Here is a 57671-nt window from a genome sequence, read left to right as displayed (position 1 = left end):
GTGTATCAATATCATCACATAGATGCTTATCCTTCTCGCTCACATTGGGGTTGTTTTGCAAATAATCGCGCACCCAAGCACAACCCTTAACCATTAAATCATCTACATTCAAATTGAGATTCCACAGCTTCACCGTCTTGTCACGACTGGCAGAGGCAATGGTTTCACCGTCGGGGCTAAATGCCACGCTATTAATCAAATCGCTATGACCTTGGAGAGTTTGTAATAGTTGCCCCTTGCGATTCCACAGCTTCACCGTGTTGTCACCACTGGCAGAGGCAATGGTTTCACCGTCGGGGCTAAATGCCACGCCCAAAACCGAACTGCTATGACCTTGGAGAGTTTGTAACAGTTGCCCGTTGCGATTCCACAACTTTACCGTCTTGTCTAAACTGGCAGAGGCAATGGTTTGACCGTCGGGGCTAAATGCCACGCTATTAACCCAATCGCTATGACCTTGGAGAGTTTGTAACAGTTTCCCCTTGCGATTCCACAGCTTCACCGTGTTGTCACCACTGGCAGAGGCAATGGTTTGACCGTCGGGGCTAAATGCCACGCTAGAAAGCGCACTGCTATGACCTTGGAGAGTTTGTAACAGTTGCCCATTGCGATTCCACAGCTTCACCGTGTTGTCATTACTGGCAGAGGCAATGGTTTGACCGTCGGGGCTAAATACCACGCTATTAACCGAATCGCTATGACCTTGGAGAGTTTGTAACAGTTGCCCGTTGCGATTCCACAGCTTCACCGTCTTGTCTAAACTGGCAGAGGCAATGGTTTGACCGTCGGGGCTAAATGCCACGCTAAAAACCGAATCGCTATGACGTTGGAGAGTTTGTAAGAGTTGCCCCTTGCGATTCCACAACTTCACCGTCTTGTCAGAACTGGCAGAGGCAATGGTTTCACCGTCGGGGCTAAATGCCACGCTATTAACCAAATCGCTATGACCTTGGAGAGTTTGTAACAGTTGTCCCTTGCGATTCCACAGCTTCACCGTCTTGTCACGACTGGCAGAGGCAATGGTTTCACCGTCGGGGCTAAATGCCACGCCCCAAACCGAATCGCTATGACCTTCTAATCGGTTACGTTCCTTGACTCCATAAAGCACCTGCTGGAGTGTAGCTACTCCCAAAATGCGGGTATCTGGTTCTACATTTTTATTTGGTGTTTTAAGTCGTTTTCCTACCTTCAAGCCTGTTACTAAAGCATCAAGCTCTAAATTTGCTGCCAGCAGGTTTTGTGATTTGAGGCTATCGGCGATAATTTCGGCATTTATCCGACGTTTATCCGCTTCTGCTTTTGCGGCGATTGCTTCCTGTCCTTTTACCTTTGCCAAATCTCGTTGCTTTTCAGCGTCTGCCTGTCTGTCCTTAGCTAATTGTTCAGCAGTTTTTGTTTTATCAAGGGCTTTTTTTAAGTCTGTTCCCCTTTTTTCAGCTAATTGTTGTGCAGACTTTGCTTCCTGCTCTCCTTTTTTAGCTCTTTCACTTTCATGATTAGCAATCCGCTTTTGCTTTTCTGCCTCCCTGCCTTGTTCCTCTGCTTTTTTCTGCTGTGTTCGCGCATTTTCAGCCTGACGCTTTGCCTCATTGCGTTGAATTTCTGCTTCCCGACGCTGTTGTTTTTCTCTCTCGCTGGCATTTTGGGCAGTCAGACGTTCGCCATTCACATACACAGCCACTCCCGTCATCAAAACCGAAAATACTACCAGTACCGCCACATAAGGCAATGCAGGTTTAAGCTGCTGCCACCTATCCCGCAAGTTAAACGGCAAATGTTTATTAATCCACTTGTCATCAAAGACTTGCCGATAGATTTGATTCCGCACCCGCAAAACATTATTCTCCCGCCGCACCACCCCCGATAGCTTCAAGTGAGATTTAGCTAAAGACTGCTCCTCATCAACAACCGCCCGCTTACCCCAGCGAATCTCGCGGTAAATAGTCAAAACCTGCGGGTCTGGTGAGCGTTTAGTCAGCATATCCCGCACAAACTGCAAGTTATTATCTTGCTCACTCACCGCCCCAAAAAATGTGCTGCTAACGATCTTGTCTACATCAGACGCGATGAATCGCGTCTCTACAAATTCTGGATTCTTTGTTAACAATGCACCACAAAGACGCTGGGTTAAATATGGGTGTCCGCCTGTCCAGTTCAATACCCAGCGTAATATCTGGTTGGCCTCATTGCTGGGTAATGCCAATCCCTCAGCCAAGGGTAAAGCTTCCTCAACGGTAAAATCAGTTAAATCTACACGCTGTCCAATATTAAACGGTGTGCGCTTGGCATCGCGGATTAAATCACCCGGAGTCGCTACCCCCATTAAGACAAAAGAAAGCCGCCCAAACTCAGGATTAGTCCTTCAGCTTTTTGAGTGGAAAAGCTTGTCTAATTGCGAGTCAATCTTGTACAGAAGTTGGGTAATTCTGTGCTTTGTCATCCAAGGGCAGCTTTTCCCGATTTTGAGGATTAGCTGAATTAATCAGGATTTTATTCACAGCGCTATCAATTAAGTACACTCTACTACAGCGCAGTTGCAGGCAATTACTAGCACCACAAAAAATTGCTTACGGAGCTAAAAGACTCGTTCACGGAGTTCAAAGACTCGTTCACGGAGCTAAAAGACTCATTAACGGAGCTAAAAGACTCATTAACGGAGCTAAAAGACTCGTTCACGGAGCTAAAAGACTCATTAACGGAGCTAAAAGACTCGACGACGGAGTTCAAAGACTCATTAACGGAGCTAAAAGACTCGACGACGGAGCTAAAAGACTCGTTCACGGAGTTCAAAAACTCATTAGACACCTGACAATTCAGCTCATGTGATAAAAGCCCACGAAAGACCTAACCCCCTTCCCGACACGGGAAGGGGCAAAATTCAAAGTCTCTCTCCTACAAGGAGAGAGATGAAGAAGAGAGGTTTTCCAGATACCGTGAAAAATGAATGTAGAGACGTAGCAATGCTACGTCTCTACAAGAGTTCTGGATAATGTATATAGCGGTTCCCGACCTAGTGAGGTACATCATAGCCCCCTCTCGAAGAGCGGGGAGGGGGTTGGGGGTGGGGTTCTTGTACTCAACTCAACCGAGAACCGCTATATTTAATTTCTGGAGATGTTTATTAATAAACTTCAAAGACTCATTAATGGAGTTCAAGGAAATTAAACCCCACCTAAAACCCAAAAAAAGCCTGCATAGACAGGCTTTTTTTTACTAGCCACAGACCTTTAGTCTGTGGGCACTTTCATATTTTTGCAGGAGATTGGATAATTAATCTCAATCAACGTCTTTGACTGTCCTCTTCACTGCCTTGCCTGCATCCTCAGCTGTGCGCTGAACATTTTTACCAGCATCATCAGCCCCACGCTGAACATTTTTTGTCACGTCTTCGGCAGCATTCTGGGTATTACCCTTGAGATTTTCAATTCCTCGCTGAGTCCCCTTAACAACACCTTTGCGAACTTCTTCAGCTGAACTGCCGATATCTTCACCCAGGTTCTTCACTCTTTCACCAAAAGGTGTACCTTTTTGGTAATTTTCGCCATATTGCTCTCGACTGTCAATTCCCTTCTGCTCAATATTTTTTTGAGAATTTTTCGCTAGCCCATCACCTCTGTCATTCGCTGCCTTTTCATCTTGCGCTCTGGGATCTACATCACTAAAGTTATTTATCCCACCAGTAGGAGCAGAGAGAGGAGTATTTTTTGTGGGATCGTAGCGTTTGGAATAAGGTGATTGAGCGTCAGGTTTTGGTGGCTGTGTTGCTATTCCTGGATCACCACAAGCTTGTGTCAGAAATAAGAACATTCCTGCTAAAAAAACAGTTAAAACTTTCAAGGGACGAATGTTTTTCAGCCAAGTACCTATTTTTTTCATACTTCTACTCCTTGCATTTTTGTGACTAAGTTAAACTTCAACCAAGATGGCATTTAGAATCTATTTAAAATCTCAACCATTGAGACAAAATAATTGTTCTATCTGCCTACTGCTGGATTTTTTTGTAATTCCGGTCTGGCACCCGCTTCATCTGCCTTGTTTTTCAAAAAGCCGGAAGCTTCTTCAACAGCCTCTTTCACAGTCTCAATCCGCTCTTGAAACCGAGTTCCTAAATTTGGTTCATCCTGAATCAAACCACCTGCTTCCGGTTCTTCAAAGTCCTTATCTGTAATGATTGGCAGTTCTGCTTCTTTCTGGGCTTGACCTGCTGGTGTCTCGCCACCAGGATAAAGTATCTCAGATTCTCCCTTTGTAGCAATCAATAATTGCGAACTTGGTTGTAAGCTAGCTTGGTCGCGTCCCTGATTGGCCTTTGGGTTTGCTATTTTCGGATCGGTAGACATTCTGTAGTTGGTATACTTGTCTCCACCGTTCTTATAAGGATTGTTTGCTCCGCCAGCTTGTACAGCAGGATTTTGGGGATTTGCACCTTGAGTATTTGCCCCACTACAAGCAGTGTTAACTATCAACAGTAGTCCAGCGAAAAAGATAGTTAATATCTGGCGCAATCTTATTTTTTTCAAGAATACTCTTACAGTGTTCATGTAGTCCTCCTGACCAAAATATTCATAAGCTAATAGTTTGCTGAATCATTGGATTGGTCATGCAAATTATTGTGCTTGTTTTGCTTGCCGAATCTTTGATAACCTCTATCAAGGATATGAATAATAAAATTAACTTTACCTCTAGCGCAGGCCACATTTTAATTATGATTGATAGAATATTTTTATCTAACTCTAGGGAGATATAAAATAAAATCATATCCTTTTTGAAAAAAGAAATACATAGACCTGTTTAATAAATTCCGTGGGTTTAAGTAAGCAGCAAATTTTGTGGCTCTTTGTCAATTATCGTTACAAAACTTAATTAGGAATTAGGAATTACGAATTATTTTAATACTTCAAAAGCTTTGGATAGGTAGCTGATGTACTGTAATAGTTAAGGTATTCAGCCCTTGTTGCTCTCACCGTTAAATTACTAAATTGATGAAGCAATTTTTACGCTGGATAATTTTGGGCGGAACGCTGTTTTTTTTAGCTAGAGCTTTGAAGGATAATTGGATTGAGGTAACTGCTATCCGCATTCATGGGGTAGGATGGGCAATTATAGCGATCGCAACAGGCATCACTTTACTAGCACATACTTGGGCTGGCTGGATCTGGACTTGGATTTTACAAGAGTTAAATCAACCTGTATCATCTACCCAATTCATCCAAGTTTACCTAAAAACGAACATTGCTAAGTATTTACCAGGTAATATCTGGCATCACTACGGGCGAATTGTCGCCGCCAAAAATGCCAATGTTTCTGCAGGTGCAGCCACCTTAAGCGTTTTGCTAGAACCGTTACTCATGCTAGCGGCTGCTTTAATCATCATTGTCCTATGCAGTAGCCAATTTGCGGCAGCTAATACTACCGTTGTTATACAAATATTACAATTGCTGAGTTTAGCTGTAGTCCTTTGGGCGATTCATCCTTGGTTTTTAAACCCAGTTATTCGCTTTTTGTACAGATTCAAAGCAAAAAAGTCTGCTGTCAGCAGTGAGTCAACTGTTCCCTTCAGTCTTAAAAGCTATCCCCTACGACCTTTGTTGGGAGAATTGGGCTTTATGGGACTACGCGCCACTGGGTTTATATTAACTATGTCCGCGCTGGGTTCGTTGAATGTGAATCAAATTCCTTTGTTATTAGGGGCTTTTAGTTGCGCTTGGTTGTTAGGATTTATCATTCCGGGTGCGCCTGGTGGGTTAGGTGTGTTTGAAGCGACTGCGTATGAACTTTTACGACACCACTTTCCATCTGCCCTAGTATTTAGTGCGATCGCTCTATATCGCCTCATTAGTATTCTAGCTGAAACTGCGGGTGCTGCCTTCGCTTGGTTAGACGAACACCTCGCTAAATCGTGAATCAGGCGACACTCATTTTTGTCTATCTACCTTCATCTGTGAAAATACACGATAACCATCCAGATTTAACTGCGGATTACTGCTTTGTTCTTCCACCTTAATCAAGTTATATTCTACATTTTCTACATAGATTGCAAACGTGATATTAAAGACTTCCATAAAATTGATTACCCACTTACACTCATCTTCAGGATATTTTTCATAATAACGAATTAGATGAGCAATCCTAATTTCTAAATGCCTGCGGGAATTTCTGCAAATCAAAATAGTCTTTAGCAGTATAATCACCAATGTTAGAGAGTGACCTTGGGTAAGCAATAATATAAATAATGACGAAGGTTCCTTACCATTTTCTGTTGTCAAAGAATCAATCACTCGATTACAAGTTCTTAACAACAATTCTTTCGTGATAATTTCTTGACTAGAATCTTTTTTCCATAAGGATAAATTTTCTACGAACTTCCGCCGTAAAGTCTCGACTACTTCTTGATTATCTACAGAAAAAAATAGATATTTTTCTATACTTATTTTAAATTCTTCAAGAGTTTGCTCTTGAGTTTGCTTGATAAATATATTGGCAACATTTTCATGGCTAAACACACCCTTTTTTAAAACAATTGCTTTTATTAAATGCAGAACGTTATCTCCCAAAACACTGGGATTTGTGTAGCGTGTTGTGCTTGAGACGGTAGATTGAGAACGAGCAATATAGATTGCCAGTTGAAACTTAAATTTGTCTTTTATCTGTCTAGAAAGCTTTCTAGCAGCCTCTTGTTGCTCTCTGGGATTATTCTCATTAACAGATTGATCAATTAATAAATACGAAGTGTAGCGATTAGCCCAATGACCTTTAGATGATTCATCATGTTTACCAGCAAATAATTTTAGTTCTTGGTAGTCTTTGCTATTTATGAAATTGTCCAGCCAACGTTTACAGATATTTACATCTGGAAAATTCTTGCTCTTTACTTTCAGGCTTTCATTCGCAAATAAATTAACTAGTTCTTGGATATATTTGTCTTTTCTGTTAGTCGTCCAATTATTAACTATTATGTAGATACACCGCTTAAGTGTATTAGATAACTCTTGTTCGTTATCTTTTAAAAAAATGCTGTATATCCCAGGTATAGAATGGGCAGACTGTGAATTAAGACCGTCTATAAATAAACCTTTGAATTCCCGTAAAACATCGTCTGGCGACAATTTTTTAACAATTTCCACAAAGAAGCTATAAACCTCTTCTTGTGCCATTTGCACATTTGGCTGTCTAGATTTAGACGTAACAAAATGCGGATATTGCTGACTAATTGAGAAACTATTAGGGGTCATTCCAGTTCTCAGTACAAAAAGGCTTCCTGATCATATTATTACCAGCTTACCTTGGTGAACAGTAGCATCAATCTATTCTTCAGAGATTCAGTAATCTTTTTACACAAATTTGATAAACTCGGACTATAAATAAAGTATTAAACAGAAATTGTTTAATACTTCATGAAATACTCCAGTAAAATTATTTACTTATAAAAGACCATTTATAAAATAAATCACAAATAGGCTCTAAGTATCACAGCCAGTTGTGACTTTACCCATAACTTTGCCAAGACTAGAAGCATAAGCTTGCCGCACAAGGGTCTGTGAAGCTTGATATTGCGTCAAATAAATTATAACTTTTCTCTACCTTTGGAACCATAACTTTGCCGCGAGTCAGAATTGGAATCATAAGCTTGCCGCGAGTAATTATAAAATTTTATTTCTTTTGCCGGCCCATCGGAACACCTAATGCGGCAATATGCTCAAGATGCATTCAACCTCTTTGGTCTTAATCTTTTTTACTCAGGAACTGTTAGAAGTTTAGGTAGGCTACCCACGCCAGAAGAGTTACTACAACAACATTATCACGGTTTAGTAGTCAGTTATCAATGGCTCAGTTACTCCAACAACTCTAGCTTGCTGCTGAATAATTTGTCCCAAACTGTAGCTGGCAAAGTGTTTCTGATTCTTGACGAAGTTCACCATACTAGTTCGGACTTAGCTTTTGGTCAAGCTTGCGAAAGGGCGTTTCCAGATACGATTGTTTCTCACCGATTGATGACTTCTGGTACACCATTCCGTTCCGATAACAGAAGAATTTTGGGTAACTGGTTGACTTATACACCAGTAGAAGAGAACGCTTATCAGTGTATTCCTGACTTTCAGTATAGGTTGGCAGATGCCCTGAGCGACGAAATAATCCCTCCCTTTTCATTTGTAACTATGGAAGGAGAGTTTTCTTACCGTCGAGGTCGTGCTGTCTACAACGGTAGAACTTTTACTAACGCAACTAACGAGCAAGATTTAACTGATGCTTTAAATACAGCCATTGATGTTCAAGGTGGCTGGGTTAAAGAAGCAATTTTGTGGGCGCATGGACGGATGAAACTAGACCGAGCTAAAGGACTTCCTGAATGTGCGACTTATGTAAGAGTTCCCACGATTGCTGCGGCACGGCAAATGAAAGAACGCATTCGTAGTCTTACTGGTGAAGATGCCCTAGTAGTCGTGTCTAGGGACGATGATCCCAATTCAACTTCTAACTCTAGGTTAGGGCAAGACTCCAGTGAACAGATTGAACGGTTTGCAGCAGAAACTGGACACAGCGCGCGATCTTGGATTATTGGAGTGGGAATGTTGGGTGAAGGCGTTTCCATCAAACGGCTGAAATATCGCATTCATGCCACCAATATTCGTGCCACTCTGTCATTTATGCAAGATTTAGGGCGTTTATTACGTTGTTTCCCTGAAAATGCTCCTGAGCCAGTGGAAACACTAATTCCGGCTCATCCACAGTTGGTAGATTTAGCTATCAGTGCCTTAAATGAAATTGCTCACGTTGTAAGAGAAAGGGAAGAAAACGAAGGTAGGGAGAGTAGAGAGGGAACAGACGGAGAAGGAGATTCTCAGGGTAGTCAGCAACTAAATTCTAATTTTATGCCCATTGCTTCTACAGGGGAAATTGGAACTCACATTGTAGACGGCGAGGAAATTGAATCTGAATATGCAAATGTTGCTGAATGGATGATAGCAAATACAACTTTTGGGCGATATTGGCATAAAACTCCTGCCCACTTAGCGCAAATGCTAATGGAGGACAAGGGTTTATTTAACCTCTACCGCATGGAATATGAAAAGCTGGTAGATCAAATGTTAGCTGATCAAGGTTCTTCATCTACTGTTATTCCTGATGGATTTCCTTCCGAGTATGGGGACTATTTGCCCACTAAAAAAACTGCTTTTGCCCGTAGAGAAGCCGATACAAAAGTTAATCGCCTAGCCTACATCTTATACGGCAATGCCAGCAAAGAAGATAGGAAAGAAAGAGTCGCACAAATTCACTCCATAGCCAAACGTAGAAACTGCGTTAAAAACGATACTTTTATTGGACATGATCAAGCAGTCAGAGCTTTCTTTGTCTCGGATGGTATAGCTTCTGGGATTGGTAAGGATTTAGCTTTTGTTGACCAGATTCCTAACTTTATCAAAGAAATCATTGATAACAAGTTATGGGAGTGTCTTTATGTGGCAAAGGGAGTTGTTACCCCTTATTACTGCCGTTATACCAAAGGCTCAGATGCTGAAAATTTTCGGGCTTTTATTGCAGCTAAACGTCCAAATGGTTTAGAAACTAGCGTAGAGACGATAGACAGAGTTTTACAGGCTGACCAAGAAGTACAGCGTAAGTTTAGGGCAATTATCTATGAGTCTCGTCAAGGAGAACGGACGGATCTTGCTGATGAAACTTCTTACGGCGACCGTAAGAAGTTAGAAAGTGAGCTAAGTCCAACCCAACGAAGTGTAGTTAGAGCCGCAAATCTTGCCGCAGAAGCTATTCCAGTAATAGGAGAATTGCTAGATAGGTCACTTATTGCCATAGATGTAGCAGCATTACTAGGACGTGACATAAAAGACCCCAAAAACTTGACGGCAGAAGAACGAGAGTATGTAGACAAGCGGGATTTGATTGGGTTGAGAATTAATCAGTACATATATACTAACCAAATTCCTGAAGATGAGGATAGGGAACCAGCTTACAGTCGCGAACTCAATAATCACATCAAAGATTTGCTGGGGATTAAAGACCGTTCTAAATCTGTGCGGATGGATAATCCGAAAAAGGCTGCTGAGAAACTGCTTCAGTTTTATCAAGGAGATAAACTCAAAGAGCTGATTGACCGCTTAAGACAGGCGTTAGAACCATTACCTCAATTACCAGAAGCGGTAAGAGAACAATCTAATCAGAAAAACCAATTTACATTCTTCGAGAATCAACTGACAATTAGCAACAATGGGCTTACGGCTGAACAAGCTGAACCTTCTAAGGAAGACACACCTACCTCTCCTGCCTCTGAAACTCATTCACCTACCCTCAAGCCATCACAAGATATAGATCAGAACTCTGCACCAGCAGATTTGGAGAATTGGGAGTTGACCCCAGATGAACTGGCAAAACGCTTACAACGTAAACCACGTTCACTTCTAGAGATGTGGTACACAAAACCTGCTGAATTTCCTCAATGGTCACAAAAACGAGATCCTGATGGCATAGCTTTGGAACGCAGTGACAGGAAAAAAGGGCGTTCTTGGTTATTTATTCCAGTTCTAGAATCCAAACAAGAATAATTAAGTGCCAGGAAATATTCAATGCTATCAAAGACAGAATTTGATGCTTGGTGTTGTCGCCTGAATCTCTCTTCGCAAACACAAAATCTGATTGAAAAAATTCGCTCATCAGAACCATCTCGTCGGGTAGGAGGTGGACGCAAAAATGTTTCTGGGCTTATCCCAGTCGAAAAATGGGAGCTACTATTCAATTTGAGTCTCACCGTGTTGAACTTCCTACTATCTACGAATTTGAGCATGATGAGGAAGTTTTAGAGTTTTACGACCAACCCTCTCCAATCAAATTGGACTATCAAGGAAAAAATGGTCGAAACTTAGGGGTGTTGCATACACCAGACTTTTTCGTGATTAGAAGAGATTGTGCTGGTTGGGAGGAATGTAAAACCGAAGAGGAACTAAAAAAGCTAGCTGAAAAAAGTCCAAACCGCTATTTTTACGATTCTGAAAGTAGATGGCGCACTCCACCAGGAGAAAATTATGCACAACAGTTTGAGCTTTACTACCGCCTATGTGTAGACACTCAAATTAATTGGGTTATCCAGCGCAACGTAATTTTTTTGGAAGATTATTTTCGAGCCGAGTCTCTTCATTTAGAAACTGCAATCAACGCAGAAATTCAGCAGTTAGTATCAAGCTCACCAGGAATTTCCTTGGCTGAACTACTAAATCATGGGACACAAGCTAGTGCAGATGACATTTATGCTTTGATTGCCACAGAGCAATTATACGTTGATTTAAGTGTTGCGCCCTTAGCTGAACCAGAACGAGTTTGTGTTTTTTCCGACAAGCACACAGCTACTGCCTATGGTTTGATGCTAAAAACAACAACTTCATCAACTCCCATGAGTTTTTCTGCGATTAACCTTTCTATTGGGACATCAATATCTTGGGATGGCAAAGGCTTAAGTATTATTCATGTTGGAGACACTGAAGTTACTTTACAGGATGAACTTGAGCAATTAATTCAACTGAAAAAGAGTTTATTTTTAAATCTGGTTCAGCAAGCGAAAATAAAAAGCTTACAAAAATCTGAAACACCAGATATAAAAGCAGAATCTTGGGAGCAATTTTATAGAGCAAGCCCTGAAGACCAAGCAGAAGCCCTTCGCCGCTACAAAGTTATTGAACCATATTTAAATGGAAATCCACCTGAAAACGAAACAGTGTCAGAGAGGACTATTCGCCATTGGAAATTGAAGTATTTAGCAGCACAACAGCAGTACAGTTGTGGTTATGTCGGACTTCTCTCGCATCGCAGTGCTAAAGGCAACCGCACGCGAAAACTGCCAGAAGAAACCTTAGTGCTGATGGAAAAATTTATCCTTGATGACTATGAAACCCTCAAACAAAAGAAGATGTGGGAGGTACATGGTGCTTTAGTTAGGGTTTGCGAACAACAAGGTGCTATTGCTCCAAGCTATAAAGCGTTTACAAAAGAAATAAAGAAACGTTCCAGTTACGAACAAATCAAAAAACGCCAAGGTCGTCGGGCTGCATACAAGCAAGAAACTTTTTATTGGGAACTGAACAGGACAACCCCCAGACATGGCGATCGCCCATTTGAAATTGCTCACATTGACCACACAGAATTAGATGTTGAATTAGTGTGTTCCCGTACTGGTCGTTCATTGGGTAGACCTTGGGTAACTTTTTTGATAGATGCGTATTCCAGAAGATTCTTAGCTGTTTATTTGACTTTTGACTCGCCTTCATATCGTTCTTGCTTGATGGTGTTACGATTGTGCGTTCAACGCCATAACCGTTTACCACAGATAATTGTGGTAGATAACGGTGCAGAATTTCATAGCGTTTATTTTGAAACGCTATTAGCTACTTTTGAATGTACGAAAGTTTTTTGGCATTTTAAATTTTTAATGGGGGTGGAGGGACTTGAACCCACACGACCTTTTAGGGTCAACGGATTTTCATTCTTCCGCAGTTTTCACTGCTACCTGATGGCAATAGCCAGCTCAGGTTTTAAGAATTGGACTCTCCCTTTACCCTCGACTTAACGTTAGGGTAGCTCCCGTCGGGTCTCTGCACCTTCCGAATAGTTAGGAGTGAGGAGTTAGGAGTTTTAATTTACTCACTACTCAGTACTCATTACTCACGACTTTTTCGGCTTGGCTCAGGATTGCCATGTCTGTTGTCAGATTTAGGTTTCCCTGAGTTTGAGAGCTTCCACTTGAGGGATTTCTCCTCCAAGGCTCAGTTATCTAAGTCCGTAGCGTCTACCATTCCGCCACACCCCCGTTAGTGTTTGGCAACTAGTATAACTAGTTATTTTTTCGAGGCAGTAAATACCTCCTCATCTATTCCACCATCAATTGTGTCTTTTGTCCAACTAGATTGAAAATATTTTTTCCAGAGTTGGAAGTTTTCCTTGTTTGGTCATAATCAATCTGGATGAGTTTTCGATCTTGTTTGCCAGTAGATTTGCGATTATAGCATAAATTCTATCTTTTATCAGTCAATCTGGACATAAATGAGGAATTCTGGCACAGTAATGTTGAAAGCATTTAAGACTAGACTTTCCTGAGTCTGGCTCTTCAGCCTATGATGGAAAACAGATGCTTAAGACTTGAAAGTTATGATTGTCGCCCTGCTGTATCTGATTTTGGCTGGAGCTTACCTTTTGGTAATCCCGATTGCTGTTTTGCTGTACCTGAAGCAGCGTTGGTTTGTAGCTACATCCATTGAGCGTGTCTTCATGTACTTTTTGGTGTTTTTCTTCTTTCCGGGTCTGTTGGTTCTATCGCCGTTTGTAAATTTTCGACCCCAACGGCGACAACTTGAAGTTTAACGAAATTGGTAGGTCATAATTCTCATGCGACGGATTGACGCTATTGGAATTGGCTTGGGTGTTTTTATTGCTGGCGGCTTGGCATATCTAGGATTGCAGCTAGTCGGTTTGGATAATCAGAAAGCTGGTATATGGAGCCAAGTCTTACTATTCAGTGGGTTAGTTGGCTGGTTAGCTACCTATTTTTTCCGGGCAATGGGACAAAAAATGACCTACCATCAACAGCGCGAACAGTATGAGCAAGACTTTCTGCAAAAGCGGCTAGAAGAGCTTACTCCCGAAGAACTAGCACGAATTCAAGCTGAAATAGAACAAGAAGAGCAATCTCAGGTGTAAAGTTATCATTGATGAGTCAAAAGTCCAAATCTAGATTTGGACTTTTGACTATTGACATTTGACTCTTGATACTTTATCAAATGACTGCGATTTCTGATTGCTTTGAAACTCTTGGGCGCAATCGTGAGTGCGCTCTGATCCCGTTTATCACTGCTGGCGATCCAGATTTAGAAACAACAGCAAAAGCTTTGGAGATTCTAGATCGTAGTGGAGCCGACATAATTGAACTAGGTATACCCTACTCCGATCCTCTGGCAGATGGGCCAGTGATTCAAGCTGCTGCTACCCGCGCCCTGCAAAGGGGAACGAAATTGGAGCAGGTGCTGGAAATGCTGCAAGGGATTACTCCCAAATTGCGATCGCCCATTGTCTTATTTACCTATTACAATCCAATTCTGCACCGGGGGATTGAAAAATTTCTCTCTTCAGTCGCGGCGGCTGGGGTTGCGGGATTGGTAGTCCCAGATTTGCCCTTGGAAGAAGCCGCCGGGTTGCTCCAACCAGCTAGTGAGATGGGAATTGACCTAATCTTGTTGGTCGCTCCCACCAGTTCTGCCCAACGGATAAAAACGATCGCTCGTTCCTCCCAAGGATTTATTTATTTAGTCAGTGTCACAGGGGTAACAGGAATGCGATCGCAACTGGAAAACCGCGTCTCCGATTTACTTAAAGAAATTCGTAGTGTTACTGATAAACCTATTGGTGTCGGCTTTGGGATCTCCGAAGCTGCACAAGCGCGTCAGGTAAGGGAGTGGGGCGCAGATGCCGTGATCGTAGGTAGCGCTTTTGTGAAACGGTTAGCCCAAGATACCCCAGAGCAAGGACTAAATGCGATCGCCGAATTTTGCCAAAGTCTCAAAGCAGCCATCAAGACTACCAACACCAGCATAAATACTCCTCTTGATGAGACGGGGAAAGTAGATTAAAAAAGTATAACAGTGTAGTTTTTCTATCCTTGTTTGCTAGACAATTTGACCATTATGGTCTTGAATATTAACATCAGATATCAAGATGTAAAAAACTAGCTGATATAGTCGCTTATAGTTCGAGTATTATGTGAAATCAAGTAGGCAGAAATTATGAGTGTGAGAGTGAGTCAGTCACAAATGATTATAGTTACGTCGCAATTGAGGAGCAAAGGCGATGAGTGAGAGTATGGCATTTATCGGCGGGGTTGCCGTAGCTGGGCTGGCGGCTCTCGTATTGCTCAAAGGAACAAATACCCCCCTACAACCTAACTTTGCTGTTGCTTCCCAAATGCCTGGGACTGTAGTAGCGCCCGGAATGCAGCCACAAATGTATCCTTACAGCCCTTATGGGCAACCAGTGTATCCCGCTCAGGTTCAGCCAACGACTGCTGCCAGTTCTGACCAGCGTCTGGAGATGGAGAAGTTGAACACGCAGATGCAGCTAGAGCGTTTAAAAAACGACAATGAACAGCTCAAGGAACAGCTAAAGCAGCAAAATCAACAAATCCAAGGACAAGTCCAAAATTTCAATACTCAGCAGCAGTGGCAATTAGCCCAGCAGAATAACCAACAAAAAGCAGCAGCATTCCAACCGCTAAATCCTTGGTGGTCTTCACCCATGCTTTGGGCTGTGGGAGGCGCAACTCTCACTATTGGTGGTGGTGTTGTCGTTGCTGGGGTATTAGCTTTATTTTCACCACGGCAGCGTCCAGCCCGTACTGTACAAGTGATTCACCCTTACCAAGGAAATACGCCGTCCTTGGTTCCAGTGCGACGCGCTGAGTTTCTGCCTGCTTCTCGCATGGAAGCAAGACGAGTTGAAGCCCAAGAATACGACGAAATGCATTAATAGGGAAAATAAAATCATAGATGGACACAGATGCACACAGATAATTCATCTGTGTGCATCTGTAGTTTAAAATCATCAACAATGCGTAGACAAATCACCATTGCTCACTCAATATTGTCTATCACAAGTATTTTTGCCTTTCCTTCAACTTACCGCAGTCTGCGATCGCTGCACACAATAATATTGAGTAACTAGTTGCCAGTGCAAAGAGATGTCAGGATAAGCGTAGTTTGACGACATCACACGCTTGGGGCTTGGGGGCGTTTAAGCAGCAACTCAACTACACATAGAAAGTTGTATACAAGTAATCATGTAGAGGTGTAATTTAAGGTGAGATCGCTGTGGGATTAACGGCAGTAATTTTTGAGTAACGGGCAAAATCACTAATATTAAACGTAAGGATATGGGTCAGTCCATGCACTAGCATTGCTGCAACCAGTCGTGTATCATGCACCTTGACCCCCGACACCCTATAATCGACAACTAAACGCCGCCATTGTGTATGAACTGCTGCACTATCAGGCAAAACATTGAAGTACCGCTCTATCACTTGTGCCCTCTGGTCTGTCTCCTCAATTGATAAGCCAAAACCGCTCCGTGCCGTTGTAGGTCGCGTACATACATTCCAAAATTCTCCCAAAATTTGTGATGTGTAACAGATTTCTTCTCCCTTTTGCAGTAAAGAGTAGATGGCATCACGAACCAAAATATGATTTGGATCTGAAGGAGAAATGAACCGTAATAGGATGTTTGTATCTGCCATGAAAAGCATCAGTCATGATTCCCATAAATGCTTTCACGAGTAAAGGATTCTGGCGGTAAAACTGGTATTTGTTCCGCTCCTTGAGCTAATAATTCCATGTCCGCTTTCCATTGTTGTGAGTCAAAAGTACGCTTTGTACCAAACTCTGCAAATGTATGTTTATGTCCGTGTGATGTGCCAAAGATATCCCTTTCAATCAAATCACGGATATACGCTGCTCTGTCGCCTCCAAAGTGCCTCACTCGCTCATCAATCAGCCTTAGTAGAGGTTTGCTTATTCCAGTAACCTCAATTTTGTTATTGTCCATGTTGTTTCTCATTTCCATAGTTATAGAACTTACACATTGACAAATGAGGTAAAAAATGCCTTAAGAAAATTAGTAACCAGTAAACACTCGTAACTGTTAAAAGCCGCTTTTGGGAGTTTCTGTAGGATTAGGATTCTCTGTAGTGGCAGGTTGGTTAGTATCGGGAAGTTTATGTTGGGTACTCTTCTGATTATCTTGATTTTCTAGTTTAGATAGTGCCTGCTTTGCCAGATTTTCGGCTGCTTGTTTAAATACTGGTTCGATTCTATTTCGCCAATATTGAGTATTAGGCAACTTTTCTGGATGGTTTTTATAATCTAAAACTTTATCCCATTTCCCATCATCCAGGGCTTTGTTGATCTCATTAGATATCGCCTCTGCCTTAGCCCAATCTTGCTGCCACTGGGCAATTACTTTACCTGTCTCTTTGATACCAGAAGCAGCATTTGCCGGAACCGATTTTAAAAGTGCGATCGCACCAATTATATCTCCTGATTCATACTTCTGTCTTGCTTGTTCTATAATATTGGCACTGTGATCACTAGGCTGCGATCGCTCTAATTTCCCCCCATCGGTAGTTGACCCCTCCGGCTTTTCTGGTAGGGGAGTTGATACATTCCTCAATTTTGGTTGTGGCTTGGGAATTGGTCGAGTTGCAATCAGGGTATCATCATCTACTGTCTTAGTTGCAATTCCCTTTTCGCGCAGGCAAGAACCCCATTCTTGATTATTGGCTATGACATCCGAGTATGCCCAAGCCAAACGACCAGATTTAAGTTTAACTTCTATCCAACCTCGTTTTGTTCGCTTGCCAGTTACCTCGAAACTGGTGTTATCGGTAACAGTTTGCAAAACATTATCAGAATTTATCGAACTAGGTTCAGAACGGATATTAGAATTTCCGACGACAACAGCCGAGCATTTGTTTACTAAGGCGGTATCCTTACCTGTAAGATTAGCAGCTAAATTTTTCATATTGGGAGCTACATTTGCTACCAAGGCAGCCCCACCACCTGCCAATAATATGGCAATTAATATCGGCCATGGGTCAGATTTGCTAGAGTCTTTATGGGTAGGTTTGACAAGATTCGCTGGTGCAACTGCAACCGTTTGCAGCCGAGATACTTGAGGCTGGGATTTGGCTGCTTGGTAACTGGAATTTTTGGCGGATTCTTGAGGTTTGGAAAGTGCAGGGATAGGATTAATGCTGTCTTTACATGCTTGCAGTGCTTCCGTGGCGTTTTGGTAGCGGTCTTTGAAGTGATAATGCACCATCTTGGACAACACTCCCGCCAGTCGATAGTTCACGGTTACTGATTGCTGCCAAATGATTTCGCCCGTTTCCGGGTCTTCTTGCAATTCTGTTGCCGATAATCCTGTTAATGCTTGAATGGCGATGATGCCGAGGGAATAGATATCACTGTTAGGACGGGGTTTACCTTGCCCTTGTTCTGTGGGCATATAGCCAGGAGTGCCAATAACTACCGTAGCCGAAGGTTGTCCGCCCACTGTTACCAGCTGTGTACGCAGTTGCTTCACTGCCCCAAAGTCTACTAAAACTAACTTATTATCTGAGGCGCGACGGATGATATTATCCGGTTTGATGTCGCGGTGAATCACGCCTTGGCGATGGACAAATTCGAGAATTTCCAGAACTTCTTGTAACAGTTGAAATACTCGGCTTTCACTCCAGCGCTTACCAGGTATAAGTTCCTCAGCTAGAGTATGTCCTTCAATATATTCTTGTACTAAATAAAATTCTTGGTTATCGTCAAAGTATGCTAGCAGCCTGGGTATTTGGTCATGGTTGCCCAGTTTTTCTAAGGTTTCGGCTTCGCTGTTGAATAGGCGTTTAGCAGTATCAAAAACTCTGGGGTCAGTTCCGGGTTTGAGGTGCTTGACAACGCAGATGGGATTGCCTGGCCGCCTAGTATCTTGGGCAATGTAGGTTTGACCAAATCCTCCCATAGCGAGGACTCGAATTACTTGGTAACGATGGTCTAGTAGCTTGCCGATCATATTCCCTCCCCAGAGTTATTACCTAATTTTCCAGCTAGTAATAAATATCTCCAAATTTTCTTCAATGAAATCCGCTATCTTGAGAAAAGATTTAGATTAAAAACGCAGCTTTTTAATAAACGTAGACTGTTTATTTTTCTTTTAGTGTCCCTGTTTACTACCAATGCCACCGAAAATAACAAATCCAGTTGCATGGCAGCAGGCTGAAATCCTCATGCAACCTGCTTTCATTCGCGTTATCGACAATATCCGCAAGCTGCTTGATGAATCTTCCTGGACGGGAACTTACCACGATGTCCTGATTTGGCCGGCTAGCACCACTGATGAAATTAAACTATTGGTGACTGAACTGTTGCAAGCGATGGAAACTGCAACGCCGCAAGAAGCAGATGAAATCAGAGAGACTCTTACGCGTCTGCCTGTGCCCCATCCAGGATATCATCTACGTTTGGAGCGTCAACAGCAACAAGCGAGTATCGATTTGTGGGAAGTGTGTTATCAAGTGTGTTTTCTGGAATACACCGCACAGGAGGAAGCTGCTGATATTGATACTAGTTTAATTGATGAATTGGGTGAAGTCGATTGGTTGCGTTTGGATGCTAAGACAAAGGAGTTAGTTGAGCAAGCGTTTGCTAAATTGCCAGAGGGTTGAAGCTCTTAGTACAGAACACCACAAAAAGGGTATGGAATTTAATCATTCGTAGGTTGGGTAGAACTTAAGTGTTACCCAACATCAAGTCTGAATATTTCTGAACCCCTTTTACGGTGACGTGTACTTAGAATAGAATTCTGGCGCTTTACTTAATAGTTTCTACTGGCTTGCAAGTATTTAAAGATTCTTCAATTTAGTTTTCAGATATATAGATTTTCAGTTGAATGCTTTCTTTCAAGCTGCTAAGGTAAGCTAGCAGCGCATAAATGAAAATCACAATTCCGACCATTTCCAAAAACTCTTCAACAAATATGCTAATTAACGTTATTAGAGTGCGTCGCCCAAAATCTACTCTCAAAAGTCCACCCACCATTTCCATACCTAAGCCTCCACCTACATAAACAACTGCGGCAATCAGAAATAAATAGCGAGTCTTTAGAGGAAGATGGAGCAAAAATTTGAGATATTTAAATGCAAAAACTACCACTAAAACAGCACCAGGGATAACCCAGGTTTGGAAAAATATAGGATTGAGATGAAGCGATTGTCGCACTGACGGAATGATCAAAATCTCGTGAAAACTAAATGCTTCATCCAAACTCAAATAGAAAAATATCAAATATAGAGTTTTCCAGTAAACAAAATAGCGATCTTTCGTCTTAATAGCGCTAATTACTTTAAGTAATCCCGAACAAAATAATAGAGAGAATGAAGAATACCAAGCAGGAATATTCAATTCTCCATCTAGGCTAAATAGTTCGTAAAACCACTTGGTAGTTGGGAAGGGAAACTTCCAGAGCCAGAAATAGCCACTTAGAACGCCTGCTAAGGTGAGGCACAGAACTGTAACACTTAAACGTCGAGCAATTGTTTTAGCATTGAGATGAATTGGGAACTCCACACTATGGCTTGATAGTTGCTGCATACAAATATTGAGCTAATTTTCTCTATTTATATCTAACTCACTTTTAGTATCATACATATTTATTGTCCCATTTTGGAGTAGTATCTAGCCCTCTTTTACCCTTTGTCATTTTCTTCTGATTGTAGTACTTGGATATTATATAGAAGATAAAATAGTACGCATAGTAGTATTAGGTAAAACGGAGCGATTGAAGGATATATGCCAGAAATGAACTTAGATGAAATTAAACTTAAAGAACTGTTGAAAACAGCAATTGTTGAACTACTTCAAGAGCAAAAAGAAGTACTTGATGATTTATTCGCAGAAATTATGGAAGATATAGCCCAATACGGTTCAGTTAAGGCTAAAAAGCTGATTAGTGATGTGAAATTTCGGAGCTTCTACTCGTTGTCCAGTACCTCTGTGTTGAGGCTTTTTAGAGCAAAACTTTGATACAGGTTTTTTGACGACTCTGGGATTAATACGGTGAACACGTTCAGGTAACAACGTATCTAAAATCTCGACAATTAACCAATCGAAAAAAAGGGAAATTCTTCTGGCTGTAAGTCTTGGAACTTAGGAATAGCACGGCGAATAACCCGTAATGTACCTGTAAAACTCAAGCGTAATGGTGGAACACCAGCAGTAGTTGCAGCTTGAAACATTAACACTCGTACTGACCAATGACCTAACAACCAACCAAAAATTTCTTGTACTACTTCTGGTGGCTTTTGAGAACGAACATGAGTTTTACGCCCTAACAGATGAATTTTTAACTCATCAAGGGTATTTTCGACTTCCCATCGTTGATAATATTCTTTGGCTAACAGTTCTGCCGGAAATTTTTCAATGTCTAATAAGCTAGTAATTAAGCGATACGTAAGTTGTTCAGTCGGGTTTTGAGGATGCTCAATTGTGTATTCAATAACTCTCACCATGATTGGTTGACACCCCTTTTTCCGCAATCTTCCTGAAGGATTAATCCAGGATAAATAGGAGCCGTCTTCTAAAGGTTTTTCTACTAAAAATTTCACATTAGCGGGGATTCTTCCTAAATAGTCACAGCCCTTGGATACGGTTTTGTGTACCATTTCATAGGAATGTAAACCTCTATCCCACATCAACAACATTCCTGATTCTACAGAGCGTAATAATTTTAAAGCTCGAACCCGTTCTCCCATACGATAGGGACACATTAATGCATCAAATATAATGTGCGTTCCTGCTTCTACCAAGATGACTAATCTCAATGAGTGGAAATGCTGCCATTGTTCCGGGACGGCTACTTGGACGACCAAACACTCTGGCGTTTTCTTCGCTATCTGGCACATCAAAACAGCTACCATCGATTACTACTACTCGTAATCCATTCAAAAATGCTCCTAATGTTTCATCCGTTGCTATTGGTTTTACTAGTTGATGAAATAATTGACTCATCACTCTTGCTCCCAATCTTTGTCGAGCTTGTGTAATTGCTGATTTACAAGGTACTCGCCAATATTTCCCAACCTTTACCCATGCCTCAGAAAGGCCATCAATAAGCAGATGGTAACTATTATCGCATCAGAATTGGAGGCTACAGAGTTGGAATTGGACTATCAGAGGGTGCAGTGCTTTTTATAAGAGTATTGCACAGGAGAGATGTTTATAGGTACTTTCGGTAATTTAAGCGATCGCCTTAAGCATAACTATTTTCACTCCCAATAGGGTTAGGCTTGCTCAAAATGGTTCTATTTCCTTCTTTTTAAGGGGGAGCTTTAAGGACTATGCACCTTAACCAAATTAGATTCGGCTAACTTGTTCTAAAATTTGCTCCGGCGTAGCCCAACCTAGGCATCGCCCGGTTTTTTCGATACTTTCCAGGTTAAGAACTTAAGTGCATTAGTAAAAGTAAGAAAAGAATATGCGGAGGAGCTTTGTTTTTGGCTGCGGTATATCCCCGTATTTTTACTATTACTCTACACAGTAATTAATTACCAGAATAGAAAGTATACAAATCATAAAAATACTCAAATAGATGGGATCGCTAACAAAGCAAGAGCAAGTAAGTCAAACTCAAGAAATTTTATTACATCGCATTGCCAGTCGTATCCGGCAATCTTTAGAACTGCAAGAAATTTTGTCGGCGACAGTTGCAGAAGTACGCTCGTTTCTAGACACTGATCGCGTCAAAATTTATCAGTTTCAACCCGATGGTCATGGATTAGTCATTGCTGAATCGATTCAGTCAGGTCGGTTGCCGCCTCTTGTGGGGTTACATTTCCCTACAGATGACATCCCACCCTATGCCCGTGAACTGTTTGTCCGAGCCCGCCAGCGAAGTATCGTTAATTTGACAACACACGAAATTGGGATCAGTCCTCTCTATTGCTCAGAAACAGGCAACCTCTTAGACCAGCAAGATATTCGCTATCGTCCCGTCGATCCTTGTTATGTAGAATATTTGACGGGAATGGGCGTAAAGTCTTCAGTAGTAGTACCGATTGTTTTAAAAAGCAAGGAAACAGGGAAAGATTTATTACCTTCTCTGGAGCAATCATCTCAATTATGGGGACTATTGGTATCTCACCATTCAGAAGCGCGAGTGGTGACAGAACAGGAATTATTATTAATTCAGTCGGTGGTCGATCAGCTGGCGATCGCCATATCGCAATCGATTTTACTCAGCCAAGTGCGAGAGCAAGCCCGTCAAGAAGCAATTATTAATCAAGTTACCGAGCAACTGCATACTACGCCTACTGTCCAACTGCAAGCTGCCCTTGAAGAAACAGTCGCTGCCTTTCAAGGCTCTGGAGGACGAGTCTACTTGCTGCCAGATGGCGAACTAACAACAGAAATCTACACTTGTGGGATACAGCCTAGTCAACTTGATATCGGACAAGATAGACCGATTGAGGAGCATCGATTGTGGCAGAAATATCTTTATTCCGCCACTGTCTCATCCCCCGATTATCCAGAAAAGCAAAAGAACAAAACATGGTCAGTGAATTGGATGAGAGCAGTTTACGCTTTGACTCCTCCACCTAACGAACTCAGTTGTGACTCAAATTTGTGGGCGATCGGCGATCTTTATAAAGAACCCTTATTGCGATCGCTCGCCCCCAGCTTCCAAGCAACGCAAATTCGGGCTTTGTTGATTATCCCTCTACAGCATGGTGCCACCGTCGTTGGGTGTTTAACCATCTTCCGAGATCAGGTAGATACTGAAACTATTTGGGCAGGCTGTGTTGATACCGATTCTCGCCAACTGATGCCGCGTCAGTCATTTGCAGCATGGCGCGAACTGAAAACCGGGCAAGCCCAGCAGTGGACAGAATCAGAAGTTAAGCTGGCGCAAGCATTAGGCGAACGCTTTGCAACGGCAGTAAAGCAGTATCGACTTTACCAACAAGTGCAAGCCCTGAATACAAACCTAGAGCAACAAGTGCGCGATCGCACCGCCGAACTGCAACAGACTAATACCGATTTGCAATGCTCGACTATTGAGCTACAGCGCTCGATAGAACGGCAGCAAGCTCTGGCTCGGATCATTGCTAAGATGCGACAGTCGCTGGACGTTAGTACTATTTTCCGAACCACGACTAAGGAAGTTTGCCAATTACTTAAGAGCGATCGCTTAAGTGTCTATCGTTTTAATACCGACTGGGGAGGTGAATTTGTGAGTGATTATGAATCTGCAAATCCCCAATGGCAGAGAAATGGTAAGCTGGCAGTAGGCACCGTGTGGGACGACACATACTTACAGGAAACCCAAGGCGGACGCTACCGCAATAATGAAACTTCTGTAGTTGATGATATCCATAGCGTCGGATTTACCCAGTGCCACCTTGAGATACTTGAACAATTTGATGTCAAAGCCTTCATGATTGCGCCGATTTTTGTGGGGCAAGAACTATGGGGTTTATTGGGAGCCTATCAACATTCAAGCCCTCGGCATTGGGAAGCTTTAGAAGTTGAGTTTTTCACCCAAATAGCAACTCAGCTGGGAGTGGCGTTGCAACAAGCTGAGTACTTAGAACAAGTGCGATCGCAAACCAGACAATTGGCGCTTGTGGCAGAGCAACAGCAAACTTTAGCCAGTGTAATTACCAAAGTTCGGGAATCACTGGACTTGAACGCGATTTTTGAAACCACAACCCAAGAACTCCGCCGAGTACTCAATGCCGATCGTGTTGTGGTCTTTCGTTTCTATTCTGAATCTAACCATAACGGCGGCGAAGTCATTGCAGAAGATGTTGCATCGCGTTTCCCATCGACCTTAACGGCGAAGGTGTACGATCACTGCTTAGGTGAGAAGTATACTAAGAAATTCTCCCAAGGCTACATTCATGCAGTCACTGATATTTATAACAGCGAGTTAGACGATTGTTATATTTCGATGCTGTCTCGCTTCCAAGTCAGGGCAAACTTAGTAATTCCCATGATCAAGCAAGGGCAGCTATGGGGTTTACTGTGTATTCATCAATGCCAAAAATCCCGTGAGTGGCAAGAATCTGAAATTGAATTTGTGAGCCAAATTGCCTCTCAGTTAGGAGTTGCTTTACAACACGCAGTACTGCTCAACCACACACAGCAGCAAGCTAGCCAACTTTCCGAAGCACTTGAACATTTGCAGCAAACTCAAGCTCATCTACTTCAGACTGAAAAGATGTCGAGTCTGGGATTACTAGTAGCAGGGGTTGCCCATGAAATTAATAATCCAGTCACTTTTATCTCCGGCAATCTCATTCATCTTCATGAATATACGCAAAACTTGATTGAGATGCTTAATGTCTATCAACAGGTATATCCTGAACCTAATCTGGAAATTCAACGACAAGCAAAATTAGCAGATTTAGAATTCATCGTTGAAGATTTGCCTAAACTGTTTTCTTCGCTGACACTAGGTGCTGAACGAATTAGTGAAATTGTTCTTTCCTTACGAAATTTTTCTCGTCTCGACCAAGCCGAGGTAAAACCTGTTGATATTCGTGAGGGACTCGATAGCACTCTATTAATATTGCAGCATCGTCTTAAGGCTAATTCATTGCATTCAGGCGTTAAGATTGTCAGACAGTACGGCGAGTTACCGCTTGTAGAGTGTTTTGCTGGACAACTTAACCAAGTGTTTATGAACCTGTTAGCAAATGCGCTCGATGCGCTGGAGGATTTATGCGGTCAGTCTGCGACATCAGGTGCAAATAAACACCATCCTCTGATCACTATCAAAACACAGATGATTGCAGATGATTGGGTGCAAATCTCGATTAAGGATAATGGAGTCGGCATGGCAAAAGAGCTACAGGCTAGGCTATTCGATCCATTTTTCACAACAAAGCCTGTCGGTCAAGGTACAGGTTTGGGACTCTCAATTAGTTACCAAATTGTAGAAAAGCACGGAGGCAAATTAGAGTGTCTATCCCAACCTAGTGAGGGGGCTGAGTTTGTGATTGAAATTCCAATTAAACAATCTGAGGTGAAAGTAGCAAACCTCCGAGGCGATACAGAAGGAATTTACAAAGCTGATTGTTACGTCCGTTCTCATTAAATATATCGGAATTGATTATACGCTACAAGAAAACCGGAGGTGCATTGAAGCCGTAAACCCTTATTTGTTAAGATTTTCAGTGCAACAACATTGAAACAGGGCAACTCTCCATCACCATGCCAACATCTACAATCGACACTAAAGACACAGCAGCTATCCAAGCCGCAAAAGAAGCAGTTGCTATATGCGATCGCACCTCCTGGGGACGCATCAAAGTTTCTGGGGACGATCGCCTCAATTTCTTGCACAACCAAAGTACTAACAATTTCCAAATACTCAAGCCAGGACAAGGTTGTGATACGGTTTTTGTCACTTCCACAGCTAGAACAATTGATTTAGTAACCGCCTACGTTAAAGAAGATGCAGTAATCCTGCTAGTTTCACCCAACCGTCGCCAGTTTCTCATGGAATGGCTGGATAAATATATTTTCTTTGCCGACAAGGTGGAATTATCTGATATCACAGAAGACACCAACACCTTCAGCCTCATTGGCCCAGGAAGCGACGCTGTTTTAGAAAAGTTGGGTATTGGCGAACTCATCGGACAACCTCATGGGAGTCACAAAGTATACACGATTGCTCCCGCCGAGGGAGTGCAAATTGCTGTGGGTAGTGGGTTAGCGGCTCCCGGATACACCTTAACTTTCCCCTATACTGATAAAGCAACAGTGTGGAACAAATTGTTAGAAGCTGGGGCGGTAGAGATGAGCGATCGCGCTTGGGATGCCTTGCGAATCTTACAAGGCCGCCCCGCCCCAGATGCTGAACTCACAGATGATTACAATCCTCTGGAAGTCGGTTTGTGGCAAACAATTTCTTTTAATAAAGGTTGCTATATTGGGCAAGAAACCATCGCCAGATTAAATACATATAAAGGTGTAAAACAACACCTTTTGGGTATACGGCTCAGTGCCCCTGCGTCAGTTGGCAGTGCGATCGCAGTTGGAGATGAAAAGGTTGGCAAACTTACCAGTTACACAGAAACCTCTGATGGTTATTTTGGACTAGGTTACATTCGCAGCAAAGCTGGTGGCGTGGGCTTGAAAGTCCAAGTGGGAGAAACCGACGGTGAAGTAGTCGAAATCCCCTTTGTTTCTCACGAGTACCCATAAACAATTCAAAGAAAAATATTTTCCTCTTTATCCCTAGTGCCGTAACAAAATTCATCTACCCAAGAAGCTATACTACGGGCATTAGTGGTTGCTAGATTCGCTTTGTTCTTAATATCTTCTGGTTGAATATTCGGATGCTTGCCGTTGCTTTTAACCTCAGTAGTAATTGCTAGCGATCGCACTGGTTTACCATTACTGTTAATCTCAGTGGTAATTGCCAATGATGCATCCACAGGGATTCGGGCAGATGGGGCGTTACTTTTAATCTCAGTAGCTAATGCCATAGATGGCATATTTTTGGCTTTGCTGTTAAACTCACTAGTCATTGTCGCCGATCCTCTTGAAGGTAACTGACCAGAGTGCCAGCGTACTGGTTGAGATTCCCTTAGCAAACCGGAGGATGGCGTTTTTACCGGAGTATCTGGAGCAATTTTAGTTGCAGCAACTACCAACTCCGGTTTGTGTGTGCGAACTACCTCAGTTGTAGCTGTAATCGATGGCACAAGTTCATCGGCGCGTGAGAAGTTAGAATCTAGAGTCTTGGCAAGAGAATGAAGCGCAATTTTGCTGGCAGTTACAGCCGATGAGAGATGTTTATCCTCAGAATGATTCTCATCTGGCGGTTCGCTCTCAACTTGGCTTGTAGCCATAGAATGTGCTGATTTTATTAAACCTAACTCTTCATCAGGATTGAAATTAAGACCTAAAGCGGCGACTATTTTATCTGGATCGTTATTCAGCTCTACCATAAAAGAAAGTATTTCATCAAACTGGGGTTCCAAAACAGACAGTGTTGCCAAAATAAAACCGGACAAAGGACGCCGCAGACCATCGTAAGTAGCCCAAATTCGCATTTTGACCAGCCAGGGAATATTTTGCTGGTAGTAAATCAGCCAGTTTTGTTTTAAGGATTGACGCAGATGTTGGATATTCATTGGATGCCTCATTTCAGTCAACAAGATTGTAGACCTATATATTGTTAACTAATTTCATTTCTGAGGATGAAACCGATAATAAAGCATCTATTTGACACCTAGCAAATACTCTTCTATTAGTAAAGATACTTCATCGGGTTGAACGCTGCTATACCAGACCATATCAGGTAATATCAGCACCATCGGTCCATTCCCACATTCTCCTAAACAGCTGCTAGCCGTTACCATTACATCAGGGATTGACAAAGCTGCAAAAGCTGCTAATACCTTAGCCGCCCCTTGCTTTTTGCAAGTACGATTTTGACAAACCCGCACACATCTAGGAGAAGGTTGGTCTATTACCGTGAAGTTTGATGGTTGAGTTATATTGGTCATCTGTTCTTTATCCTTTGTTCTTGATCATTTGTCAAAAGTCGGAAGCTTGCTAATGACCAAGGACTAATGACTAATGACTAATGACTAATGACTAATGACTAATCTATTGAAAGTCCTTTTGATGCTAGCCATTCCGGGTTGAATATCCGCGACTGATACCGGGAACCACTATCACACAAGATGGTGACAATGGTATGTCCTGGGCCTAACTGCTTCGCTAGAGCAACAGCTGCGGCAACATTAATACCCGTTGAACCGCCCATTAACAGCCCATCTTTTCTCAATAGTTGGTAAACTACCCGTAAAGCTTCTTTGTCATCGATTTGGATTGCATCATCAGCAGGTGCGCCTTCCATATTGGCTGTGACACGACCGTTACCGATGCCTTCGGTGATCGAATTTCCTTCTATTTTGATTTCCCCGGTTTTGATATAGCTATAAAGTCCACTACCCAGAGGATCGGCAACAACGCATTTAATCGCCGGATTTTGTTCTTTTAAGTACAATGTCACCCCAGCAAAAGTACCACCAGTACCAGTTGCAGTTGTCCAGGCATCTATTTTACCATCTGTCTGCATCCAAATTTCCGGCCCTGTAGCTTCGTAGTGAGCGCGGCGGTTGGCTAAGTTATCAAACTGATTTGCCCAAATGGCATTTTCCAACTCAGCAGCGACTCTGCCAGATAGCTTGACATAGTTGTTCGGGTCTTTGTAAGGTACAGCAGGAACGGGACGGACTTCTGCTCCTAGTGCTATCAGTGCGTCTATTTTTTCTTGTGACTGGGTATCGGGAATGATAATTAGGCATTTGTAGCCTTTGGCGTTGCAAATATGTGCTAGTCCAATGCCAGTATTACCAGCAGTTCCTTCTACAACGGTGCCACCAGGTTTGAGTAGACCTTTCTCTTCAGCATCTTCGATGATATAAAGTGCGGCGCGGTCTTTGACGGAACCGCCAGGATTGAGAAATTCTGCTTTACCAAGGATTTCACACCCGGTTTCTTCACTGAAGCTGTTTAAGCGAATCAGAGGTGTGTTGCCAACAGCGCCGACGAAGCCATTTTTAATATCCATTTTAACTGTACCTGTGTGAGCATCTATAAAAATTTTGGCTGATAGCGGTGGCATGATTTACAGCATTTGAAATTTAAGCTTTCGATTCAAACTCCGGGATGTCTGCTCCGATTATGATGTTGCGTAGCGTTTCCTATGGGTAAATCACGACTTTTGTGATCTGGCACAATTACCTGAAGCTGTCGCTCAATATTTCGCCATTTGCGATGACTACCTTTTTGAGAGATTAGCTCAAACCCGTAACGTTGCAAAATGCTCTCAACTTCATCAGCATTCATCCGTCGGGTACGGCTCATCCCACAATAACCTCGGATGTAAGCGCACCAGGTGCTAGGTCGATGTTATCAGGCTGAAGATAAAGTGCGTAGACGCAAAGCGGCTTGTCGTTAGACATCGCCTCACGAATATTTTCTAAGGCTTCTTGCTCTGTTTCTCCTGCTGAGACACAGCCTGGTAACTCTGGGCACCAAACAGCCCAGTCACCTGTTTCTGGATCTGGTTCAAGAATTACACGCCACTTCATTAAATATCTCCTTGGTTTGATTCTATTATTTTTCATGAATAACAATAAAGCTAGGGATTTGATCACGCCTCTCTGCGTAATAGCTATTCAGATTAACAAATATTATTTTGACACTACCAAACTTTACTCATATTCAAAATAAACCCAGGCAATACCGATTCACCGCTAACAGTTGCAGGATTTTCCAGACATTCTTCTGGCACACCGGGACGATAAATGTAGACTCGGCGATGCTTGCGGTCAATTAGCAAGCCTAGCTGTATTCCTGGCTCTCTCATATATTCCTCCATTTTCTCTTTCAAGGGTTTGAGATTATCAGAAGGCGACCTTAGTTCAACTAGAAAATCTGGACAGATGGGGGCAAACCTTTGCTGTTGTTCTGGCGAGAGAGCATTCCACCGTTCTAGTTTAATCCAGGAAGCATCAGGCGATCTATCTGCACCTGTTGATAACTTAAATCCGGTGCTGGAGTCAAAACAAATACCTGTAGTATCTTTTTCTGTCCAAACATATAACTGACCAGCTACGTTGAAATTACGATTACCTGTCTCTGAACCAGTGGGCGGCATAATTGATATTTCTCCAAATTGATTCCGCTCAATGCGTAAGTCACGATTCACCTGACAAAAGTCAAAAAACTGCTCGTCTGTCATTTGCATTGAGGGAGGAATTTGCACAACTAAAGGGGATGAAAGCATGATGATTTCCTCTAGGTTTTGCTGTCTACCCGACTGGCTTTTATTTCTTATTCTCACGCAATTCATTAACTAAATTCCTGCTGGCATTCAAGCTTAATAGTGGAAATAGTCGTTTTCGCTACAATTTTCGGGAAAGCGGTTGCATTTTATGGTAGCTAACTTTCAGTTTAAGTTTAGCAGATAATGAAAATTAAAATAGTAATTTTACTGGGGTTAAAGAATATTGATGTAATTTAGTATACTGCATGATTCACCAGTGAATGCTGACATCATTTCATTAGCCTCAGTGCTGGCTGGGTTTATTATTGTTGCTGCGCTGGGGTGGATGTCTTACAAATTATTTTTTGAATCCCAAAAAACCAATCTTTAATAAAGGTGTAACTATGATGAGTGATCAGGTCGTAAGTGACAGATTTATCCAAGATTTAGAGCGTGTTGCTCAAGTGCGATCGCAGATTTCTGTATGTTTGAGTAAACTTGCTGAAACAATTGATAAAGCTGAGTTGGCTGGAGACTATTCATCAGGAAAACTCAGTTTAGAACGAGATATTGAAGATATTACTGTAGCTAGTAAAAACCTCCGCGAAGGTGTATTTCGCCTTTTTGTCTTGGGCGATATGAAACGGGGAAAAAGCACGTTTATCAATGCCTTAATTGGTGAAAACTTATTACCGAGCGATGTTAACCCTTGTACCGCAGTCTTAACAGTTTTACGTTATGGGCCAGAAAAGAAAGTTACTATTCATTTTAATGATGGTAAAAGTCCACAACAACTAGATTTTCAGAACTTTAAATACAAATATACCATTGATCCGGGTGAAGCTAAAAAACTAGAGCAGGAGAAAAAACAAGCTTTTCCTGATGTTGATTATGCAGTAGTTGAGTATCCTTTAACGCTATTAGAGAAGGGAATTGAAATTGTCGATAGTCCAGGATTAAATGATACAGAAGCGCGAAACGAATTATCTTTGGGTTATGTAAATAATTGCCATGCAATTCTGTTTGTGATGAGAGCTTCTCAACCTTGTACCTTGGGTGAGCGTCGCTACCTAGAAAATTATATCAAAGGTCGAGGATTGACGGTTTTCTTCTTAGTTAATGCTTGGGATCAGGTGCGGGAATCATTGATTGATCCTGATGATGTAGAAGAATTAAAAGGATCTGAGGAGAGATTACGGCAAGTATTTAATGCGAATTTAGCAGAATATTGTTCTGTAGAAGGTCAGAATATTTATGATGAACGCGTGTTTGAGCTTTCGTCAATTCAAGCACTCAGACGACGGTTGAAAAATCCCCAAGCTGATTTAGAGGGGACTGGCTTTCCGAAGTTTATGAGTTCGCTTAATACTTTTCTTACCAGAGAACGTGCGATCGCAGAACTCCGTCAAGTCAGAACCTTAGCTAGACAAGCTTGCAATCATATCCGCGAAGCAGTTGCTAGACGTATACCATTACTTGACCAAGATGTAAATGAATTAAAAAAACGAATTGATTCAGTGGAACCAGAGTTTAACAAACTCACAGGTATTCGGAATGAATTTCAAAAAGAAATTATCAATACAAGAGAGACTCAAGCAAGAACGATTTCCGAATCTTTTCCCAGCTACGTTTTAAACTTAGGTAATACCTTTGAAAACGATTTCTTACGCTATCAGCCGGAATTAAATCTATTTGATTTCCTTAGTAGCGGTAAACGAGAAGCATTTAACACTGCACTACAAAAAGCCTTTGAGCAATATATCACTGATAAATCTGCTGCTTGGACATTAACTGCTGAAAAAGATATCAATGTAGCTTTTAGAGAACTTTCTCGCAGTGCTGCACAATATGGCGCATCTTACAGTCAAGTCACAGATGAAATAACAGAAAAGCTGACTGGACAAGATGTAAAAGTAAATACGACTACCACTGCTGAAGATAATAACTCTCCCGGCTGGGCAAAATGGGCAATGGGATTGTTATCACTGTCCAAGGGAAATCTTGCTGGTTTCGCACTAGCTGGCGCTGGATTTGATTGGAAAAATATCTTGTTAAACTACTTCACTGTAATTGGTGTTGGCGGCATAATTACAGCAGTGACAGGTATTTTCCTTGGGCCAATTGGGTTTGCGCTGCTAGGTTTGGGAGTAGGATTTTTGCAAGCAGATCAAGCGCGTAAAGGGTTAGTTAAAACTGCTAAAAAAGAGTTAGTTAAACACCTACCCCAAGTAGCACATGAGCAATCTCAGGTTGTATACAATGCGGTGAAAGAATGTTTTGACTCTTACGATAGAGAAGTGAGTAAGCGGATTAACGATGATATTGTATCTCGTAAATCTGAATTAGATAATCTCCTCAAGCATAAACAAACCCGCGAAATAAATCGTGAGAGTGAGTTCAAACGTTTAAAAACCTTACAGGAAGATGTAATAGCTCAGTTGCAAAAAATTGAGGCTGCGTATAGCAATTTATTAGCTTACTATAGCTGATATTTCTCATTACTTTCGACTCTCGACTCTCGTTCCCAGCTAAAAGCTGGGAATGCCTACTAGGAGGCTCTGCTGCCTCCGATAATAAGAATGTGAGGCGGTATAGCCGTTCTCGGTTAAGTGAGGTATAAGAACCCCACCCCCAAACCCCCTCCCCGCTCTTCGAGAGGGGGCTATGATGTACCTCATCTGATTAGGAAACGCTATAGCCCTAATTATCTGCATTACCAGTCTCCGACTGGAAACGAGGGAATATGGAACAACAATATGAAAGTTATAGGGATTTAGCAGATTCTCTGAAATCTGCATCTGCGTTACTGAATTTAGAACGCAAATCGCAACTGCATCAAGATATAATTACCATTTGCAATCATCTGGTTAATCCTAGCTTTCGGATTGCAGTATTTGGCCCCTTTAATCATGGCAAATCTACCTTGCTGAATGCGATACTGGGGAATCGTACTTTACCAATTGATTTAATTCCCACCACAGGCGCGGCTATTACTATCAAGTATGGCTCTGATGTGCGAACTCGCATCATGTTGGTAGATGGTACAGAAATCTTCCGCAGTGGCACAGAAGTTTTACAGCAATTTGCAATTCTTGATGGCAATAGGCAGATGCGAAAAGATGTTGCATCGGTAGAAGTTTTTTGTCCGCATCCGTTTTTAGAAACAGGTGTAGAATTGCTCGATTTACCGGGAACAAATGATCGAGATGAACAAGATAATTTAGTCCGAGAACAACTTTTAAGTGCAGATTTAGTTATCCAATTATTAGATGCACGTAAGTTAATGACTTTGAGTGAGCGGGAAAATTTACGAGATTGGCTATTAGATCGCGGCATTAAAACAGTTATATTTGTTGCCAATTTTATGAACTTACTCGAACCCGACGAGCAAAAACAAGTTCAAAATCGCCTGCGCTTTGTTGCGGAAAGCTTTCGATCCGAATTGCCTCCAGGTTTTAGTAATTTATATCGCGTTGATGCTTTACCTGCCTTAAGAGCCAGATTAAAAGGCGATGTTGCTGCTGCCAATAGTAGCGGGTTAGTGGCTTTTGAAACAGCTTTGCAAAATATTATGGGTATTTTGCAACCAAATCGTGGTAGTGTGCGTTTGCCAAGAGTGGAAGCGATCGCTTCTCAAATCCAATTCTCATTAAAAGCTAAAATTGACCCGATTGCTATTGAAATAAAATCCTTTGATGATAAACAAAATACTAAAATTGAAATTAAACAAAAGGCTGCTAACTTAATTTATAAAGGTTTTACTACTAGCTTGGAAGAGTTACGTGATTGGCTAACATTACCCAAGCTTCTCACAAAATATCAAGCTGATGCGGCAGTTGCATTAGCAGAAAATAACTTTAAAAATTGGCAAACAAATATTTTTCAAAAAGACCTAAGTCAATTGCAATTTGCTACGGTGAAGTGGCTTGATCAAGCTTACGAATTTTTCCAAGAAGAACGACCACAGGATTTATTAATTCCCTTTCCTAGCGAACCACAAGTAATATTACCCTCAAAGCCAAGCAATACTGATGATTTGAGTGAACCTGCTTCCATCGCTGTTGGTGGTGGTATTGGGTGGTTTTTAGGCGGCCCAGTTGGTGCTGCTGTCGTCGGAAGTATTTCTTATTTGTTAAACAAGAATATCCAGACAAAAGACGAACAATTGGCAAAGGAATCTTATCATCAGCAAGTTGCTAAACTTTGTATAACTGCAATTGAAGATTATTTTTCTCGCTTCAGCAGTCAAGCCTTATCAATTTTGAATGAATATGAGCAGAAATCCGAAAAAGTAATTTGCTTTGAATTTAGTCAAGAGCCACTGGAAATTACTAATAAACGTGAAATTTTGCAGCCGTTACAAAACAGTTTTAATCAATTGTTACGAGAGTTAGAAAAAGTCAAAATACTCTCAAATCATCAACCTTATAAAGAAATACTAAAATACAGCAATACCAATAGAAAATATTCGCCACAACCAAAGAGAGTTAGAACTTCCCCTCAAAAAGATCCTGGTGTTAAGCAACAACCGGAAAATATAGCTAAGAATAGTCAGACAAGGGTAAAATCTGTTTCTCCACGTCCAGAAGAGGTGGAGGCGAAATTTCGTGATTGGGAACTCAATGAGGAAATAGGGCGAATGAAAGCAGAGATGCAATCGCCTGATTCTCAAACTGGCAAGAAGCAAAATCCAACTCAAAGCAACAAAGCGCCCAATCAACCAAAAACCCAGACGGAAAAAGATAAAATTACTCGCGCCTACAGCATTTTAGGATTGCAAGCAAATGCTTCTTTGGCTGAGGTAAAGCAGGCTTATCGAACTTTAGTAAAAAAATGGCATCCAGATTTGTTTGTTGGTAAGCCGCAACTGCTAAAACAAGCACAAGAGAAAATGCTCTTACTTAATGAAGCTTACACAATTTTAAGTGAGAAATGAAAATCAGATCCCCGACTTCTCAAACAAGTCGGGGATCTTTAGATTTCATCCTAATTTCATTTCTGGCTGCAAAGCTAAGAAGTAAATATAGAATTAGGAAACTGTTAGGTGAGATTTATGCAACTGCTATCTTTAAGGAATGGTTTTTTGGCGTTAACCTTGACTGCGATCGCCTCTGCGGGTGGATTAATTACAGCCTGTACCAATACTGCTTCCCAGAAGGAAAGCCAAGTCCCAAACGCAACTGCTACCAATGCTAGCGACAAGCAACAGATGAACCACGGTAGTAGCATGAATCACAGCATGCGAATGGATTTAGGCCCAGCCGATGCTAATTTTGATTTACGGTTTCTCGATGCTATGATACCTCACCATCAAGGGGCTGTGGAAATGGCTAAAGAAGCGCAGCAGAAATCAAAACGTCCTGAAATCAAAAAACTAGCAGACACTATCATCAAATCGCAAAACCAAGAAATCACTCAGATGAAGCACTGGCGACAAGCTTGGTATCCCAAGGCGGGAGATAAACCAATGGCTTATGACAGTCAAATGGGTCACATGATGGAAATGTCGTCTGACCAAATGAAAACTATGATGATGAGTCAGAACTTAGGTGCAGCTGATGCTGAATTTGATCTGCGCTTTATCAATGCGATGATTCCTCACCATGAAGGGGCTGTAACAATGGCGCAAGATACCTTAAGTAAGTCTAAGCGCCCTGAAATTAAGCAATTAGCCCAAGAAATTATCAAAGCACAAAATATAGAGATTAAGCAAATGCAGCAGTGGCGAAAAGCCTGGTACAACCAATAATTCGTAATGTACAAAATGGCAACGCCTATCAGCCTGTTGAAGTTACTTTAGGTCAAACCTCTGGGGATATGGTTGAGGTTAAAACTTTTTTGTAACCCACGAGGTGGGTAAAGTATCGTGTAGACGCGGTTAGAAACCGCCGATTTCAGGTTAAGTTGACACGGATGAGCAATGCTTGAAAGCGCCTAACGCACCGCTATAGAACACTGCTATTTAATCAACCGCGATCGCTCCACCACAACATATTACTGTTCTTCAGCTTTTTGCTGAAGGAGCGATCGCCAATCTTCAATCGCCTTTTCTGTCCACAGCCAATTTTTAGCTAATTTATCTACCTGGAAATTTCCTGGATCAGACTTGAGAACCAATTGTCGCAACTTAATCGCTTCATTCAGATATTGTATCTGCTTACTATTAGGTTGACTAAGTGCAGATTTATACATTCCCAGAGCTAAACCAGCATAGGAAGTTAAAGCATCTTGAGGCGCTGCTGTCTTTCTAGATGTTGAATTTGTCTTCTGTTCTTTGAGAGCTAAATTCAAAGCCTTGAACCAAGAATCATTGGCTCGATTCAGATTGCCTTCTGTGTAGTAGGCAAATCCCAAAGCGTTATTATACAAAAGCGATTCTGGTTTAGCTTTTGCAGCAGTTTCCCAATAACGGCGGACATCATCGACGCTATAGTTCTTGTCTCCAGTTTGGATAGATTGCCAAGCTATTCGTCCCTTGTAAAAGTTCACAGATGGATCATCAGCTTGTTTATTTGGAATCAGTTTCAGGGCAGTTTCAGCCGCAGCCAGTGCCCCACGATTGAGTAGTTCTTCTACAGCTAACAACCCACCTTGCAAATCTCCCTGGCTCATTTTTTCCGTAGCGGTGGCGGTGACAATTCCAGTTGGTGCTGTCTGTAAGTCGATATTTCGCGGCTTTTGACCTAGAGACTCAGTAGGAATTTCTGGTATGTTAGGCAGAGTTACTTTCGGTCGATTTTGCCACCAATTTAAAGCGATCGCAGCTGCTAACGCACTGATTCCCACAATGCCCACAATCGGCCACAGCTTGCGGCGTCGAGTACGATTTCTTGGTGGGGCTGATTGCGATGCCTGGGTTGGGCTACGCCTATGGGAAAAATCAGCAGAATTTTGCCGATTTCCTTCAAAGTTGCCAGCAGCTTCAGATGGCGGTGCTGGGGCTTCTCCCCACAAATCTGCTCCCTGTTGCAAAGAAGCAATTTCCTCTGAAACCTGTTTTTGCTGAAGACTATTTTGGTGAATTTGTTGATCCAATTCAGTTGGAGCTTTTGGGTTATCTAGCTGACGAAACAAATCCGAAACTATCGCAGAATCTTCTGCATAGCTTGGGTCATCATACTCAATTTCGTCAACGAGATCGCCCCAAGTATCTTCACTTAGCCAGTCCAACCCAGAAGAGTCACGCGCCAAACCAGAAGGAATCATTTCCTCCATTCCTAAAGACATCTCGGAATCATCTGCCATATCAGAGTACATCATCGAAGTTACCCCTAAAGGCGAACTATACTGATTCAGCGACTCCGCACTTTCGGATAACTCAGTTTCCTGACTCAAGAAACCGTCAAATTCTGGCTGGAGATATAAAATCGGTAATGCCCAATACATCTGGTGAGAACTATATGCAGAAATTAATCCTTGACGCACCCGACTTACGCACAAATCTACTGGATATCCCTGACTCAAGTTGCGGTAAAATAATTGTGTGAGCGTCAACGCCACTTCATCAGGAATCCGTTCTGACATCGCCAAGACGCTTCTAATTCCCCGCTTCACCAGACTTTCTGCCAAATTTCGTTCGCCAGTATCTCCAGAGGCATCGGACGCAGCTGTGTATGCCCCCAAGCAGGAGTTAAACACTGCCATTTGGATGTTATTGTTGACGAGCAAACCTGCTAAATCGTCCCCAGTTAAGATTTCTGTTAAGCCAGTTCTGCGACTAGCAAGATAAATTTCTCCGCCATTAGATCCGAAGTTACTATGACCAGAGTAGTGTAGAACGTGGTATCTACCTTGTTCTAGAGCTTGCGTCAGTTCTTCCCGTCCTGGTTGGTCTAAGACAGTGAGTTCAATTTCTGGGAAGCGATTGCTACCTTCAGCAAGTCGTGGTATACGGTGAAGTTCCGCTTGCAGTTTAATCGCTTCCTGTTTTTGTAAGTCAAGGTGGACTTGATCCGAGGGAGAAGCAATTACCATCAACACTTTCACCCCACCTTCTTCTCGTGGTGTGGGCATATTTGGCGTAGGCGTAGCCCCCCGCAGGGATCGCATTCGGGAAGCCCCCAAAACTCCACTTTGGAAGCGAGAAAAAGCCACATAAGGCCCAGTAGCTAGGGGGCGATCGCCTGCGTGCATCACTTCCCAAGGCAGACGAGCTAATCTAGTGTCTTTTAGCCCCAAGCGTAACCGTAGTACTTGTTGGTGATTTTGGGCAATACCTTGGGCAGTAATCCAACTATCTCTGAGAGTCCCTTGAAATAGAGCAGTATAAAATTGTTGACCCAACGCCACCAAGTTAACAGAATTTCTGGCGATATCGCTTTCATTCCCGCCAGAGGCGAATATATCTCCCTGCAACACCGAATTCAACGGATCATTCATCAAATGCCCAGCAGCCATCAACCACTCAGCTACAGGCCAAGTCACCAGTTCTTCTGCCAATGGCACCCCAGGCGCGACTTGTTCCGTCCGCACCAAATAGTCATTTTGCCCTACAGGAGTTACCGAAATGTGGAATTCCTGGGTCACAGCTTCTCCTGTCCGCCTCCTAAATCTGGTTTGAAACGCGAAAGTTTCAAGTCGATTTTTCGCTCCCTTTGATAACTTAGATGCATCCCACCCCTGAATGTTTCTGATTCTAGTTATTTTGCTTTTTCTGCCATTACAACTTTATCCGGATCGGATTACTTGGGACTAGAACATTTAATTGGTAGATGCACCTTGATCTTCAACTCCCCTAGTTGGCTAACACCCACTGGGGGTTTTTTTCAATTTTGGCAAACAACAGCAACTTCTGACGCAGATATTCTCTAGCAGAAAATAGTGCTTAATTCTAGAATACTTGATTAATAGATGGATGTACCTTGATCTTTAACTCCCCTAATTCAGTTAATGTTCACTCTTGTTTTTTTGAGACACGACAACAATCAATTTTCTAGTAAATTTATCCGGAGCATGGTGGTTAAACCGAGAACATTTAATTGGTAGATGCACCCTGATAACTAGCTCCCCTCGTTGGCTAACGCCCACTGGGGGTTTTTTTATGACTCAATAAGTACAAAACTTACGCACTAAAAACCTGAAACCTATATCTAAATAAGCCCACACCATTGCTTCTCCTGTTCCAAGATGCTCTCGCTAGCAAGCTTTAAGAGTCCGAGAGAAGTCGGGAAACCCTTTCAGTAGTTCCTACCCTGACACACCCATTTTTTCAGGTAGCGCACCGATCATTTAATTGGTAGGTCTGTCCTGATAACTCAGGGCTATTTCATTCTAAACAGAAACCGCCCAGAACTGAAGTTCAGGGCTAATAGCTAAAGTCCGTTACAAACGGACTATAACCTATAACCTTTTCTTAGTCGTCTTTAGACGACTTTCGCTATTAGACTCAGAATTCATTCTGAGGCGGACTAGATGAGAATGAAATAGCCCTGCCTGATAACTAACCCCTCTGAGGTTTTTCTCTGATAAACAATAACAACTTCAACCTCTGCTAATTTATCCGGTAGCTACCCATTTACTTTAGAAAAGATTCTTGGTAGATGCACCCTGATAACTAACTCCCCTGGTTGGCTAACACTGACTGGGGATTTTTCTAGTTGCGTCACAGCCCGTCATAGACATCGCCATCAACCCTGATTTAGCTCATTTTCTCCGGAAGATACTGGCTGTCCCTAGAAAAGATTATTGGTAGATGCACCCTGATAACTCACTCCCCTAGTAGGTTAACACCAACTGGGGTTTTTTTATTTAAAAAAATAATTGAACTTTGTACAAATTCATCCGGAGTATGATGTTCAACCTAAGAACATTTAATTGGTAGATGCACCCTGATAACTAACTCCCCTGGTTGGCTAACACTGACTGGGGGTTTTTTTATGCGTATACGGGTAGCTGTGAGGGGGTCGCAGTCTTCTCCCAAGGGGAGACGCTAAGAGCGATGGCGGTTCCCGTCGATTGCGATAGCGAAGCGTTAGCGAGTCTTCTCCCAAGGGGAGACGCCAAGGGCGAACGAGCGTCACCCCCGAACCCGTTGGCGCAGCCTCTCGTAGAGAAGGGCTTGTCGTTAAATATCGCCCTCGCATTTCCTGCCCACATAACTCGAATGCACCACTACTCTTACTACTGCTGGTAGACTTTAAATATCCTCCTGTTGCCAGGATAGAGTATAACTTGCTCACGCAATCCCTGAATCGCTTTCTTTTTATTGTGAGCTAGAGATGCCACACTAAAATGATTCCTATGATATTTAATCACATTCTTAATTTTTTTTCTATATTTTGACTAGATCATATTTTTCGTTCCCAGGTTCAGCTTGGGAAAGCAGTACTGGAAGCTCCGCCTCTCAAAAAATTGCCTTCTCTTTAGTAGGGAAGGAGAAAAAGATACTTGATCAGGATTTCAGGCTGAAGTTGACACTAATCACCAGCTATATGGTAATATTTCATGGCATTATGCTAAAAAACTTTGCCTAGAATTAAAGAGTCGCCAACCCATGAGTTTAGCTGTAATTAAGTTCTCTTCAGAAGAGTGCGGCATCTGCCACAAAATGTCTTTTTATGACAAAAAGGTGGCTGAAGAACTGGGTTTAGAATTTATCGATGTAAAAATGCAGGATACAGCTGCTTACCGCAAGTATCGCAAGATTTTATTAACTCAGTATCCCGATAAATCAGAAATGGGATGGCCTACTTACATCCTCTGCAATTCTCCAGAAGGGGAATTTCAGATTGTGGGTGAGGTAAAAGGAGGTCATCCCAAAGGGGAGTTTAGAAGCCGTCTTCAAGAGGTTCTGAATTCCACAGCTAATCAGAACTAACTAATTACCTCAAAAGATTTGACCTCCAAAACAGGGCCAATCATGGCAGTAGTCATGATATCTTCACGCACCTGTCCTTTAACTTTTGCTTTTTGTCCGGCTTTGAGTAAGTCTTTTTCAGCCCCTCTGAGGATTTCGTAAGTAACGCCCTCTTCTGTGACTAAAGCCCATGCGCCTGTGCCAATATCACGGCGTTCGATTGTACCTGTAAGTGTAATGCTCATAAGAAGTGGGGAGTGGGGAGTGGGGAGTTAGGAGTTAGGAGAGACGCGATTAATCGCGTCTGTACAGGAGTTAGGAGTTATAAAAATTCATGCCCCATGCCCCATGCCCAACTCCCAATTTATGCTATTTTTTCTTCGTTTTTCAATGCTAAACGAGCAAGTCCATAACAGATTATGGCATTACCGATGAGGAACAGGCGTGCTAAGTTACCACTTCCCAATCCCCAAACAGCCGGATCGAAAAACGCACTTATAGTTAAGCACGCTGCTACACCTAAAGTTGAACCAATGGCAAACCATTTCCAACTAGGATGTCCCAGCAACAATGCCATTAAGACAATGGGAATCAGTACGCTAGCAAACAGGGGATTGAACGCATCAGTTCCCTGGAGGCTATTGCCTAGTTCGGGAATTGAACTGCCCAAAACCCGGAAAGGCCACTGGGGAAGGTCAAATATATAAATTCCCTTGAGGAAGAATAAGCCAGAACTGCCAGCAATTAAGCCACTGGATAAAGACCAACTCCAAGTGAAGGGGAAGTAAACCCGTAAAAACCAAGCTAGCAGATAGGAACCAACTACCATTAAAATCTTGGGTAACAGTGCGATCGCACCACCATCAATCCAAAAGCCGGGGTTAAGATAGCCGTTATCGCGTAACCACCGAAAGAAATCTGGGAAACTGATTTGTCCCCCAAAGGCTAGTTTAACTGCTGCTTCTGCATTCAGGTGTCCAGCGCCATAATAGTTCAAACCATCATCCTGGATAACTCGCGCTGACTGCTTCAGGACTTTTAAAACTTCATCTGGTTCTTTGATGCCAGCAGCTTTGATTAATGCCGCAACACCGGCAACGTGGGGAGAAGCCATGCTTGTACCCTGGAAGCCCAGAAATACGCCTTCGCCCTTTTCGTCGATAGTTTCTTGGAGAATCTTACCAGCTTCACTACCACCAGGAGCAGAGATATCTACCCCAGCACCAAAGTTAGAATAAGGCGCTCTTTCCCCATCTGGGCCAATTGCCGAAACGCCGATGACGTAGGGATAACGGGCTGGATAGCTTGCCCCATTGGTGTTTTCATTCCCGGCTGCGGCAATAATAACTACACCTTTTCTATGGGCATACTCGATCGCTTCTTTCATCAATTTGCTTTCACCACCACCACCCAAGCTCATATTAATCACATCTGCGCCTTTATCAGTAGCAAATTTAATCGCTTCGGCAATATCGGCAACAGTACCGCCACCATACGAACTGAGTACTTTCAGGGGCATCAGACTGGCTTCATAGGCAATTCCAGCGACGCCATATTTATTATTTGTGGCTTGGGCAATAGTTCCGGCAACATGGGTACCGTGGCCGTTATCGTCTGTGGCTTCTTCTCGGTCGTTAACAAAATCATAGCCTTTGACGAATTTTGTCTCATACAAGTCCCGCACCTTGGTAATCCCAGTGTCAATCACTGCAACTGTGATGCCACTGCCTTTGGTTTGACTCCATGCGCCTTCAATACCGATTTGGTGCAAGTTCCACTGCTTGCTGTAATATTGGTCATTGGGGCCAGTTAATGAGGGACTTGCTTGATCATCTTCTTGCGGTCTTAAAAATTCTCCCAGCCAAGCTGGTTGACCGGGTTGTGGAATCTTTCTGTAGATATAATTTGGTTCAATAAATTCTGTAACTTGGGCAAATTGAGATTTTTTCAGTTCTTGGAGTCGCTGCTGATCGCCTTTGACAATATACACATGATCTTTTTCGGAAAACTTGTTGTCTAATTGGGGTGTAAGGTTGTATTGTTTAGCGATCGCTTGTAAATTCTGTTCCACCACAATTGATGGAATATCTTCCCGAAAATCAAGCAAAATCGTCTCAAACTCTCCTTTAGCTGCCAGTCCCTGGAAATTCAGGAAACCAAACATCGCAGCTCCCAGCCCCATGACAAACAAGCATAATAATATAAGCTTTCTCATATTAAGTCATCACCGCTTTTTGCCAGTTTGCTCACTACCATAACTTATTTCCATCCTTTATTGGTAGATTTTGCACTTTTAGTTACAAGTTTCACTCAGGACTTTTTAAACGATGGAACGTGGTCTTTTATGGTTGCCCTTGTTAGTAACGTTTTTCTGGTTGGCTTGGCAAGGCTCGAAGGAGTATCAAAAAGTTGAAGCCTATCGCGCTTGGGCAGAGCAATTTGAACGGGCTAAGTATGATATTTATTCAGTATTAGGTCAAAAAGGCAACAATCTAACTTGGGGAAAACCCACGCCTAAAGGGCCGATTAAACTAGAAACATTCTCTTTGCTTGATGTCAAACAAATTTATCTTTTAGTAGATGACAAACAAGTAGATTTTGAAAGTATACCGGAGAAAGGTCGTTCTATAGAGTTAGAATTTCTATTTTCCGAATCTATTAACTCAGTGCGGGTTCCGTTTACAGAAATCCCTTTGGCTGCGGAATGGGGTAAGTTTTTGCAGAGGGTATTACAAGACTTGCGATCGCAACCACAGCAGTAGTTAAACGAAACTACAACTTCCAGATGATCCGGCTATTTCTGATCAAAAAGTAGGGGCACAAATATATTGCGCCCCGATGTCTGTGATCTATTTAATTGAAAGTCGATTCATGTTTGGATTACACTTGGACTCAGTTAACCCGACCCAACTATCTATGCTTGAATGATGAAGTCGGAAGCAGTAAGAGTGGGCGCACCGGTAAGTTGTGCAAATTGACCACCACTGCCAAAACCAGCAGCGCTACCATTTTGATTGTATAGTAACTGCCCACTCAGAGGGTCGTAGACAATTACGGCATTGCTAAGGGCCCCTAAACTGCTGATTTGAAAATCACTAGCGTTACTAAAACCCGTTCCGCCAGCAGAAGCAAGGGCACTAAAAGTGGTCTTACTCAGCAGAATTTTATCACCTTGAGAGTGATTGAAGTCAGCGATCGTATCAATACCCACAGTAGCGGTAGTAAAGGCAGTATTGGTGTCGTAGAGGAAAGAGTCAGCACCTTGTCCACCGACAAGAAGATCATTGCCTTGTCCACCGACGAGAGTGTCATTGCCTACTCCACCAATCAGAAGATCATCACCAGTACCACCCCGCAGCAGGTCGTCACCACCATTGCCATCAATGGTGTCATTACCACCTTGACCATTAATCACATCGTTGGAACTGTAAAAACCGCTGATGTTATTGTTCAAGTCATTAAGGAACGTGACGCTATTTGCAGTGGAAATATACGGTTGAGTGGAGTTGGCATTAATCACATCAATGCTTTTGGTAACACTGGCTTCTCCGTCAAATAGGATATTACCGACGGCAGGTCTTGTTGTCGATGCGGCTAAGTTGTCTAGGTTTTCTAAGTTAAAGTTTTGCAGAGTGACTTTGGTATTAGCCACATCTTCAAAGGTGACTTCTAAATCGTTGCCATTTTGAGTTAATTGCAGATTTTTCGCAGTCAAGTCAGCCCCAATAAATTGCAAAGTGTCTATTTTGGCAATCACCGCAGCGGAAGGGTTGTTATTAGTACCTACACCGCCAAAGTCCGTGATGATGTAATTGCTATTGCCTTCTTGGGCAATAAAGGTGTCATTGCCGGCTGTGCCATTGATAACTTGAATTTTGGGTTTAACTGTGCCACTAATCGCAAAGTCAAAGGGGCTTTCATTACTATCGTTGTTGTTTAAACTGAGGCTGCCACCATAGGTGCCGGGTGTAGTGGTGTTGAGTCCCACCGATATGCTGGTGGAAGCATTAGCAGCCACACTCGTCGGAAGAGTACCGACCAAACTAAATCCGTTGGGAAGTTGGAGATTAGTCAGGTTGAGTGCGGCTGTACCGGTGTTCTGAATCGTAAAGGTTTTGGTCAGGGTGTTACCAACAGTGACATCGCCAAAGTTAATCGCAGTAGTGCTGCCATCTGCAATATCAACGGTGCCATCGAGAACTTGAATTTCCGGGGATAAAACAGGTTTAACTGTGCCACTAATTGCAAAGTCAAAGGGGCTTTCATTACTATCGTTGTTGTTTAAACTGAGGCTGCCACTATAGCTACCTGGTGTAGTGGTGTTGAGTGCCACCGATATGGTGGTGGAAGCATTGGTAGCCACGCTCGTTGGAAGAGTACCGACCAAACTAAATCCGTCAGGAAGTTTCAGATTACTCAGGTTGAGTGTAGCTGTACCAATGTTCTGAATCGTAAAGGTTTTAATCAGGGTGCTACCAACAGTGACATCACCAAAGTTAATCGCAGTAGTGCTGCCATCTGCAATGTCAACGGTGCCATTGAGAACTTGAATTTCCGGGACGGTAATGCCGGGGGCTTCGTATGCACCAATATCAATCACTGCGGTGCCATTACCATCGCCATCCTGGGGAATATTCGTACTGATGCCATTGAAGGTATTGGAACCAGCATCGATGGCAGCACTTCCAGGTTTGAGCGCAAAATTCCCGTGGGCTGCATCAACAAATTGGGGATCTTGACCCAATATATTCTGCAACCCTGTGGCATTTAAATTATCTGAAGCTTGGAATACATTCGAGTTATAAACAAGGTTGTGGTCAAAGTTGACATTTGTAGAATAGTTAAGAACATTAGCCGCTTGATTGTCGCTGGCATACATGATATTGTTCCCGACTCTAACATTCTCTGAGTAATTGACTTTAATCTCTCCGGTGTTAGCGACAACCCGACTATTTTGGTAAACTGTATTGTTGACAATATCTACATTTTTCGCTGCATAAGCGTTAATGCCAGAGTTGCCATTGTTGTAGACTATATTATTCGCAATTAAGGTTTTACCTAGATAAGGTGTTCCATCTTTACTCTGATTAGTAGTATCAAGCATAATCCCATGTCCTTCAGTGATTTTGCCTGCGACACTCCACGGAACCAGACTTTGATTATCGTAGACAATATTGTCTCGAATAATCATTTTGTAATCAGTCGTATTGTTATCAAAGTTAAAAGTGCGATTAAAACCCAATCCCTGATCACCATAAGGTGAATACCAAGCGTTACCAGACACAATATTTTTCTCAAATGTGATGTAGTCTGAATCCATAGCTCCGATGCCTCCACCGGGAAAGTTACGGACTGTGTTACCAGAGATCACAATGTGATGAGAATTAGTACCGCCTACTCCTTGTCCATTTTTCCAGCTTTTAATTTCAATTCCACTGGAATTAGTTAAGGGGTTGTTGAGATTATCCTTCTGTTGTAAGGCATATTGTAGAGTGATGTTTTCCCGATTGCCTTCTAGATCAAGTCCTTCAACCCGGACGTAGGAGGAACTGAATATATTAATGCCACTTCCGGTCGTTTTTATCGTTGGCGTAGCCCCGGGATAAGCTTTTATTGTTGTCCAGTTATTTGCTGAACCATTAAAGTTAAAAAGCGTAAATCCTTTGTCATAAGTTCCGTTCATGACATAGAGTGTGTCGCCTGTTTTCATCCGATATACGGCTGTGCCCAAGGTGCGAAATGCAGCTCCTTTATTTAAGCCGTTATTGTTATCATTGCCTGTTCCAGAAACATAGTATGTGTTGCCAGCCATAGATTTACTCCGAATGTGTGTAAGGTGAATTGGTACTACACTCTCAGCAACTTGATTCAGTTACTAAGTAGTTATTTGAATCGGTGATTTGTCTGGACTTTTCAGGACAGTCACAGTTATCCGAACGCGACTTGAAATCGCATCGGTTGTAGAAAGACTGTTGTCAAACTGAAAATTTTTTCTCCTGTCAACCGTTGATCGTTAAACCAGGGATATCTATCGATTGAACTTTATCCGTTGTCTTAGGTTACGAGGTTGCCAAATCCGTATGGCAAAATGCACCCTTGGCTAATAACTGGGGACTTAAAGTTACAGTGGTAAAAGTTAAATTGGTTGAAACTTTAGTCGGTTGACCCCTTAAGTTAAGGGAACTAATCTAAGAACTTAGTCGAACCTGTTGTAAGCGGTGTAACTCAGCCTTGTGGACTTATGTATTAAAACTAACCTTTACAAATGGTACTTGTTATCAGCAAATATGCTGAATTTAGTTATTATTATTACAATAAAATGGAAATTTTTACTTAAACAACGTAGTCAGCCCTGTTATTGTCAGACTGATATGGGGATGGAGAGCCCTTTGTGCAAGGATTTGATGAAGTTTCTCTAAATATTTTTAAAGAAGCGATGCCTTCTCTATTAAACGCCATAAGCCGAACTTCTCCCTTGGCGTAGCGTCTAGATAAGGGGAGCAACTGCGTTGCGGTGAGGCAGGAAATAGCAGGGAAGAGGGTTTTAGCCTAGTACAACACGGCGTAAATAAACCACCCATTCCAAATGAATACTTCTCTAGGAGAGGCTGCGCCAACGCCAGAGCTACGTAACCATGAAACGCTGACGCTGTATACCTGTTTGAATTTTGAATTTCGCTTTGCGGTACTAGTTGATCAATCTTTGAGATAGTTTGGTTTGATTGCGCCGACTTGCTTAATCTTCATAATATAAACACTGAAATAAACTCCAGAATACCTGTACTGTAACCATTGCTGGTTCAGATAGTGGTGGTGGTGCATGAATTCAAGCTGATTTACTGTCTATTATTCATAGGCAAGGTTTTTATTGGAAAGATGTTTTTTGGAATGGCTGTTACTTGACTACGTGGTGGTGTCACTAGCTGAGGCGAAGGAGTGATGCTAAATTTGTTAATCCCGGGGAATATCGCAGTCTGTATAATTCCTAAAAACTAAAAACTTTGCCATTAAATGTGCAAAGTTTTAGGGGCACAAATATATTGCGCCCCGATGTCTGTGATCTATTTAATTGAAAGTTGATTCATGTTTGGATTACACTTGGACTCACTTGATCCGACCCAACTATGCTTGAATCATGAAGTCGGAAGCAGTAAGAGTGGGGGCACCAGTAAGTTGTGCAAATTGACCACCACTGCCGAAACCAGCAGCGCTACCATTTTGATTGTATAGTAACTGCCCAGTCAGAGGGTTGTAGACAATTACAGCATTGCTAGCTGCCCCTAAACTGGTGATTTTAAAATCACTGGACTTACTAAAACCCCTTCCCACAGCAGAAGTAATCGCACTAAAGGTGGTCTTATCCAGAACAATCTTGTCACCTTGAGAGTGATTGAAGTCAGCGATCGTATCACTACCCACACCAGTGCTAGTAAAGCGAGCATTGGAGTTGTAGACGAAAGAGTCAGCACCCATACCACCGACAAGAGTATCATTGCCTTTTCCACCAATCAGAAGATCATTGCCAGTACCGCCCGATAGTTGGTCGTTACCACTATTGCCATCGATGGTGTCATTACCCCCTTTACCATTAATCACATCGTTGGAATTGTCAAAACCGACAATGTTATTGTTCAAGTCATTGATTAAGGTGAGGTTGATGCGGGGGGCTTCGTATGCACCAATATCAATCACTGCGGTACCATTACCATCGCCATCCTGGGGAATATTCTTAGTGATGCTATTGAAGGCATTGGAACCAGCATCGATGGCAGCACTTCCAGATTTGAGCGCAAAATTCCCGTGGGCTGCATCAACAAATTGGGGATCTTGACCCAATATATTCTGCAACCCTGTGGCATTTAAATTATCTGAAGCTTGGAATACATTCGAGTTATAAACAAGGTTGTGGTCAAAGTTGACATTTGTAGAATAGTTAAGAACATTAGCCGCTTGATTGTCGCTGGCATACATGATATTGTTCCCGACTCTAACATTCTCTGAGTAATTGACTTTAATCTCTCCGGTGTTAGCGACAACCCGACTATTTTGGTAAACTGTATTGTTGACAATATCTACATTTTTCGCTGCATAAGCGTTAATGCCAGAGTTGCCATTGTTGTAGACTATATTATTCGCAATTAAGGTTTTACCTAGATAAGGTGTTCCATCTTTACTCTGATTAGTAGTATCAAGCATAATCCCATGTCCTTCAGTGATTTTGCCTGCGACACTCCACGGAACCAAACTTTGATTATCGTAGACAATATTGTCTTTGATAATCATTTTGTAATCAGTCGTATTGTTATCAAGGTTAAAAGTGCGATTAAGACCCAATCCCTGAGCACCATAAGGTGAATACCAAGCGTTACCAGACACAATATTTTTTTCAAATGTGATGTAGTCTGAATCCATAGCTCCGACGCCTCCACCTGGAAAGTTACGGACTGTGTTACCAGAGATCACAATGTGATGAGAATTAGTACCGCCTACTCCTTGTCCATTTTTCCAGCTTTTAATTTCAATTCCACTGGAATTAGTTAAGGGGTTGTTGAGATTATCCTTCTGTTGTAAGGCATATTGTAGAGTGATGTTTTCCCGATTGCCTTCTAGATCAAGTCCTTCAACCCGGACGTAGGAGGAACTGAATATATTAATGCCACTTCCGGTCGTTTTTATCGTTGGCGTAGCCCCGGGATAAGCTTTTATTGTTGTCCAGTTATTTGCTGAACCATTAAAGTTAAAAAGCGTAAATCCTTTGTCATAAGTTCCGTTCATGACATAGAGTGTGTCGCCTGTTTTCATCCGATATACGGCTGTGCCCAAGGTGCGAAATGCAGCTCCTTTATTTAAGCCGTTATTGTTATCATTGCCTGTTCCAGAAACATAGTATGTGTTGCCAGCCATAGATTTACTCCGAATGTGTGTAAGGTGAATTGGTACTACACTCTCAGCAACTTGATTCAGTTACTAAGTAGTTATTTGAATCGGTGATTTGTCTGGACTTTTCAGGACAGTCACAGTTATCCGAACGCGACTTGAAATCGCATCGGTTGTAGAAAGGCTGTTGTCAAGCTGAAAATTTTTTCTCCTGTCAACCGTTGATGGTTAAACCAGGGATATCGATACTGTTAATCGTCAGGGTTTTGTTGAGGGTGAGATCGGACGATTAGTGCATAGATACTTCGCCTCCGGGCTTGTCGTCAGATATTGTCTGATGAACAAGGCTGGATGGAGTTGAATTTGAATCGTATCTTTATCTGTAGCAACCGCGTAGGCGTAGCCCGTCGTAGACATCGCTGCTCTTTGCGAGCTAGCTTTCCTATCTGCTATATTCGATACAGTGATCATATTTCGCATAGGAATTCCTCTGAACTTTATCTGTTGTCTTAGGTCAGGAGATTGCCAAATTGGTATGGTAAAATGCACCCTTGGCTAATAACTGGGGACTTAAAGTTACAGTGGGAAAAGTTAAATTGGTTGAAACTTTAGTTGGTTGACCCCTTAAATTAAGGGAACTAATGTAAGAACTTAGTTGAACCTGTTGTAAGCGGTGTAACTGAGCCTTGTGGACTTATGTATTAAAACTAATCTTTACAAATGGTACTTGTTATCAGCAAATACGCTGAATCTAGTTATTATATTTACAGGATAAAAGAGGTTTTCACGTAAAAATCGTGTTGAGTGCTATTAATTTCCAGACTGATATGGGGATGGAGGGCGCTTTGTGCGAGGATTTGATGAAGTTTCTCTAAATATTTATAAAGAAGCGATGCCTTGTCTAGCAGACGCGATGAGCCGAACTTCTCCCTTAGCGTAGCGTCTGCTAGACATAGTTGATCAATCTTTGAGATAGTTTGGTTTGATTGCCCCGACTTACTTAATCTTTATAATATGAACACTGAAATAAACTTCAGAATACCTGTTGCTTTAACCATTGCTGGTTCAGATAGCGGTGGCGGTGCAGGAATTCAAGCTGATTTACGCACCTTTGCTTTTCACTGTGTCCACGGTACTAGCGCTATAACTTGTGTGACGGCACAAAACACTCTAGGAGTGAAGAGGATTGATGCTATGCCAACAGAGGCTGTTGTGGCGCAAATTCAGGCAGTAGTTGAGGATATTGGTGTACAAGCTGCCAAAACGGGAATGTTGCTCAATCAGGAAATTATCTTTGCTGTTGCCCAGCAGGTGGAAGCTTTACAAATCGATAATCTAGTAGTTGATCCAGTAATGGTGTCACGTACAGGAGCACAATTGATTGATGATGATGCTGTGAAGACTCTGTGCCATGCCCTGATTCCCAAGGCGGTTATTATCACGCCGAATCGCTACGAAGCCGAGATTTTGAGCGGTTTACAAATTAATTCCTTGGAGGATATGCAAGCTGCTGCTGAAATTATTCACAATAGTTTAAGGACGAAGGCTGTTTTAGTCAAAGGCGGAGGTATGCAGGGAGATTTGCGTGGGGTTGATATCTGGTTTAATGGGGACAAGTTGGAAGTTTTGACTTGCCAGCAAGTAGAGACAAAAAATACCCACGGTACTGGTTGTACACTATCGGCTGCGATCGCTGCTAATCTGGCTAAGGGAAAAGACTTGTGGCAGGCTGTGCAACAGGCAAAAGAATATGTGACTACTGCACTCACTTACGCCCTAGATATTGGACAAGGGCAAGGCCCTGTGGGGCACTTCTTCCCATTGTTACGAAATTAACTTTTTGTGATCAAGGGAATTGGGGCAGAGGAGGTAGAGGAGAAATCATTAAAATGCCCAATACTTCTCTACGAGAGGCTGCGCCAACGACTTCGCTCAGTACAAGTACCCAATGCCTAATCCTTGATAATAAATCTTTGCCCTTTCGGCATTTTTCTATTATTCTTAGGCATAGTTTCAGGGCTAACCGAAAAATAAAAGGATACAAGCCTCTAAATTTATTAATGGGGATTGTTAATTTTGAATTTTGAATTCGGAACATATCCCTTTCGGGAAGCAAGCTAGGCGCAACGTCTCCTTAGAAGCGATGTGACTATCTCTGTTAGCATCTCTGTACGATCTAATTACCTTGATATTTAATACCAAGCCCCCGATGCGAACAACCATAGGTTCTGTTCACAGGAATTCGCCAACACCGACTACTCAAGCCTACCCTCCCTCTATACCACTATCTGTATACAGGGAATTGTCAACAGAGTTGCAAGCAGCACAGGCGAGGCTAAATGCACTCACCACCCAAAATCAGCAATTAGCACAAGAAAATCAACTATTACGCCAAGAAATTACCAAAGTCGTTGAATCTTTTTCTCACTTGCAAAATTTTGTTAATTCCCATACTATACCTAGTTATCACCAAGTCCCTCAAGCTTCTGGCGATGTTAAAAGTGCTGCCAAACAGCCAGTAAGACAAGCGTCTCCACGTCAGCAGGTTTCTCGTTCACATCCACCTGTTGTCCCCAAAGCCCCACCCGAAAAAAGCCACCGCCAAGACTTTTCTAGACCTGTAATGGAAATAAATTTCCCGATACCAGAACCAGTTTTTATAGAAGAGCAACAAGTAAGTTATTATTCCACTACTCAACCAGATGCCAAGGAACTCAATGGCTGGTGGTTAATTATCACCATTTTGTTAATTATGCTGACTGCCTTTAGTGCTGGATATTTCGTTGTGCGTCCCTTGTTTGAACATCAGAAACGTTAGTTGACACTCCCAGAGTCAGCAACAGCAGGCTTTCAGGCTACCGTGCAATTTGTCTGTAATCACTCTCTAAATATCCGAACAAATCTGCTAAATGGCGGAGTTGATCTATTTTTAGGTTATAAAAGCTACATAAAATGCTAAATTGATAGCAACTTCTTTATGTTAAAACCTCAAAGATTATCCAATTAATAAATCCTGGCTAGTTCTCATGTCCTAAACCCTCAAGCAAAGCATCTAGACTTTAAAAAAAGTGGTAATTATTACATATCTTTTAGGAAAAGCACTGCTAGTTACAGCTTCAGACAACGGATCTGGTTAGATATATAAACGAAGCTAGTAGAAGTCAGGAGTCAAGAAGATGAAAAAAGTAGAAGCTATTATTCGGCCATTTAAGCTAGATGAGGTGAAAATTGCCTTAGTTAACGCTGGTATTGTTGGCATGACTGTTTCTGAAGTTCGGGGGTTCGGACGGCAGAAAGGTCAAACTGAACGGTATCGCGGTTCTGAGTACACCGTTGAGTTTCTGCAAAAACTCAAAGTGGAAATCGTAGTTGACGATAGTCAGGTTGATATGGTGGTGGATAAAGTTATTGCAGCTGCCCGCACTGGTGAAATCGGCGATGGTAAAATTTTCATCTCGCCTGTTGAGCAAGTGATTCGGATTCGCACCGGGGAAAAGAACACAGAAGCAGTTTAAAAAAGTTAGGAGTTAAGAGTTAAAAGTTATGAGTTGTGAGTCAGGAATAATGAATGAAGATTTAGGATAAATTCTAACTCCAAACTCCTGTACAGACGCGATTAATCGCGTCTCTCCAAACTCCTGTACAGACGCGATTAATCGCGTCTCTCCAAACTCTTAACTCTCTCCAGTTGCGGAAGTAAAGCAGCAAAAGCCTTACCTCGATGGCTAATTGACCCCTTCAACTCCCGTGTCATCTGAGCAAAGGTTAATTGCAACTCTTGAATATAAAAAATTGGGTCGTAGCCGAAACCACTATCACCACGCGGTGCGTGGAGAATTTCCCCACGACAAATACCTTCAGATTCTAATACGATTACACCATCAGGACGAGCGATCGCTACTGCACAAACAAATTGAGCTTGCCGATTTACCTCGTTGCCTAATTCCCTCAATACCCTAGCAATGCGTTCTGAGTCGGTTGTGGCGTAACGTGCAGAATAGACCCCTGGTGCGCCATTTAGGGCATCTACTTGCAAACCCGAATCATCAGCAATCGCCCAGTTTCCTGTAGCTTTAGCAATTTGTGACGCTTTCAGACAAGCGTTGGCGGCAAAAGTTTTGCCCGTCTCTTCAATTTCCAATTCTTCAGGTTTGAGGGTTAATTCCCAACCAGAATTTTCCAGGTAAGCTTGCATTTCCCGCAACTTACCTGGATTTCCTGTGGCTACTACAAGTAATTTGGTCATTGGTCATTGGTCATGGTCATTGGTCACTTGTACTGAGCGATGTCGAAGTATCCGTCATTAGTCATTGGTCATTTACCAAGGACAAAGGACAAAGGACTAATGACTAATAATTAATTTTACTCCGCCCACTGTTTCGCCCAAGCAAGAGTTTGATGTACTTGCTCAATTGTCGGGGCTTCGCAGTAGAGACGTAAAACTGGCTCAGTACCGCTAAACCGAATCATTAACCAGCTTTTATCAGCGAGGCGGTACTTGTAGCCGTCAATTGTCTGGCAATCAATTACAGCTTTCCCAGCAATTTCTGTTAAAGGTTGGCTTTGCAGTTGTTGCAAAAGACGCGATCGCACTTCCATACTTGCTAAGGGTAAATCAATGCGATCGTAAGCTGAGGTAAACCCTGTCTGCTTCTGCAACTGGCGATAATATTCACCTAAATCCAAACCAGATTCTACAATCGCCTCTAGGACGTATAATGCTGACAGCAGGGCATCACGTTCGGGAATATGGCTGCCGTAACCAATTCCTCCCGACTCTTCGCCACCCAGCAACACTTTTGCTACTAACATTCTGTCAGCGATGTATTTATAACCAACTGCCGTCTCAAAGACTGGCAGGTTATGTAGTGCTGCTACAAGGGGCATCAAGTCGGAACCACTAACAGTTTTGACTATTTCACCCGTAAAGCCGCGCCGCAGGGTTAAGTGGTCGATTAATATCGGGATTAATACTTGGGAACTTAGGAAGTTGGCTTCTCCATCCACTGCTGCAATGCGATCGCAGTCTCCATCAAATACCAACCCCACCGTTAAACCTGATTTATCAGTTTCTCGGTGAGTCTTGATGACTTGAAATAGCCGCGAAAGGTATTTAGGCAAGGGTTCCGGCGCACCTCCACCAAATAGGGGATCGCGTTCTGAGTTGATTTCTTTGACCTGATTGCCTAGTAGTCTCGCCAATCCGCCAGCAGCAGCGCCATGCATGACATCGGCAAATAAAGTCAATTTGCCAGAGGCGATCGCCTGCCGAAGTTTGGCAATATCAACTTTACCTTCTAGTGCTTGGGTATAACTGGGCCAAGGATCGAATTTCTCTTGCTTACCTGGGGTAGCTGCTAGTGGTACTCCAACCGACAACTGTGCTTCTATCTCTTTTGTAACTTCTGGCGGCACTGAACCACCAAAATAACCCTTGACTTTTAATCCTAAATATGCTCCAGGATTATGGCTGGCCGTAATTACCAGCGCCCCTAAAGCATTGAGTTCTTTTGCTGCCCAACTATAAGCTGGGGTTGGGGCATAATCCTCACTCAAAAGTACATCAAATCCAATAGCGGTGACAGTATCGGCAACAGCACGAGCAAAGTCTTCGGCCATGAATCGGCGATCGTAACCGACAATTATTGTCCGGCTACCCACCGTAGAAAAATATGTATCATATAATACTTTTGCGGCAACTGGTGCGACCAGGGCTAGACGTTCAAAGGTGAACTCGTCACCAATAACGCCCCGCCAGCCGTCTGTACCAAACTTGATTGAGTTAGCTACAACTGGCATCTAGGTATCCTAACTGTCTACTTGAGGATTCTAGCATTCATACAGTGTATAAAGTAAAAAAAGAATCTAGTAATAATATGTACTAATAATCTTCAACACAAAAGTGAGCAAATTTGTGCATTCTAGAGGTGCGATATTTAACGATAAGCCCGTCTACGCGTGTTAAATTTAAAAGAGAATAGTAGCTTCGTGATCTACTGTTTCAAAAGGCTTACACTATTGGAATTGCAGGTATCTATCGTTAGCATTGAGCAGACTTGAGGGTTCCAGCAAGTCGTATATTTGATCAAGGCTGTAAGGATAAAAGCAGTGATAGACAATCGAGCAATATCAATCAGTTTATTTACAGGAGCAGGTGGACTAGATATTGGGATAGAACAGGCAGGTTTCCAGGTAGTAAGTATTGTTGAAAAAGATCCTGATGCTGCAAAGACTATAGCTTTGAACCTACCTCACCTAAATAGTTCTGTGGCAAGAGATATACAGAACATCACGGCTGAAAATCTTTTGGAAGAAGGGGGATATGTTATTAACCTTGGTAGACCCCTACGTATTGGAGAAGTAGATTTGGTAACTGGCGGTCCCCCTTGTCAACCCTTCAGCACAGCAGGAAAACGTGGTTCAGTTATGGACCCACGTGGCAGCTTGTTTATGGACTTCATACGTATTGTTGAACAAGTACAGCCACGCTTTTTTGTTATGGAGAATGTTAAAGGTTTGCTCTCAGCTCCCATTCGTCATAGACCTCACATGGAACGAGGAACGGGTTATCCTCCTCTGGAACTAGATGAAATGCAAGGGAGCACTCTTGAAATTGTTTTAGGAGAAATGAAGCGCCTTGGTTATCAAGTTGTTTATAAACTCATGGAAGCAGCAGATTACGGTGTTCCGCAAAACAGAGCGCGAGTAATTTTTATCGGCTCAAGAGATAGTGAATCAGCTACGTTCCCTTTGCCTACTCATAGTAAAGATGGCTCTTTATTACCTCAATGGCGCACTCTTAAAGATGCCCTAATCAACTTGGAAGATCCACAACCGGAGTATACTTCCTACTCAAAAAACCGTCTTAAGTATTTAAAGCTTTTAAAAAGTGGTCAAAACTGGAGAGATTTACCTAACGATTTGATAAAAGAAGCAATGGGAGGAGCTTACAAATCAGGAGGCGGGAAAGTAGGCTTTTACAGAAGGTTATGTTGGGATAAGCCATCTCCTACTGTCACCACAAGTCCTTACCAAAAGGCTACAGATATGTGTCATCCAAAGGAACTGCGTTCTCTCAGTGTTCGAGAGTGTGCCAGGATTCAAACCTTTGCAGACTCATGGATTTTCTATGGTTCGACAGCCTCTAAATACCGACAGATAGGTAATGCTGTACCTGTACTCTTAGCTAAAGCTATTGGTGACCATTTACATAGTTTAATTAGAGAGGAGAAACCTAAAGGAATACCAGTCTTTGAACAGCTTTCACTATTTAATCACTAAATTCACAGCCTGGTGACTATTTTTAGGGCTTTCATTACTGAATTTGTTGCCAATAGTTAGTATCTTCTACATACAAAGCTGCGGGATTTTCAGCGATAGTTTGTCTAACAAAGGCAGCAAAGTCTTCTTCATAAAAATTAGAGCATTCTATTAATTGATTCAGTTCTTTGCAATAGTAAGCTCCATTTTGAGCATTGACTCTATGCCATTTCCGAATGATAGTTCCTTTACAGACACTACTGCTCGAACTATTTTCAGAATTACTACGATTTTTAATTTGTAATAGATCACCTTTCTTGGTACAAAAATCAACCTTATTTATAGTTTCCACCCA

Annotated in this window: 44 protein-coding genes and 2 pseudogenes (2 of these 46 cut by a window edge); 21 read left to right on the top strand and 25 right to left on the bottom strand. The window is 42.3% G+C overall.

Translation table 11 applies throughout. The annotated features are described in order from the left end of the window. The 4 genes and pseudogenes from HWQ38_RS29555 to HWQ38_RS29545 all read right to left on the bottom strand — a co-directional run. Positions 1–1690, bottom strand: partial view of a hypothetical protein gene (locus tag HWQ38_RS29555; RefSeq protein ID WP_366933359.1) — the 5' portion only. The gene continues 8 nt to the left of window position 1, outside the view; the window shows 1690 of its 1698 coding nt (coding positions 1–1690); its start codon is at positions 1688–1690; the stop codon falls past the left edge of the window. Between the two features lie 117 nt (positions 1691–1807). Continuing rightward, a pseudogene (locus HWQ38_RS40620) lies at positions 1808–2335 on the bottom strand (AAA-like domain-containing protein); the annotation flags it as partial. A 941-nt stretch (positions 2336–3276) separates the two neighbouring features. After that, entirely contained in the window at positions 3277–3876 is a 600-nt protein-coding gene (locus tag HWQ38_RS29550) for a hypothetical protein (RefSeq protein ID WP_292800988.1), read from the bottom strand. A 98-nt stretch (positions 3877–3974) separates the two neighbouring features. Then, a complete protein-coding gene (locus HWQ38_RS29545) occupies positions 3975–4541 on the bottom strand; it encodes a DUF6658 family protein (RefSeq protein WP_292800986.1) in 567 nt (188 codons plus the stop codon). A 441-nt stretch (positions 4542–4982) separates the two neighbouring features. Here HWQ38_RS29545 and HWQ38_RS29540 point away from each other — a divergent pair, with 441 nt between their 5' ends. After that, positions 4983–5903: a lysylphosphatidylglycerol synthase domain-containing protein gene (locus HWQ38_RS29540; protein ID WP_292800984.1), complete on the top strand. Its 921-nt coding sequence runs from the start codon at positions 4983–4985 to the stop codon at positions 5901–5903. 12 nt (positions 5904–5915) lie between these two features. On the opposite strand, the gene HWQ38_RS29535 is transcribed toward HWQ38_RS29540, so the two are convergent. Beyond that, positions 5916–7232 (bottom strand): hypothetical protein, encoded by a 1317-nt coding sequence (locus tag HWQ38_RS29535; protein WP_292800982.1) that lies wholly within the window; start codon positions 7230–7232, stop codon positions 5916–5918. Between the two features lie 450 nt (positions 7233–7682). Between HWQ38_RS29535 and HWQ38_RS29530 the strand changes: the two genes are divergently transcribed. From HWQ38_RS29530 to HWQ38_RS29500, 7 genes are all read left to right on the top strand, one after another. Next, entirely contained in the window at positions 7683–10559 is a 2877-nt protein-coding gene (locus tag HWQ38_RS29530) for a hypothetical protein (protein WP_292800980.1), read from the top strand. Between the two features lie 21 nt (positions 10560–10580). Continuing rightward, positions 10581–10814: a hypothetical protein gene (locus HWQ38_RS29525; RefSeq protein ID WP_292800978.1), complete on the top strand. Its 234-nt coding sequence runs from the start codon at positions 10581–10583 to the stop codon at positions 10812–10814. Then, positions 10733–12571 (top strand): DDE-type integrase/transposase/recombinase, encoded by a 1839-nt coding sequence (locus tag HWQ38_RS29520; RefSeq protein WP_292800976.1) that lies wholly within the window; start codon positions 10733–10735, stop codon positions 12569–12571. The genes HWQ38_RS29525 and HWQ38_RS29520 overlap by 82 nt, the downstream gene beginning before the upstream one ends. A gap of 578 nt (positions 12572–13149) precedes the next feature. Then, entirely contained in the window at positions 13150–13362 is a 213-nt protein-coding gene (gene ndhL / locus HWQ38_RS29515) for an NAD(P)H-quinone oxidoreductase subunit L (RefSeq protein ID WP_292800974.1), read from the top strand. A gap of 24 nt (positions 13363–13386) precedes the next feature. Further along, on the top strand, positions 13387–13698 hold the full coding sequence (locus HWQ38_RS29510; protein WP_292800972.1) for a DUF3007 family protein: 312 nt from the start codon (positions 13387–13389) through the stop codon (positions 13696–13698). Positions 13699–13778: 80 nt separating this feature from the next. After that, on the top strand, positions 13779–14624 hold the full coding sequence (gene trpA / locus HWQ38_RS29505; RefSeq protein ID WP_292800970.1) for a tryptophan synthase subunit alpha: 846 nt from the start codon (positions 13779–13781) through the stop codon (positions 14622–14624). Positions 14625–14841: 217 nt separating this feature from the next. Next, entirely contained in the window at positions 14842–15516 is a 675-nt protein-coding gene (locus HWQ38_RS29500) for a heterocyst differentiation related protein (RefSeq protein ID WP_292800968.1), read from the top strand. Between the two features lie 325 nt (positions 15517–15841). Here HWQ38_RS29500 and HWQ38_RS29495 read toward each other — a convergent pair whose 3' ends face one another. From HWQ38_RS29495 to HWQ38_RS29485, 3 genes are all read right to left on the bottom strand, one after another. After that, positions 15842–16279, bottom strand: coding sequence for a PIN domain-containing protein (locus tag HWQ38_RS29495; protein ID WP_292800966.1), 438 nt, complete (start codon positions 16277–16279; stop codon positions 15842–15844). An 8-nt stretch (positions 16280–16287) separates the two neighbouring features. Then, complete coding sequence (locus HWQ38_RS29490; RefSeq protein WP_292800964.1) at positions 16288–16587, bottom strand: hypothetical protein; 300 nt, start codon at positions 16585–16587, stop codon at positions 16288–16290. Positions 16588–16683: 96 nt separating this feature from the next. Further along, complete coding sequence (locus tag HWQ38_RS29485; protein WP_292800962.1) at positions 16684–18606, bottom strand: serine/threonine protein kinase; 1923 nt, start codon at positions 18604–18606, stop codon at positions 16684–16686. A gap of 163 nt (positions 18607–18769) precedes the next feature. Between HWQ38_RS29485 and HWQ38_RS29480 the strand changes: the two genes are divergently transcribed. Further along, a complete protein-coding gene (locus tag HWQ38_RS29480; RefSeq protein WP_292800960.1) occupies positions 18770–19258 on the top strand; it encodes a hypothetical protein in 489 nt (162 codons plus the stop codon). 193 nt (positions 19259–19451) lie between these two features. On the opposite strand, the gene HWQ38_RS29475 is transcribed toward HWQ38_RS29480, so the two are convergent. Beyond that, positions 19452–20183 (bottom strand): hypothetical protein, encoded by a 732-nt coding sequence (locus HWQ38_RS29475; protein ID WP_292800958.1) that lies wholly within the window; start codon positions 20181–20183, stop codon positions 19452–19454. A 198-nt stretch (positions 20184–20381) separates the two neighbouring features. Here HWQ38_RS29475 and HWQ38_RS29470 point away from each other — a divergent pair, with 198 nt between their 5' ends. Beyond that, positions 20382–20615: a hypothetical protein gene (locus HWQ38_RS29470; protein WP_292800956.1), complete on the top strand. Its 234-nt coding sequence runs from the start codon at positions 20382–20384 to the stop codon at positions 20613–20615. Between the two features lie 74 nt (positions 20616–20689). Here the strand turns inward: HWQ38_RS29470 and HWQ38_RS29465 are convergent. Further along, positions 20690–21704 (bottom strand): annotated as a pseudogene (locus HWQ38_RS29465) (IS4 family transposase); the annotation flags it as partial. Between the two features lie 475 nt (positions 21705–22179). Here HWQ38_RS29465 and HWQ38_RS29460 point away from each other — a divergent pair. Both HWQ38_RS29460 and HWQ38_RS29455 read left to right on the top strand, forming a co-directional pair. Next, the gene (locus HWQ38_RS29460) at positions 22180–25689 is read left to right on the top strand and encodes a GAF domain-containing protein (RefSeq protein WP_292800954.1); all 3510 of its coding nucleotides are present in this window, start codon (positions 22180–22182) and stop codon (positions 25687–25689) included. A 116-nt stretch (positions 25690–25805) separates the two neighbouring features. Next, the gene (locus HWQ38_RS29455) at positions 25806–26801 is read left to right on the top strand and encodes a folate-binding protein (protein ID WP_292800952.1); all 996 of its coding nucleotides are present in this window, start codon (positions 25806–25808) and stop codon (positions 26799–26801) included. Positions 26802–26806: 5 nt separating this feature from the next. Here HWQ38_RS29455 and HWQ38_RS29450 read toward each other — a convergent pair whose 3' ends face one another. From HWQ38_RS29450 to HWQ38_RS29425, 6 genes are all read right to left on the bottom strand, one after another. Next, positions 26807–27736 carry a DUF5331 domain-containing protein gene (locus tag HWQ38_RS29450; RefSeq protein ID WP_292800950.1) on the bottom strand — a complete coding sequence of 310 codons (930 nt, stop codon included), beginning with the start codon at positions 27734–27736 and terminating at the stop codon, positions 26807–26809. Positions 27737–27823: 87 nt separating this feature from the next. Continuing rightward, positions 27824–28111 (bottom strand): (2Fe-2S) ferredoxin domain-containing protein, encoded by a 288-nt coding sequence (locus tag HWQ38_RS29445; RefSeq protein ID WP_292800948.1) that lies wholly within the window; start codon positions 28109–28111, stop codon positions 27824–27826. Positions 28112–28209: 98 nt separating this feature from the next. Beyond that, on the bottom strand, positions 28210–29184 hold the full coding sequence (locus HWQ38_RS29440) for a cysteine synthase A (RefSeq protein ID WP_292801136.1): 975 nt from the start codon (positions 29182–29184) through the stop codon (positions 28210–28212). Positions 29185–29270: 86 nt separating this feature from the next. Further along, positions 29271–29480, bottom strand: coding sequence for a type II toxin-antitoxin system HicA family toxin (locus tag HWQ38_RS29435; protein ID WP_292800946.1), 210 nt, complete (start codon positions 29478–29480; stop codon positions 29271–29273). Continuing rightward, on the bottom strand, positions 29477–29707 hold the full coding sequence (locus HWQ38_RS29430; RefSeq protein WP_292800944.1) for a type II toxin-antitoxin system HicB family antitoxin: 231 nt from the start codon (positions 29705–29707) through the stop codon (positions 29477–29479). Before HWQ38_RS29430 ends, HWQ38_RS29435 begins: the two co-directional genes overlap by 4 nt. A gap of 113 nt (positions 29708–29820) precedes the next feature. Further along, positions 29821–30405 (bottom strand): Uma2 family endonuclease, encoded by a 585-nt coding sequence (locus HWQ38_RS29425; protein WP_292800942.1) that lies wholly within the window; start codon positions 30403–30405, stop codon positions 29821–29823. A 386-nt stretch (positions 30406–30791) separates the two neighbouring features. Between HWQ38_RS29425 and HWQ38_RS29420 the strand changes: the two genes are divergently transcribed. The 3 genes from HWQ38_RS29420 to HWQ38_RS29410 all read left to right on the top strand — a co-directional run bounded on the left by HWQ38_RS29420 (position 30792) and on the right by HWQ38_RS29410 (position 36133). Further along, complete coding sequence (locus HWQ38_RS29420; RefSeq protein ID WP_292801134.1) at positions 30792–32873, top strand: dynamin family protein; 2082 nt, start codon at positions 30792–30794, stop codon at positions 32871–32873. A 254-nt stretch (positions 32874–33127) separates the two neighbouring features. After that, positions 33128–35320 carry a dynamin family protein gene (locus HWQ38_RS29415; RefSeq protein WP_292800940.1) on the top strand — a complete coding sequence of 731 codons (2193 nt, stop codon included), beginning with the start codon at positions 33128–33130 and terminating at the stop codon, positions 35318–35320. A gap of 117 nt (positions 35321–35437) precedes the next feature. Continuing rightward, on the top strand, positions 35438–36133 hold the full coding sequence (locus HWQ38_RS29410; protein ID WP_292800938.1) for a DUF305 domain-containing protein: 696 nt from the start codon (positions 35438–35440) through the stop codon (positions 36131–36133). A gap of 245 nt (positions 36134–36378) precedes the next feature. Here HWQ38_RS29410 and hetF read toward each other — a convergent pair whose 3' ends face one another. Then, positions 36379–38910, bottom strand: a complete 2532-nt coding sequence (gene hetF / locus HWQ38_RS29405; protein WP_292800936.1) for a cell division protein HetF — start codon at positions 38908–38910, stop codon at positions 36379–36381. Positions 38911–40876: 1966 nt separating this feature from the next. On the opposite strand from hetF, the gene HWQ38_RS29400 reads away from it, so the two are divergent. Continuing rightward, complete coding sequence (locus HWQ38_RS29400; RefSeq protein WP_292800934.1) at positions 40877–41200, top strand: thioredoxin family protein; 324 nt, start codon at positions 40877–40879, stop codon at positions 41198–41200. Here HWQ38_RS29400 and HWQ38_RS29395 read toward each other — a convergent pair. Continuing rightward, positions 41197–41424, bottom strand: coding sequence for a hypothetical protein (locus HWQ38_RS29395; RefSeq protein ID WP_292800932.1), 228 nt, complete (start codon positions 41422–41424; stop codon positions 41197–41199). The genes HWQ38_RS29400 and HWQ38_RS29395 overlap by 4 nt on opposite strands. A gap of 119 nt (positions 41425–41543) precedes the next feature. Continuing rightward, on the bottom strand, positions 41544–43394 hold the full coding sequence (locus tag HWQ38_RS29390) for a S8 family peptidase (protein WP_292800931.1): 1851 nt from the start codon (positions 43392–43394) through the stop codon (positions 41544–41546). A gap of 112 nt (positions 43395–43506) precedes the next feature. On the opposite strand from HWQ38_RS29390, the gene HWQ38_RS29385 reads away from it, so the two are divergent. Continuing rightward, positions 43507–43941 (top strand): hypothetical protein, encoded by a 435-nt coding sequence (locus tag HWQ38_RS29385; protein WP_292800930.1) that lies wholly within the window; start codon positions 43507–43509, stop codon positions 43939–43941. A gap of 152 nt (positions 43942–44093) precedes the next feature. On the opposite strand, the gene HWQ38_RS29380 is transcribed toward HWQ38_RS29385, so the two are convergent. From HWQ38_RS29380 to HWQ38_RS29370, 3 genes are all read right to left on the bottom strand, one after another. Then, positions 44094–46991, bottom strand: coding sequence for a choice-of-anchor D domain-containing protein (locus HWQ38_RS29380; RefSeq protein WP_292800928.1), 2898 nt, complete (start codon positions 46989–46991; stop codon positions 44094–44096). A gap of 1310 nt (positions 46992–48301) precedes the next feature. Beyond that, a complete protein-coding gene (locus HWQ38_RS29375; protein ID WP_292800926.1) occupies positions 48302–50083 on the bottom strand; it encodes a choice-of-anchor Q domain-containing protein in 1782 nt (593 codons plus the stop codon). A gap of 231 nt (positions 50084–50314) precedes the next feature. Then, positions 50315–50536: a hypothetical protein gene (locus HWQ38_RS29370; RefSeq protein WP_292800924.1), complete on the bottom strand. Its 222-nt coding sequence runs from the start codon at positions 50534–50536 to the stop codon at positions 50315–50317. Positions 50537–51070: 534 nt separating this feature from the next. Between HWQ38_RS29370 and thiD the strand changes: the two genes are divergently transcribed. From thiD to HWQ38_RS29355, 3 genes are all read left to right on the top strand, one after another. Continuing rightward, positions 51071–51892 (top strand): bifunctional hydroxymethylpyrimidine kinase/phosphomethylpyrimidine kinase, encoded by an 822-nt coding sequence (thiD, locus tag HWQ38_RS29365; RefSeq protein ID WP_292800922.1) that lies wholly within the window; start codon positions 51071–51073, stop codon positions 51890–51892. Positions 51893–52265: 373 nt separating this feature from the next. Then, positions 52266–52874: a hypothetical protein gene (locus HWQ38_RS29360; protein WP_292800921.1), complete on the top strand. Its 609-nt coding sequence runs from the start codon at positions 52266–52268 to the stop codon at positions 52872–52874. Positions 52875–53232: 358 nt separating this feature from the next. Further along, positions 53233–53571 carry a P-II family nitrogen regulator gene (locus tag HWQ38_RS29355; RefSeq protein WP_292800919.1) on the top strand — a complete coding sequence of 113 codons (339 nt, stop codon included), beginning with the start codon at positions 53233–53235 and terminating at the stop codon, positions 53569–53571. 137 nt (positions 53572–53708) lie between these two features. Here HWQ38_RS29355 and rdgB read toward each other — a convergent pair whose 3' ends face one another. Together rdgB and HWQ38_RS29345 are read right to left on the bottom strand one after the other, a co-directional pair. After that, a complete protein-coding gene (rdgB, locus tag HWQ38_RS29350; protein ID WP_292800917.1) occupies positions 53709–54302 on the bottom strand; it encodes an RdgB/HAM1 family non-canonical purine NTP pyrophosphatase in 594 nt (197 codons plus the stop codon). 116 nt (positions 54303–54418) lie between these two features. Beyond that, entirely contained in the window at positions 54419–55855 is a 1437-nt protein-coding gene (locus HWQ38_RS29345; protein ID WP_292800915.1) for a phosphoglucomutase/phosphomannomutase family protein, read from the bottom strand. 309 nt (positions 55856–56164) lie between these two features. Here HWQ38_RS29345 and HWQ38_RS29340 point away from each other — a divergent pair, with 309 nt between their 5' ends. Then, complete coding sequence (locus HWQ38_RS29340) at positions 56165–57337, top strand: DNA cytosine methyltransferase (RefSeq protein ID WP_292800913.1); 1173 nt, start codon at positions 56165–56167, stop codon at positions 57335–57337. Between the two features lie 34 nt (positions 57338–57371). Here the strand turns inward: HWQ38_RS29340 and HWQ38_RS29335 are convergent, their stop codons facing one another. Further along, positions 57372–57671, bottom strand: the 3' end of a protein-coding gene (locus HWQ38_RS29335; protein ID WP_292800911.1) for a SinI family restriction endonuclease. The gene runs 444 nt beyond the window's last position; 300 of the gene's 744 nt are visible here — the last part of the coding sequence; its start codon lies beyond the right edge, outside the window; its stop codon occupies positions 57372–57374.

It is taken from the genome of Nostoc sp. NMS7 (genome assembly GCF_017115085.1).
Classification (GTDB): Bacteria; Cyanobacteriota; Cyanobacteriia; order Cyanobacteriales; family Nostocaceae; genus Nostoc.
Note: the sequence above shows the minus strand (reverse complement) of the source record. Positions and strands in the feature narration are given on the sequence as shown.

Bases quoted from the DNA above. Each gene is read 5' to 3' on its own strand.
- HWQ38_RS29395 (WP_292800932.1), bottom strand. From the start codon at position 41,424: ATGAGCATTACACTTACAGGTACAATCGAACGCCGTGATATTGGCACA.
- HWQ38_RS29360 (WP_292800921.1), top strand. From the start codon at position 52,266: ATGCGAACAACCATAGGTTCTGTTCACAGGAATTCGCCAACACCGACT.
- HWQ38_RS29545 (WP_292800986.1), bottom strand. From the start codon at position 4,541: ATGAACACTGTAAGAGTATTCTTGAAAAAAATAAGATTGCGCCAGATA.
- HWQ38_RS29455 (WP_292800952.1), top strand. From the start codon at position 25,806: ATGCCAACATCTACAATCGACACTAAAGACACAGCAGCTATCCAAGCC.
- HWQ38_RS29480 (WP_292800960.1), top strand. From the start codon at position 18,770: ATGCCACCGAAAATAACAAATCCAGTTGCATGGCAGCAGGCTGAAATC.
- HWQ38_RS29535 (WP_292800982.1), bottom strand. From the start codon at position 7,232: ATGACCCCTAATAGTTTCTCAATTAGTCAGCAATATCCGCATTTTGTT.
- HWQ38_RS29410 (WP_292800938.1), top strand. From the start codon at position 35,438: ATGCAACTGCTATCTTTAAGGAATGGTTTTTTGGCGTTAACCTTGACT.
- HWQ38_RS29390 (WP_292800931.1), bottom strand. From the start codon at position 43,394: ATGAGAAAGCTTATATTATTATGCTTGTTTGTCATGGGGCTGGGAGCT.
- HWQ38_RS29550 (WP_292800988.1), bottom strand. From the start codon at position 3,876: ATGAAAAAAATAGGTACTTGGCTGAAAAACATTCGTCCCTTGAAAGTT.
- HWQ38_RS29345 (WP_292800915.1), bottom strand. From the start codon at position 55,855: ATGCCAGTTGTAGCTAACTCAATCAAGTTTGGTACAGACGGCTGGCGG.
- HWQ38_RS29420 (WP_292801134.1), top strand. From the start codon at position 30,792: ATGAGTGATCAGGTCGTAAGTGACAGATTTATCCAAGATTTAGAGCGT.
- HWQ38_RS29530 (WP_292800980.1), top strand. From the start codon at position 7,683: ATGCGGCAATATGCTCAAGATGCATTCAACCTCTTTGGTCTTAATCTT.
- HWQ38_RS29510 (WP_292800972.1), top strand. From the start codon at position 13,387: ATGCGACGGATTGACGCTATTGGAATTGGCTTGGGTGTTTTTATTGCT.
- HWQ38_RS29540 (WP_292800984.1), top strand. From the start codon at position 4,983: ATGAAGCAATTTTTACGCTGGATAATTTTGGGCGGAACGCTGTTTTTT.
- HWQ38_RS29370 (WP_292800924.1), bottom strand. From the start codon at position 50,536: ATGCGAAATATGATCACTGTATCGAATATAGCAGATAGGAAAGCTAGC.
- HWQ38_RS29485 (WP_292800962.1), bottom strand. From the start codon at position 18,606: ATGATCGGCAAGCTACTAGACCATCGTTACCAAGTAATTCGAGTCCTC.
- HWQ38_RS29495 (WP_292800966.1), bottom strand. From the start codon at position 16,279: ATGGCAGATACAAACATCCTATTACGGTTCATTTCTCCTTCAGATCCA.
- HWQ38_RS29460 (WP_292800954.1), top strand. From the start codon at position 22,180: ATGGGATCGCTAACAAAGCAAGAGCAAGTAAGTCAAACTCAAGAAATT.
- HWQ38_RS29500 (WP_292800968.1), top strand. From the start codon at position 14,842: ATGAGTGAGAGTATGGCATTTATCGGCGGGGTTGCCGTAGCTGGGCTG.
- HWQ38_RS29440 (WP_292801136.1), bottom strand. From the start codon at position 29,184: ATGGATATTAAAAATGGCTTCGTCGGCGCTGTTGGCAACACACCTCTG.
- trpA (WP_292800970.1), top strand. From the start codon at position 13,779: ATGACTGCGATTTCTGATTGCTTTGAAACTCTTGGGCGCAATCGTGAG.
- HWQ38_RS29520 (WP_292800976.1), top strand. From the start codon at position 10,733: ATGGGAGCTACTATTCAATTTGAGTCTCACCGTGTTGAACTTCCTACT.
- HWQ38_RS29375 (WP_292800926.1), bottom strand. From the start codon at position 50,083: ATGGCTGGCAACACATACTATGTTTCTGGAACAGGCAATGATAACAAT.
- HWQ38_RS29385 (WP_292800930.1), top strand. From the start codon at position 43,507: ATGGAACGTGGTCTTTTATGGTTGCCCTTGTTAGTAACGTTTTTCTGG.
- rdgB (WP_292800917.1), bottom strand. From the start codon at position 54,302: ATGACCAAATTACTTGTAGTAGCCACAGGAAATCCAGGTAAGTTGCGG.
- HWQ38_RS29475 (WP_292800958.1), bottom strand. From the start codon at position 20,183: ATGCAGCAACTATCAAGCCATAGTGTGGAGTTCCCAATTCATCTCAAT.
- HWQ38_RS29470 (WP_292800956.1), top strand. From the start codon at position 20,382: ATGCCAGAAATGAACTTAGATGAAATTAAACTTAAAGAACTGTTGAAA.
- HWQ38_RS29445 (WP_292800948.1), bottom strand. From the start codon at position 28,111: ATGACCAATATAACTCAACCATCAAACTTCACGGTAATAGACCAACCT.
- HWQ38_RS29380 (WP_292800928.1), bottom strand. From the start codon at position 46,991: ATGGCTGGCAACACATACTATGTTTCTGGAACAGGCAATGATAACAAT.
- HWQ38_RS29525 (WP_292800978.1), top strand. From the start codon at position 10,581: ATGCTATCAAAGACAGAATTTGATGCTTGGTGTTGTCGCCTGAATCTC.
- HWQ38_RS29355 (WP_292800919.1), top strand. From the start codon at position 53,233: ATGAAAAAAGTAGAAGCTATTATTCGGCCATTTAAGCTAGATGAGGTG.
- HWQ38_RS29490 (WP_292800964.1), bottom strand. From the start codon at position 16,587: ATGGACAATAACAAAATTGAGGTTACTGGAATAAGCAAACCTCTACTA.
- HWQ38_RS29435 (WP_292800946.1), bottom strand. From the start codon at position 29,480: ATGAGCCGTACCCGACGGATGAATGCTGATGAAGTTGAGAGCATTTTG.
- thiD (WP_292800922.1), top strand. From the start codon at position 51,071: ATGAACACTGAAATAAACTTCAGAATACCTGTTGCTTTAACCATTGCT.
- HWQ38_RS29400 (WP_292800934.1), top strand. From the start codon at position 40,877: ATGAGTTTAGCTGTAATTAAGTTCTCTTCAGAAGAGTGCGGCATCTGC.
- ndhL (WP_292800974.1), top strand. From the start codon at position 13,150: ATGATTGTCGCCCTGCTGTATCTGATTTTGGCTGGAGCTTACCTTTTG.
- HWQ38_RS29430 (WP_292800944.1), bottom strand. From the start codon at position 29,707: ATGAAGTGGCGTGTAATTCTTGAACCAGATCCAGAAACAGGTGACTGG.
- HWQ38_RS29425 (WP_292800942.1), bottom strand. From the start codon at position 30,405: ATGCTTTCATCCCCTTTAGTTGTGCAAATTCCTCCCTCAATGCAAATG.
- HWQ38_RS29450 (WP_292800950.1), bottom strand. From the start codon at position 27,736: ATGAATATCCAACATCTGCGTCAATCCTTAAAACAAAACTGGCTGATT.
- HWQ38_RS29415 (WP_292800940.1), top strand. From the start codon at position 33,128: ATGGAACAACAATATGAAAGTTATAGGGATTTAGCAGATTCTCTGAAA.